The 40,974-nt window shown below is 66.9% G+C and carries 27 protein-coding genes and 1 pseudogene; 13 read left to right on the top strand and 15 right to left on the bottom strand.

The features are described from left to right. Window positions 1–103 precede the first annotated feature (103 nt). Entirely contained in the window at window positions 104–2,311 is a 2,208-nt protein-coding gene (locus MTR62_RS10015) for a TonB-dependent receptor (protein WP_244020121.1), read from the top strand. A 72-nt stretch (window positions 2,312–2,383) separates the two neighbouring features. On the opposite strand, the gene MTR62_RS10010 is transcribed toward MTR62_RS10015, so the two are convergent. The 10 genes and pseudogenes from MTR62_RS10010 to MTR62_RS09965 form a co-directional block, all read right to left on the bottom strand. Beyond that, entirely contained in the window at window positions 2,384–3,322 is a 939-nt protein-coding gene (locus MTR62_RS10010) for a Vgb family protein (RefSeq protein WP_244020112.1), read from the bottom strand. Between the two features lie 77 nt (window positions 3,323–3,399). Beyond that, the gene (atzF, locus tag MTR62_RS10005; RefSeq protein ID WP_244020110.1) at window positions 3,400–5,169 is read right to left on the bottom strand and encodes an allophanate hydrolase; all 1,770 of its coding nucleotides are present in this window, start codon (window positions 5,167–5,169) and stop codon (window positions 3,400–3,402) included. Continuing rightward, a pseudogene (gene uca, locus MTR62_RS10000) lies at window positions 5,166–8,868 on the bottom strand (urea carboxylase). The gene atzF and the pseudogene uca overlap by 4 nt, the downstream one beginning before the upstream one ends. After that, the gene (locus MTR62_RS09995; protein ID WP_244020102.1) at window positions 8,865–9,500 is read right to left on the bottom strand and encodes an urea amidolyase associated protein UAAP2; all 636 of its coding nucleotides are present in this window, start codon (window positions 9,498–9,500) and stop codon (window positions 8,865–8,867) included. The pseudogene uca and the gene MTR62_RS09995 overlap by 4 nt, the downstream one beginning before the upstream one ends. Window positions 9,501–9,514: 14 nt before the next feature. Further along, entirely contained in the window at window positions 9,515–10,333 is an 819-nt protein-coding gene (locus MTR62_RS09990) for an urea amidolyase associated protein UAAP1 (RefSeq protein ID WP_244020100.1), read from the bottom strand. Next, window positions 10,330–10,812, bottom strand: a complete 483-nt coding sequence (locus MTR62_RS09985; protein ID WP_244020098.1) for a CopG family ribbon-helix-helix protein — start codon at window positions 10,810–10,812, stop codon at window positions 10,330–10,332. Before MTR62_RS09985 ends, MTR62_RS09990 begins: the two co-directional genes overlap by 4 nt. Before the next feature lie 12 nt (window positions 10,813–10,824). Further along, window positions 10,825–11,607 carry an ABC transporter ATP-binding protein gene (locus MTR62_RS09980; protein ID WP_244020096.1) on the bottom strand — a complete coding sequence of 261 codons (783 nt, stop codon included), beginning with the start codon at window positions 11,605–11,607 and terminating at the stop codon, window positions 10,825–10,827. Continuing rightward, window positions 11,604–12,419, bottom strand: a complete 816-nt coding sequence (locus tag MTR62_RS09975) for an ABC transporter permease (RefSeq protein WP_244020094.1) — start codon at window positions 12,417–12,419, stop codon at window positions 11,604–11,606. Before MTR62_RS09975 ends, MTR62_RS09980 begins: the two co-directional genes overlap by 4 nt. A 97-nt stretch (window positions 12,420–12,516) precedes the next feature. Then, window positions 12,517–13,599, bottom strand: coding sequence for a putative urea ABC transporter substrate-binding protein (locus MTR62_RS09970; RefSeq protein ID WP_244020092.1), 1,083 nt, complete (start codon window positions 13,597–13,599; stop codon window positions 12,517–12,519). A gap of 226 nt (window positions 13,600–13,825) precedes the next feature. Next, window positions 13,826–14,329: a CopG family ribbon-helix-helix protein gene (locus MTR62_RS09965; protein ID WP_244020090.1), complete on the bottom strand. Its 504-nt coding sequence runs from the start codon at window positions 14,327–14,329 to the stop codon at window positions 13,826–13,828. Between the two features lie 508 nt (window positions 14,330–14,837). Between MTR62_RS09965 and MTR62_RS09960 the strand changes: the two genes are divergently transcribed. Both MTR62_RS09960 and MTR62_RS09955 read left to right on the top strand, forming a co-directional pair. Next, on the top strand, window positions 14,838–15,821 hold the full coding sequence (locus MTR62_RS09960) for a sterol desaturase family protein (RefSeq protein WP_244020088.1): 984 nt from the start codon (window positions 14,838–14,840) through the stop codon (window positions 15,819–15,821). Between the two features lie 258 nt (window positions 15,822–16,079). Continuing rightward, window positions 16,080–18,503 carry a TonB-dependent receptor gene (locus MTR62_RS09955; protein ID WP_244020087.1) on the top strand — a complete coding sequence of 808 codons (2,424 nt, stop codon included), beginning with the start codon at window positions 16,080–16,082 and terminating at the stop codon, window positions 18,501–18,503. A gap of 76 nt (window positions 18,504–18,579) precedes the next feature. Here MTR62_RS09955 and MTR62_RS09950 read toward each other — a convergent pair whose 3' ends face one another. Next, the gene (locus MTR62_RS09950; protein ID WP_244020085.1) at window positions 18,580–20,190 is read right to left on the bottom strand and encodes a tetratricopeptide repeat-containing sulfotransferase family protein; all 1,611 of its coding nucleotides are present in this window, start codon (window positions 20,188–20,190) and stop codon (window positions 18,580–18,582) included. 697 nt (window positions 20,191–20,887) lie between these two features. Between MTR62_RS09950 and MTR62_RS09945 the strand changes: the two genes are divergently transcribed. The 4 genes from MTR62_RS09945 (at window position 20,888) to MTR62_RS09930 (ending at window position 27,751) form a co-directional block, all read left to right on the top strand. Next, window positions 20,888–21,877, top strand: a complete 990-nt coding sequence (locus MTR62_RS09945; RefSeq protein WP_244020083.1) for a sterol desaturase family protein — start codon at window positions 20,888–20,890, stop codon at window positions 21,875–21,877. Window positions 21,878–21,946: 69 nt separating this feature from the next. Then, entirely contained in the window at window positions 21,947–22,465 is a 519-nt protein-coding gene (locus MTR62_RS09940; RefSeq protein ID WP_244020077.1) for a hypothetical protein, read from the top strand. Window positions 22,466–22,797: 332 nt separating this feature from the next. Beyond that, window positions 22,798–25,092: a TonB-dependent receptor gene (locus MTR62_RS09935; RefSeq protein WP_244020075.1), complete on the top strand. Its 2,295-nt coding sequence runs from the start codon at window positions 22,798–22,800 to the stop codon at window positions 25,090–25,092. Between the two features lie 31 nt (window positions 25,093–25,123). Beyond that, window positions 25,124–27,751: a M14 family metallopeptidase gene (locus MTR62_RS09930; protein ID WP_244020066.1), complete on the top strand. Its 2,628-nt coding sequence runs from the start codon at window positions 25,124–25,126 to the stop codon at window positions 27,749–27,751. Window positions 27,752–28,189: 438 nt separating this feature from the next. On the opposite strand, the gene hutC is transcribed toward MTR62_RS09930, so the two are convergent. After that, window positions 28,190–28,912: a histidine utilization repressor gene (gene hutC, locus MTR62_RS09925; protein WP_244020064.1), complete on the bottom strand. Its 723-nt coding sequence runs from the start codon at window positions 28,910–28,912 to the stop codon at window positions 28,190–28,192. Next, complete coding sequence (locus MTR62_RS09920; protein ID WP_244020055.1) at window positions 28,909–30,303, bottom strand: formimidoylglutamate deiminase; 1,395 nt, start codon at window positions 30,301–30,303, stop codon at window positions 28,909–28,911. The genes hutC and MTR62_RS09920 overlap by 4 nt, the downstream gene beginning before the upstream one ends. Before the next feature lie 102 nt (window positions 30,304–30,405). Here MTR62_RS09920 and hutI point away from each other — a divergent pair, with 102 nt between their 5' ends. Genes hutI through MTR62_RS09895 form a run of 5 tightly spaced genes read left to right on the top strand, consistent with a single transcriptional unit; the run spans window position 30,406 to window position 36,160 of the window. After that, the gene (hutI, locus tag MTR62_RS09915) at window positions 30,406–31,611 is read left to right on the top strand and encodes an imidazolonepropionase (protein WP_244020053.1); all 1,206 of its coding nucleotides are present in this window, start codon (window positions 30,406–30,408) and stop codon (window positions 31,609–31,611) included. Then, the gene (hutH, locus tag MTR62_RS09910) at window positions 31,608–33,137 is read left to right on the top strand and encodes a histidine ammonia-lyase (RefSeq protein ID WP_244020047.1); all 1,530 of its coding nucleotides are present in this window, start codon (window positions 31,608–31,610) and stop codon (window positions 33,135–33,137) included. The genes hutI and hutH overlap by 4 nt, the downstream gene beginning before the upstream one ends. After that, a complete protein-coding gene (gene hutG, locus MTR62_RS09905; RefSeq protein WP_244020037.1) occupies window positions 33,134–33,940 on the top strand; it encodes an N-formylglutamate deformylase in 807 nt (268 codons plus the stop codon). Before hutH ends, hutG begins: the two co-directional genes overlap by 4 nt. Before the next feature lie 10 nt (window positions 33,941–33,950). After that, window positions 33,951–35,618: a urocanate hydratase gene (gene hutU / locus MTR62_RS09900; RefSeq protein WP_244020024.1), complete on the top strand. Its 1,668-nt coding sequence runs from the start codon at window positions 33,951–33,953 to the stop codon at window positions 35,616–35,618. Beyond that, complete coding sequence (locus tag MTR62_RS09895; protein WP_244020022.1) at window positions 35,615–36,160, top strand: HutD/Ves family protein; 546 nt, start codon at window positions 35,615–35,617, stop codon at window positions 36,158–36,160. Before hutU ends, MTR62_RS09895 begins: the two co-directional genes overlap by 4 nt. Window positions 36,161–36,169: 9 nt before the next feature. Here the strand turns inward: MTR62_RS09895 and MTR62_RS09890 are convergent, their stop codons facing one another. Both MTR62_RS09890 and MTR62_RS09885 read right to left on the bottom strand, forming a co-directional pair. Beyond that, a complete protein-coding gene (locus tag MTR62_RS09890) occupies window positions 36,170–37,189 on the bottom strand; it encodes a FecR family protein (RefSeq protein ID WP_244020020.1) in 1,020 nt (339 codons plus the stop codon). Beyond that, a complete protein-coding gene (locus tag MTR62_RS09885; RefSeq protein ID WP_244020018.1) occupies window positions 37,125–37,733 on the bottom strand; it encodes an RNA polymerase sigma factor in 609 nt (202 codons plus the stop codon). The genes MTR62_RS09890 and MTR62_RS09885 overlap by 65 nt, the downstream gene beginning before the upstream one ends. 261 nt (window positions 37,734–37,994) lie before the next feature. On the opposite strand from MTR62_RS09885, the gene MTR62_RS09880 reads away from it, so the two are divergent. Continuing rightward, complete coding sequence (locus MTR62_RS09880; protein ID WP_244020016.1) at window positions 37,995–40,658, top strand: TonB-dependent receptor; 2,664 nt, start codon at window positions 37,995–37,997, stop codon at window positions 40,656–40,658. Window positions 40,659–40,974: the final 316 nt, after the last annotated feature.

Raw genomic sequence — 40,974 nt, 5'->3', positions numbered from 1 at the left:
TGGAGCGCGCCGCCTGGCGCGCCCGCCTGATCGCCGCGATCGCGGCCGGGGACCCCACGCGCCCCTAATCAAGAACACACAGCAAACAGGGAACCATCACTCCATGTCGAGAAGGAAATCGCCTCTCCTGCCCTCTGCACTGGCGCTCGGCGCCGCACTCGTCTCGGCGCCGGCCTGGGGGCAGGCCGCAGCCGAACCGAGCGCACCGCAGCCGGGTGAAATCGTCGTCACCGCAACCAAGCGATCCGAGAACATCCAGTCGGTCCCGATCTCGATTTCCGCGATCGGTGGCGACGCGCTCGCCAAGGGGCGCATGGACAGCGTGGATTCGCTGGTGACCAAGGTCGCCAACCTCCAGCTCAGTTCGATCGTGGGCGACAACACCCCGATCTTCGCGCTGCGCGGGGTGTCGATGTCCGACTACTCGCTCAACCAGGCAAGCCCGGTCGCGACCTATTACGACGAAGTCTACAAGGGCAACTTCGCCTTCCTGGGCGTAGCGATGTACGATCTGGAACGGGTCGAGGTGCTGCGCGGGCCGCAGGGCACGCTCTACGGCAAGAATACCACGGGCGGCGCGGTCAACATCATCAGCCGCACCGCAAAGCTGGGCGAGACAAGCGGTTACGCCAACCTCGGTTTCGGCAATTATGACCGGGTCGATCTCAACGGCGCGATCAACCTGCCGCTGGGCGACAAGGCGGCGCTGCGCGTGGCGGGCACCTATTCCAAGGCCAACGGCTGGTTCCACAACGTGGTCGAGGGCGTGCCCGATCCTGGCGGCGTGCGCGAATATGGTGTGCGCGCCACGCTGCGCTACGAACCCAGTTCGAGCGTGCGCTTCGTGGCGCAAGGTTCGACAAGCTACCAGGACCCGACCAACTATGGCATCTACGCCCAGCCGACGGCCGACAACCGCGCCGGGCTTGGCAAATGGGAAATCGCCTCGGACGTCACCGAGCGGCGCCGCGCGCGCACCTATTCGCTCGCGCTGCACACCGACATCGACCTGTCCGACACGCTCACCCTCACCAGCATCACCGCCTGGGACAAGGGCTATCTCCACTTTCGCGAGGACAGCGACGGGCAGGCAAGCCAGCTGATCGAGATCGACTACGACGACAAGGCCAGCCAGTTCGCCGAGGACCTGCGCCTCACCAGCGATACCGGCGGGCCGTTCGACTTTATCGCCGGGCTCTATTTCAACCGCGAAAAAGTGTTCAATTCGAGCACGATGCACCTTGCCACCGATACCGACGTGAACGCCGACGGGACGATCGACTACACCGACTGCGTCGATAGCGAACTCAGCCTGGCCTGCCAGTTCCGCAACCGCTTCGACCAGATCAAGAAGAGCCTCGCGGCCTATACCGACCTGTCCTACAAGCTGGGCGGACACGTCACGCTGCACGGCGGGCTGCGCTACACCCACGACACCGGACGCCAGTACGACTTCACGTCCGACGCGCTGGGCGTGGACGAAGTGGAGGTGCTCAACCTCATCCCCTCCTCCTCGCTGCGCTTCTCGACCGACAACCTCTCGGGCAAGCTGGGCGCGGACTACAGGTTCGACGGCGGCACCCTGCTCTACGCCAGCGTGAGCCTGAGCTACCGCGCGCCCAGCTTCAACGCGCAGGCCTTCTTCGATGCGTCCGAACTTTCGATCGCCAAGGCCGAAAAGGTCACCTCCTACGAAGTGGGCGCCAAGACCCAGCTGCTGGGCCGGGCGGTGACGCTCAACACCGCGGCGTTCTACTACGACTACCGCAACCAGCAGTTCGTCAACGTCGATCCCTCAACCGCGGTGCAGACGCTGCTCAACGTCCCCAAGTCGCGCATCTACGGCGCCGAGGCGGACCTGACGGCGATCGCCGCAAGCTGGCTCAATATCCACGGCGGGATCGGCCTGCTCGCCACCAAAATCCTCAGCGGTACGGTGAGCGGCACCAACGTGGCGGGCAACCAGCTCGCCAACGCGCCGCATTTCACCGGCAACCTGGGGATCGACATAACCGCCTTCGACGGCCCCTCGGGCACGCTTTCGTTCCATCCCGAGGTCGCCTATCAGGCGGGCCAGTATTTCGAGATGGTCAACGTCGCGCGGCTGCGCCAGGGCGGTTACGCGCTGCTTTCAGGGCATATCGACTATGAAAGCGCCGATGGTCTGTGGAACCTGTCCGCCTGGATCAAGAACGCGACCAAGAAGCAGTACTTCACCTCGCGCATCGACCTGATGGACGGCTTCGGGCTCGACTACAACCACGTCGGCACACCGCGCACCTACGGCATCACGGCGGGCCTGAAGTTCTGATCGGGCGCGCGCCTCAAGGCAAAAGGGCCACCCGGCGGGTGGCCCTTTTCGTGTTTGCCGGGGTCGTCCCGATCAGCGCGGCAATGCAGCGTCGAGCATGGCCCTGGGCCACCAGGTGAGCGTATGCTCGTCGTGTGCGGTGGTCCACACGCCATCGGGGGTGAAGCGCAGCGCGCCGCTTCCCGCCGCCTTGCCCACGCGCGCGTCGATCGTCATCGTCGCGGCATCGATCACCGCGAAGACCTGATCGTCGGTGGTGCGCAGCCAGACCTTGCCCGCGCCGGTGTCGATGTCCCCCCACTTGAGGTTCGCACCGACCTTGACCCGGCCGGTGACGGTGACGGTTGCGGGATCGATCCTGGCCAGCGTGCCATCGCCCTGCTCCTGCACCCAGACTGCACCCTCACCCGCGACGAGGAAGCCCGGCACCTTGCCGAGCGCGACCGTGCCGGTAACGGTATTGGTCTGCGGATCGATGCGCTGGAGGCTCTGCTTGTCGGCGCTCACCGCCCACAGCTGGCCCAGACCAAAGGAAAGATACCAGGTGCCCGGATCGACCGTGACGTGCGCGGTGACGGTGTTGGTGGCCGGATCGATCCGCGCGATCTGGCCATTGGGATTGTTCGCCACCCAGACCGAACCCGCGCCCACAGCGACGTTGAGTTCGCCCTTGGGGTTGGCGATGCCGGTGTAGATCGATGCGACCAGCTTGCCGGTCGCAATGTCGATCCGGTTGACCGTGCCCGCGCCGCAATCCGCCACCCACAGCGATCCCGCCGCCACGCTCATCGCGCCGCAGGGATGGCCGAGCGGCACTTCGGCGAGCTTCCTGGTGTGCGACCACCGCTCGACGCGGCCCCGGTTGGTGGTCCACACCGTATCGCCGTCAACGGCGAGGAAATCGGCAAATCCGGGGACCTTGATGACCTGCTCCCCTTGCGCGAAGGCGGGGGAGGCAAGGCTTGCGAAAGCGGCCGCCGTTGTGGCGATCATGAGCTTCAACGTGTTCATCAAGGTCCCCTCTTGTGTCCTTCGGCAAACGGATTTGTGCGACCCGAAGGAAGTTCGTCGTGGCCGGTCAGGCCCAATCAGGCGAGACTGGCGATGTAGTTGCGCCAGCCGCCCAGCGCCGTGATGTCGCTCGCGCCGATCGTCGCGCGCGGTTCGGACACGAAGCCCTTGACGCTCGTCCCGTCGGCCAGCGTCACCGTGCCGATCGCCAGAGGCGCGGGCACTTCGGCCACGAAGCTGCCGAATTCGGCCGCGCCCAGCTCGTACACTTCGACCGGCAGGCTCGTGCCGCCTTCCTCGAACACCAGCGCGGGCTTGGGCGGGGTCGAATTGGCGAGCGCGTAGAGGCGGTAGCTCGGCGCGGTCTCGAACGCGCCGATGAAGGTCGCGTTGCGCGAAGTCAGCTGCCAGTGCAGCGGCATGTCCTTCAGGTGAGCACCAACAACGGCAAGCTTTACAGTTTCCATACGTCCCTCAAGATCAAGCGGTGGCAAAGGCACAGGCGCGCGCGCGGAGGCGAAGGCATCCGCTGCATCGAGCAGCGCGCGGTCGGTATCGGCGGGTCCGATCAGCGTGATGCCAAAACCGGTCCCGTTCTCGCGAACGCCCACCGGCACGGCGAGCGCCGCCATGTCGAGCAGGTTCACGAAATTGGTATAGGCGCCAAGGTTGCTGTTGAGCGCGACGGGCGCGGCAGCCAGTTCCCTGACACGGTAGGTCGTGCCCGTCGTCGGGAAGACCAGCATGTCGACCTCGTTCCACAACAGGTCGGCGTGGCGCTTGAGCGCGGCCATGCGGTAGATGCCGTTGAACAGTTCGACCGCGCCGATCTCCAGCCCCGGTTCGACCACTTCGCGCACGACAGGGTCGATCGCCTCGGGATCGTTTCGGAGCAGGCTCTCGATCGCGGCGGTGCGTTCGGCCACCCAGGGCCCGCCGTAGAGCAGCAGCGCAGCTTCCTGCAGCGGCGCGTAGTCGATCTCGACGATCGTGGCGCTTTGCGCCAGCGTCGCGAGCGCCTGATCGTAGAAGTATTCCGACTGCGCATCGCCGAAGAACTGGCGCTGGTCGCGGCGCGGTACGCCGATGACCCTGGGCGCCAGCGGCCTGTCGGCGAGCGGCTTGGAATAGGGATCGGCAACGTCGAAGCCCGCGATCACCGTGTCGACCAGCCGCGCATCGGCGGTGTCGTCGGTGAACACGGTGATGCAGTCGATCGTGCGGCAGGCCGGGACCAGCCCCTTGGTGCTCCAGCGCCCCTTGGTCGGCTTGAAGCCGACAAGATGGTTGAACGCGGCCGGAACGCGTCCAGAGCCCGCCGTATCGGTTCCCAGTGCAAAGGGCACGAGCCCCGCCGCCACCGCGATCGACGAGCCCGAGCTCGACCCACCACTGACATAGGCCTGGTTATAAGCGTTGCGCGGAATGCCATAAGGGCTGCGCGTGCCGACGAGCCCGGTGGCGAACTGATCCAGGTTGGTCTTGCCCACAAGGATCGCGCCAGCCGCGCGCAGCCTTGCGACCACGGTGGCATCGGCCTCGGGCGCATAGGCGAAGGCCGGGCACGCGGCCGTCGTCTCCAGCCCGGCGGCATCAATGTTGTCCTTCACCGCGAATGGCACCCCGGCGAGCGGCAGGTTCTCCCCCGCCGCGACGCGCGCATCGACGGTGCGCGCGGCGGCGAGGAAGGCCTCGGGGGATGCCCGGCTGATCCAGATCTGCGGCTGAACGGCGTCGTAGGCCTCGAGCCGCTTCAACGTTTCTTCGGCCACCGCGAGCGCGCTCAGCGTACCCGCGTTGACCGCGGCGGCAATCTCTCCGGCCTTGCGACGGTTGAGGTCCATCATGCGCTCCTCGTGAGGGCCAGCATCGGCGAGCCGGGTTGCAGGGACTTGCCCTCTTCCATGTAGATCGCCGCGATCGTGCCCGCTCCGGGGCTTTCGACCGGCGCTTCCATCTTCATCGCCTCGACCACCGCGATCCGATCGCCCGCGGCCACGGTGTCGCCCGGCGACACCAGCAGTTGCGAGACGACGCCGCCATAGGGGGCCTCGATGAGGTCGGCGCNTCGCCTCGACCACCGCGATCCGATCGCCCGCGGCCACGGTGTCGCCCGGCGACACCAGCAGTTGCGAGACGACGCCGCCATAGGGGGCCTCGATGAGGTCGGCGCCTTCGGGCACCTCGACTTCGGCCGGAGCCTCTTCCTCGACCGCTTCGGCCGCCGCCACGCGGTCGAACTCGCCCAGACGCTGCCATTCGGCGCGTTCCTCGTCGAACGCAGCTTCGCGCGTAGCCTGAAATTGCGCGATCGATTCAGCGTTTTCCGAAAGGAACGCCCGGTAGTCGGCCAGACGGAACTCGGACGGCTCGATGCGGATCTCCCGGCGCCCATTGGGGAACTCGCGGCGCCAGTCGACCAGTTCCTCCGGGCTCACCCGGTAGAAGCGGATCTGGTCGAAGAAGCGCAGCAGCCAGGGCTTGCCCTCGGTGAAGGCCTGGGTCTGGCGGTAGGTGTTCCACACCTGGATGGTGCGCCCGAACAGCTGGTAGCCGCCCGGCCCTTCCATGCCGTAGATGCACATGTACGCGCCGCCAATGCCCACCACGTTGGGCGGAGTCCAGGTGCGGGCCGGGTTGTACTTGGTGGTGACGAGGCGATGGCGCGGGTCCATCGGGGTCGCCACCGGGGCGCCAAGATAGACGTCGCCCAGGCCCAGCACGATGTAGTTGGCATCGAACACCAGGTTCTCGACCGCGTCGGCATCGGGAAGGCCGTTAATGCGGCGGATGAACTCGATGTTGTCCGGGCACCAGGGCGCATCGTCGCGCACCAGGCTCATGTACTTCTGGATGGTCTCGATCGTCGCCGGATCGCGCCAGCTGATCGGCAGGTGGACGATGCGCGAGGGGACGGTGAAGTCCTCCAGGTCGCCCAGCCGCTCCTCGGCCGCGATCAGCGCGGCCAGCGCCTCCTGCTGGCCCAGCACCTGCCCGTCGAAGTGGAACTGAAGCGAACGGATGCCGGGCACGATGTCGATCACGCCGGGCAGCGCCATGCGCTCAAGCTCGGCCATCAGCGCGTGGACGCGGATGCGCAGCTCGATATCGAGCACGATCGCGCCGTACTCGATAAGGATGTTGCGATCGCCCTGCTGGCGATAGACCGTGCGCGGACGGCCCGGCCCTTCGGGCAGTTCGGCCAGGATCGGGCTGAGCGCCGCGATTTCGCTGACCGGGGTTTCGGCCAGCGCCTTGCCCGCGCCGATGAAGGCGCGCTGCGCCGCATCGGCAGCGGCGGCGACGTCCATCGTCACCGGCGCAAAGCGCACCTTGTCGCCTGCGGTGAGCTGGCCGACCTTCCACAGGTCCGCCGCGATCACCACGAAGGGGCACACGAACCCGCCGAGCGAGGGACCGTCCGGCCCCAGGATGATCGGCATGTCGCCGGTGAAGTCGACCGCACCGATGGCGTAGGGGTTATCGTGGATGTTCGAGGGGTGAAGCCCCGCCTCGCCGCCATCGGTGCGCGCCCATTCGGGCTTGGGCCCGACCAGACGCACGCCGGTGCGGTTCGAGTTGTAGTGGACCTGCCATTCCGCGCCGACCACGGTGGCGATGTCCGCATCGGTAAAGAAGTCGGGCGCGCCGTGCGGGCCGTAAAGCACGCGCAGCGTCCACTCGTTCGAGACCGCCGGGACGCCGACCGGGGCCAGCGCCGCACCGGTATCGCGGTGCGCGAAGTGCAGCGTGTCGCCCGCAAGCAGGCGCCGCGCGGCGGGACCGCCGAACTGGCCCAGCTCGAAGGTCGAACGGCTGCCGAGATAAGGCGCGACGTCGAGCCCGCCGGCGAACAGGATGTAGCCGCGCATGCCGCCGCCGGTCGCCCGGCCCATCGCCAGCGTCTGGCCCGCCGCGACCTCGACCACGATCCCACGTTCGAGCGGCGTATCGTCAAGCCGCGCGCCAAAATCAGCGCCCATCAGGCAGATCCGGGCCGGCGCAGTGAAGGCCAGCGTCGGACCGGTGACCGTCACTTCGAGCCCTTCGGTCCCTTCCGGGTTGCCGAGCAGGCGGTTGCCCAGACGGAACGACTGGTCGTCCATCGGCCCCGAAGGCGGAACGCCCACCGCCCAGTACTTCTGGCGGCCCGGCCAGTCCTGCACGGTGGTTGCCGTACCGCCGCTGACGACACGGAAACCGTCGGGCTGGAAGGCAATGGTGTCGAGCACGCGGGTCGACACCGCGCCGCTGGTGAATTCGTCGCAGCGGGTGACCTTGCGCAGCCAGCGCAAGTTGGTCTCTATCCCGTCGATGCGCGCTGTGTCCGCCACCATCTGCACCGCCGCCACCGCTTCGGCGCGGGTGGGCGCGTGGACGATGAGCTTGGCCAGCATGGGATCGTACCAGGCCGAAATCTCGCTGCCGCCCGCAACCCAGGTCTCGACCCGGATGTCCTCGGGAAATTCGACGTTGGTCAGCGTGCCGGTGGTCGGGCGATAGTCGAGCGAAGGGTCCTCGGCGTAGACGCGCAGCTGCACCGCATGGCCCTTGCGCGCGCCGATCGGGGTATCGAGGAAAGCGTAGTCGCCCCCGGCCCCGCGCACCATCCATTCGACCAGATCGACCCCGAATACCTCTTCGGTGACGCCGTGCTCGACCTGGAGACGGGTGTTCATCTCGAGGAAGAAGAACTGCTCCTTGTCGGCGTCGTAGAGGAACTCCACGGTGCCCGCCGAACGGTAGTTGGCCGCCTCGCCCAGCCGGATGGCCGAGGCGATCAGTGCGCGGCGCACCGCCTCAGGCAGGCAGGGCGCGGGCGATTCCTCGACCACCTTCTGGTTGCGGCGCTGGAGCGAGCAGTCGCGTTCGCCAAGCGCCACGACTTTGCCCTCGCCATCGCCGAACAGCTGCACCTCGATGTGGCGCGCGCGGCGGATGAAGCTTTCGAGGAACACGCCCGCATCGCCGAAGCTGGCCTGGCCCTGGCGCTTGACCGCGGCGAAGCCATCGCGCACGTCGGCCTCGTTTTCGCACACGCGCATGCCGATACCGCCGCCGCCCGCGGTCGCCTTGAGCATGACCGGATAACCGATCGACGCGGCGGCGCTGACGGCTTCCTCCTCGTCGGTCAAAAGGTCGGTGCCCGGTGCGAGCGGAACGTCGTGGGCCGCGGCCAGCGCGCGGGCCGAGTGCTTGAGGCCGAAGGTCGCGATATTGTCGGGCGTGGGCCCGACGAACACGATCCCCGCATCGGCGCAGGCCTGCGCGAAGTCGAGGTTTTCGGACAGGAAGCCGTAGCCGGGATGGATCGCCCCGGCGCCGGTCTTCTTCGCAGCCTCGATGATCGCCGCGATGTTGAGGTAGCTCTCGGCCGGCCGCGCCTCGCCGATGCACACCGCTTCATCCGCCAGCGACACATGGAGCGAGCCTTCGTCGGCCTTCGAATAGACCGCGACCGAACGCAGCCCCATGGTCCGCAAGGTGCGGATGATCCGAGTTGCGATCGCGCCCCTGTTCGCGATCAGAACGGTGTCGAAGGTCATTGCGTCACAATCATCCGCACGGGCGTGGGGTTGAAGCCGTTGCACGGGTTGTTGATCTGCGGGCAGTTGGAGACGACGAGGATCACGTCCATCTCGGCGCGCAGATCGACCGTGAGGCCGGGCGCGGAAATGCCATCGACAATTCCCAGCGCGCCGTCATCCTCGACCGGAACGTTCATGAAGAAATTGATGTTCGAGACGATGTCGCGCTTGGAACGCCCTTCGAGCAGGTTGGCGTGCAGGAAGTTCTCGACGCAGGCGTGCTGGGCCTTGGTGTGGTGGCCATAGCGCAGCGTGTTGGACTCGCACGAGCACGCCCCGCCGATGGTGTCGTGGTAGGCGACCGAGGTTCCCGTGATGGTCATCATCGCGCGCCCCTCGTTCGAGAGCAGGCGCGTGCCTTCGCGCAGGAACAGGTTGCCCTGCGCCGAAACGGTGTCCTGCGCGCTGTAGCGCTCGGTGTCGTCGGCCTCGGCATAGATCAGGAAATCGACGGCCTGGTTGCCTTCAAGATCGACGATGCGCAGGCTCTGCCCGGCCTTGACGTGGTGCAGCCAGGGCGCGCGGGCGGGAACGGTCTCGTCGTGGACCACGGAGCCGGTAAGATCGGCCAGGTAAGGATCTGCGGTCATTGCAAAGGCTCCTTTCAACGACGGTAGTAGTCTTCGGTGTTGAGGAAGGCGCGGCGCCCTTCGGGGCTCGCGTTGCGCAAGGCGTCGTCCTCGCTCGTGACGGGTCCGCGCCAGGCGCTCGCGCGCAGCGGAGTGACGCTCCATTCCTCGCGCGGGTCCATCACGTGGGGGCAGTTGGCGATGACCACGATCACGTCCATCTCGGCGCGCAGGATCACCTCGCGTCCGGCCTCGAACGGGCCGACATCAGGCGTGATGGTGCCGTCCTTCTCAATTCTGGCGCCCTTGAACAGGTTGATGCACGGGTGCACGTCGCGCCGGCCAAGGCCGTGCTTGGCAACCCCGTTCACGAAGCGGTCGCGCCCGTTGAGGACATAGCCGTCCATCGCGCCGTACTTGGCCTTGGCGCCGTCCGCGTTGCTGGTGCCGCAAAAACAGTCGTGCGTGCCCGCGCTGTCTTCCTCGAAGGACATCATCACGCGGCCCATGTCGGAAAGCAGCAGCTGGCCTTTGCCCAGATAGGCGTTCCACTGGACCTTGACGGTGTCAGCAACGTTGAGCCGCTCGGCCGGCTGCTCGGCGTTGAACACCAGCAGCGAGGCGCAGGCATCGCCCTTGAGATCGATCAGGCGCAGGCGCGAACCGCGCGCCAGGCGGCGGCTCGAGCCGCCACCTGCGGCAATGGTTTCCTCCCACACCAGATCGGCGGGATCGACCCCTGCGGGCAGATCGTCGGCAACCGGCGGCAGGATCGGCATGCTCTCCACCACGGTGCCGTCCATGCTGCGCGCGTGGTCACGCGCCGCGAGGGGGTTTTCCAGGGTCTGTGTCATGCGTTCGCTCCTGTCGAAGAAGATGTCCGGCCGCCCGACTGGTTGTGCAGTTGCGGCAGGAGGGAGGTCGTGGTGACGAGTTCGACCTGCTGGAGCCCGCGCAGCCGGCGAATGGCATCGCACAGCTCCTTGAGGCGGGCGTAAGGCCCCTGCACCAGCAGGACTTCCAGCGACTTGTCGTTCTCGAGAAAGATATGCTGCGAGGAAATGACTTCCTTGAGGAAGCCCGATTGCGTGCGGAAGAGCTGGTGGCGCATGCGCCCGCGCTCGCCGCGGTAAACCATGGTGATCGTACCGGCGAGCATCTCGTCGGGGTGGAACAGCGATTCGTGCTCGGCCAGCGCCTGGCGGATGAGTTCCGCGATCAGCTGCGAGCGCGAGGGAAGCCCCCGCTCGGCCACCATCACGTCGAGCTGCCGGAACAGTTCGGCCGGAAGGCTCATGCTCAGCCGAGCGAGCGAGGAGGATTCGGAACTCATGCGAATCCTCTCTCAGTTATTACTAACTTCGTCAATAGTAATACGTTCGCTGTGATAGACGACCTTGCTGCGCTCCTTGTCGAGCGGGATGTCGTAAACCACCGTGGCGCCGTAACGGTGCGGCGCGTGCGGGTCGTGGCGGCGCTTGTCGAGCGCAAGAACGCGCGTGCCCAGCGTGAACGCCTCGCGGATGTCGTGCGTCACCATGATGATGGTCAGCGAATAGTCGCGCCACAGCCGGGTGATGAGCTCGTGCATGTCCGCGCGGATACCCGGATCGAGTGCGCCGAAAGGTTCATCGAGCAGCAGGATGCGCGGGCGCTTGATGAGCGCTTGCGCGATCGCCAGGCGCTGCTGCATGCCGCCCGACATCTGCGCGGGGTAACTGTCCATGCTCGCGCCGAGGCCGACCGCGTGGAGCATCTCGGCCGCGTCGTCGCGCGCCTTGCGCCGCGCCGCGCCGAACAGGCGGGCCGAGAACGGGGCCTCCTCGCACTCCGCGCCGAACATCACGTTGCGTAGCGCCGAGAGGTGCGGGAAGACCGAATAGCGCTGGAACACCACGCCGCGATCGGGTCCGCATTCGGGCACCAGCGGCGTGTCGTCGAGCCGGATCTCGCCGCGCGCGGGCGCCTCCTGCCCCAGGATCAGGCGCAGGAAACTGCTCTTGCCTGCCCCAGAAGGGCCGACCACCGAGACGAAGGCGCCTTCCTCGATATCGAGGCTGAGGTTCTCGATGATGATCTTGTCACCATACTCGACCCACAGGTTGCGCAGACTGAGGAGCGCGCTCAATGGCCTTCTCCGTGAGCCCAGGGGAACGCGCGGCGGCTGAGGAAGACGAGCGCGAAATCCATCGCGATCGCCAGCAGCGCGATCCACGCCACATAGGGCAGGATGACGTCCATCGAGAGATAGCGACGGACAAGGAAGATGCGGTAGCCCAGGCCCTGGTCCGAAGCGATCGCCTCGGCCGAGATCAGGAACACCCAGGCCGGGCCGAGCGCCAGGCGGATCGCCTGGATCAGCCGCGGCATCGCCTGGGGCAGCGCGACGCGCAGGATCACCTGCCAGCTGCTCGCCCCCAGCGTCTGGGCCTTGATGATGAGTTCGCGCGGGAGCGCGTTAACATGGCCAGCCACGTCGCGGATCATGACCGGCGCGATGCCGATGACGATCAGCGCGACCTTGGCGGTTTCGCCCAGCCCCAGCGCGATGAACAGGATCGGCAGCAACGCGATCGGCGGGATCACCGCGATACCGGTAACCAGCGGCCCGAGCGTGGCGCGCACCGGCGGCAGGATGCCGATGACGAGCCCGACCGCGAGCGCCATCAGCGTCGCGATGCCCAGCCCCAGCCCCAGCCGCTGGAGGCTGGCGAGGGTGTCGGCCCAGAACACCAGCTGCCCGCTCAGCTTGTCCGGCTCGAGGATGAGCGCGGCCATCGAATGGACCATGGCCGAGGGCAGCGGCAGGATCTTGTCCGCCGGATTGGCCTCGTGGCGCTGGACCGCCAAGATCAGATAGACGAAGACCAGCAGCAGGATCGGAGCCGATCCCAGGAACAGGCGGCCACTGCGGCCGACCTGGCGATTCACCCAACGCATAGACGGGCCACACCCTTGCTTGGCGCGATCGGGCGGATGGCCCGGTCAGCGGTATTCGGTCGGACCGGCGACCCCGGCGGGGCCGCCGTGCACCCGTTCAGAGCTTGCCGTCGGCAGCCATCTTCATGAAGCTGTCGTCAAAGCGCAGCGTCACGTTCTGGGCATCGCCCAGCGTCTTGCCGCCGGGGAAGGACATGCCCACCGCATCGGCCGAGGTCGCGCCGTTGAACAGCCCCTTGGAGAAGCTGAAGTCGCGCACCCGGGTCATCGTCTTGATAAGCGCGGGATCGTCGGTCGCGGCAACCGCTTCCTTGGGATCGGCGTAGAGGTAGGTGGTCTTGAGCTGGTCGTCGAACTGCTGGGTCGAAGCACCCGCAAGCTTGGCCATCGCGGCGCGCGCGGCCTCCCCTTCTGCGTTCTGCTCCTTCATCAGCTTGACAGTGTCGTACCAGATGCCTGCCAGCGCCTTGCCCAGCTTGGGGTTGGCCTTGAGCGTCTTGGTATCGACCACCAGGAGGTCGAGGATCTCGCCGGGAATGTCGGCCGAGCTGAACACTTCGTGCGCGCCCGCCTGCTTCTTCATCATCAGCAGCTGCGGGTTCCAGGCGACTGCGGCCTGCACGTCGGGGCTGGCGAAAGCGCCCACGATGTCGGCATCGGCGGTGTTCACGGTCTTCACGTCGCGCAGCGACATGCCCACCGAATCGAGCGCGCGGGCGAGCAGGTAGTGCGAGACCGAAAGCTCGACCAGGTTGACGCTCTTGCCCTTGATGTCGCGCAGATTGTCACTGCCCTTCATCAGCACGCCGTCGTTGCCGTTCGAATAGTCGCCCACGATGATCGCGCTGGTGTCCTTGCCGCCCGCGGCCGGGATGGTCAGCGCGTCCATGTTGGCGACGGTCACCCCATCGAGCTTGCCGGCGGTGTACTGGTTGACCGATTCGACGTAGTCGTTGACCTGCACGATGTTGATCGTGATGCCGTACTTGTCGGCCCACTTCTTCACGATGCCGGCCTGCTGCGCATAGGGCCAGGGCATCCAGCCGGCGTAGATCGACCAGCCGATGTTGAAGACCTTCTGCTCGCCTTGCGGCTTGTCCGACGGGCCTGAGCAGGAGGCCGTCAGAAGCGCTCCGGCGATCATGGCGGCCTTCGCGACGTTCCGAATGGATTGGATCATGACTCAGTCCCCTTTCGCATCGCAGCATTGCGGGAAATGACGGCCTTGTCCATCCAAAATTTATTACGTGACGAAGATTGTGTAATACCCGCAAGCCAAACCCGCGCGCGCAGGACAGACACTCCCCCACACGCCGGGGGCCTGCCCTGAAGTGGGCGCGGGCGCCGGCCGGCGGGGGCGAACGGCCGCCTCCGCCGGCCGGCGCAGCGCGGCCGTCAGGTGCGTGTCAGGGAAGAACCGCTTCGGCGTCCGGAGCGCCGTGCGCGGCGACGACACCGGCCGTCTCGTCGAGACCGTCCTGCTCATGCAGCGGCGGGAGCAGCGCAGTCGTCGTCACCAGTTCGAGCTGGCTCACGCCCCGGATGCCGCGCAGCGCGTCGCACATCTCGTCGAGCCGCACCGCCGGCCCCTGCACCAACAGGACTTCGAGCGACTGGTCATCCTCGAGGAAGACGTGCTGCGAAGAGATCACTTCCTTGAGGAACTCGTGCTGGCGTTCGGCCAGCTGCTGGCGCACGCGGCCGCGATCGCCACGGTAGACGATGGTCAGCGTTCCGGCGAGCATCTCGTCGGGACGGGTGCGCGCCTCGTGCTTGGCGAGCGCATGACGAATCAGCTCGGCGATGAGCTGCGACCGTGAGGGAAGGCCCCTCTCCTCGACCATGACGTCCAGCTGGCGAAACAGATCAGCGGGAAGACTCATGCTGAGTCGGGCAAGTTCGGTGGTCATCGTGCGCTTCGCCAATCCTCGTGCTTTCGCGTTCGGGGCGGTCGTGGACGAACGCCTAAACCGCTGCCGTTGTACGTCTTCATTCGCTGAAAAGGTGGGGCTTGTCCATGACAAATATTACGCTTGTTAAGTGTGAGTAATATCACCGTCGGGCGAATTTGGACCGCGTTACACCGCCCCTCCCTCGGCTCGTCCCGCGTGTTCAAGCCGCGCCGGGCACTGTGGCGATTCCATCACAACCGCGCAGCCCCACGCCCCGAAGCGCCCTCCACCGTGCCCGAACACGGCGAGGGCGTCCTTTCCCTGCGCCTCAAAGAAGTTTGAAAAACGGCGCTTTCTTGACCCCTCCACCCCCTCCCTGCCGCATTTTGCGACGCACAAATTAATACTCTTGACGCAATCTGTAATATCAATACCGTGTTGGGCATCGCCGGACAGAGCGGTTCAGGAGTGGGGGAGAAGATCTGGGACGTTGAGCTGCGGCGCAGCTCGATAGGGGAGATTTTCTATGGATCGATTGCCGGCCTACCAGTCAGGTTCACCTGATGCCCCGACCGCCGTCACGCGTGACGATCCGCGCGCCACTCACGGCGCGCCCGGCACGCCGTCGCTGGCCACCCGCCTCGTCAATCTTCTTCCGCCCGCAACGCTCATCGCCATCGTCGCCTTCTGGATGTTCGGCCCCAAGAGCCTGGTCGACAATTCGTGGGCGCTGATCGTCGCCGGAGGGCTTACCACCGCTTTCGTCCAGCTGCTCGAATGGGGTCTGGAACGCCATCGCGGCTGGCGGCTCGACCGGCGCGAGTTCCTGACCGACGTGTTCTACGTCCTGCTCGGCTACACCGTGATCTCCTGGCTGAGCGAGCACCTGGCCGAAACCCCGCTCCACGCGATCAAGCAGTCGCTCGGCATCGCCACCCCCTGGGTCGGCCAGCTGCCGTTCCTGGTCCAGGTCGCCATGGTCATCGTGCTGTTCGAATTCGGCCAGTACTGGATGCACCGCCTGATGCACAACTGGCATCCCTTCTGGCTGACCCACGCGCCGCACCACCACATCACCCAGCTCAACGCGATGAAGGGCTATGTCGGCAATCCGATCGAGCTGTTCCTGATCAGCCTGAGCGTGCTGGCCTTCTTCGATTTCGCGACGACGCCGGTGCTCTGCGCGTTCAACCTGCTCGGCGCGATCTCGACGTATGCGCACGCCAACGTGCGCTCGGACCCGCCGCGCTTTTACGCGTTCTTCTTCACCACCATCCGCCACCACAGCCTGCACCATTCGACCGACTACGAAAGCACGCGCTGCAACTACGCCAATTCGCTGATCCTGCTCGACCGGCTGATGGGCACCTATCGCGAAGGCGAGGCCAGCGTGGTCGGTCAGGACGAGCGCAAGCGCCTCTCGATCGCCGAGCAGTTCCTGTTCCCCTTTCAACCGATCCTCGCGCGCTTGAAGGAAAAGCGCGCGACGCCGTCGTCCGGCGCGCATTGAGCGCGATTCCCGGGAAGCAAGGTCCCGGCCACCGGACATACCGCCCCCAAGCCCTCCCAGGCCAGCTCCGGCAAGACGCCGGGAAAGCCAGGGCTTCGCACCACGATCCGTGGCCCCGGCCACGCAAGACCGACGCTCCATGCACCCACGCTCACCGCCATCCGGGCATTTTCAGGCCTGGCTTTTTTCGGATTGAGGGCAATCCGGCGAGGCGAGCGCCACAGACAGAACAAGACCCAGCACAAGACGAGGTAACCAATGTCGTACAGGACACGAATCAGGGCAGGACTTCTTTCCGCAACCGTCATCAGCTGCGCGCTGGCCGCCGCCCCCGCGCTGGCCGACGAAGCCCCCGCGGCTGACGCCGGTGCCAGCGATGGCAACACCATCATCGTGTCGGCCACCCGCCGTGACACCACGATCATGGAAACGCCGATCAACATCAGCGCGGTGAGCGGCAGCGACCTGCAGGACCAGCACATCGACGACATGCGCAACCTGGGCGCCTTCACGCCGGGCGTGACCATCGTCGACACCGGCCCGCGCGGCGCGGGCACCATCGTCATGCGCGGTCTTTCGGCGAGCGACACCGACGCCAGCGGCGGCGACAACTCGAACTCGGCGGTCGGCATGTACCTCGGCGAAGTGCCGATGTACTACGACTTCAAGCTGATCGACATCAACCGCGTCGAAACGCTGCTCGGCCCGCAAGGCACGCTCTACGGCCTGGGTACGCTCGCGGGCGCGATGCGCAACATCCCCAACCGGCCCGACGCGACCGAATACTCGGCCGAACTGCACGGCCAGGTGTTCGACATGGCCCATTCCAAGAACACCGGGTACAACGGCTACGGGATGGTCAACATCCCGATCGTCAAGGACCACATCGCGTTCCGCTCGGTCACCGGCTATTACTACACGCCGGGCTATATCGATTACCCCTACGTGCTCAAGGAGCCGGGCGTCTCGAACCCGCAGCCCGGCGATACCAGCAACCCGATGGGCACCGATGCGGACAAGGCCGAGAACTTCAATTCCTACAGCGACGTGAACTTCGAACGCACGTTCACCACGCGCAACCAGCTCGGCTTCTTCACCGACGACTTCAAGGCCTACGTCACCTACGCCCACCAGCGCACCCACACCGAGGGCCAGTCGGCCACCAGCGCGGGTGTCGTGGGTGAAGGCAAGTATCAGGGCGCCTGGCGCTACCTCGAGCCCGCGACCCGCATCGGCGACATGCTCTCGCTCGAAGTCGAGGGCAACGTGCAGGACGCTCTCAACGTGGTGTTCGTCTCGGCCTATACGCAGCGCAAGACCCGCTACAAGAACGACAACACCGACCTCCTGCTCGACCTCGACTACGGCTACGAAGCCTTCCCCGAGTTCTCCAGCTACAACGTCTCGCAGCAGAAGGAACACGAGTTCACCAACGAGCTGCGCTTCGTCTCGACTTTCGACAGCCCGCTCAGCTTCGTGGCGGGGGCGTTCTGGAACCGCCAGCACTACAAGTCGAACTACGATGAATATGTCCCCGGCTTCCCCGAATGGGCCAACGAGGCGGACAACTGGGACACCAGCTTCATCACCGACCACTCGAACTCCGAGTACGCGCACGAGTATTCCTCGTACGTCAACAGCAGCAACGACGAAAAGGGTCTCTACGGCGAGGCGACCTGGCACTTCACGCCGGATCTCCAGATCACCGGCGGCCTGCGCTACTACAAGTACACCGCCAACGTCGACGGCGGCTCGTACCTCCCGCTTTGGGACGATACCTACAGCTCGCGCTCGGGTTCGACTTCGGACAACGGGCTCGTCTACAAGATCAACGCCTCGTGGAACATCACGCCCAGCGTGATGGTTTACGGCACCTGGTCGACCGGCTACCGCATCGGCGGCGTCAACCGCGTTGCACCGTGCAGCCAGGACGTGATCGACAACGGCCCGAGCGGCCAGACGCTGTGCGCGCTGCCCAGCGAGCTGTCCTACGGCCCCGACCGCACCAAGAACGCCGAAATCGGCGCGCGCGCGCAGCTGTTCGACAACAAGCTGATGGTCTCGCTCTCGGCCTTCCACATCGACTGGGACGGCATCCAGCTTGACGGTCAGACCACCTACGGCGCGATCGGCATCACCGTGAACGGCGGCAAGGCGGTCTCGCAGGGCGTCGACGTCTCGTTCCAGGCCAACCCGATCCAGGGCCTGACCATCCGCGGCAACTACTCCTACCTCGACGCGCACCTGACCGAGGACGTGCCCGACCTGCTGTCGGTCGAAGGCGGGGATCTGGTCTCGGCCTATTCGGGCGACCGCCTGCCTGGCTCGGCCAAGAACAAGGGCGCGATCAACGCCACCTACGAAATGCCCGTGGGTGACAACTCGATCGCGTTCGGCTGGACGGCGACCTACACCGGCAACATCTACACCCGCGTGGGCCTGCGTGGCGGCGGCGAGGCGCTCCCGTCGTACTGGATGCATCAGGCCAACATCACCTACAAGACCGAGCGTTTCGACATCGGCGTCTATGCGACCAACATCTTCGACACTTACGCCATCACCGGCGTCAGCAACGACCTGACCCGCAAGGGCATCGTCAACGATGGTGTGATCTCGCGCTATTACGCCCGTTCGGTCGCGCAGCCGCGCGTCGTCGGCCTGCAGGGCACCGTGCGCTTCTAAGCCGCGGCCAGAACACACGAAAAGGGGCCGGGAAACGCGCTGTTTCCCGGCCCCTTTTTTTTGCCTCTCGCCAAGGCTATCCGTCGAGCGCGATCCCCGCGCTTTGGAAAAACGCCGCGACCTCGCGCAGGTCTTCGGCGTGGGTCTTCCAGCGCCCGATCCCCTCGGCGTTGAGCGGACGGCGCACTTGCGCCGCGCTGGGCGTGGCGACGGCGGCTGCGTTCTGATGGAAGGCGAGGCACGCCGGGTCCCAGTCCAACCCGCAATGCGCCAGCAGCCTTCGCGTCTCGCCTTCCTGGTCGTGCACCAGCGCCTCGTAGCCCAGTTGCAGCACGCGGCCCGCAAACCGCGCCTCCCAGAACGCCATGAGCCGATCGAAGCGCGCAAAATAGCGCGCGGTGTCGAGCGGATCGTACGAATAGCCGTAATAGGCCGACTGCGTGGCGAAGAGGTTGCGCAGATTGCTCCACACCGTGTCCATCGCACCGCGACGCAGGCACACCACGCGCGCCTCGGGCAGCGCGCAAAGGATATGGCCGATATAGAGGAAGTTGGCGGGCAGCTTGTCGGTAAACCGTGCGCGCCCCGTGCGCCGGTGGTGCTGCGCGCGGGCAAGGTAAGCCTCACCGATGGCGCGCGGGTCCGAAGCGGCGCTCGCCGCGATCGTTTCCGCATCGATCACCAGCCGCGAACGCGTGCCCGCCAGCTGCTTGACCGCGACCGGCATGGCCTGAAGCTCGCCTGTCGCCTCGACATCGCGGTGCGAGGAGAGGATGCGATCGACCAGCGTGGTGCCCGTGCGCGGCATTCCGACCACGAAGATCGGCGCGGCGCCGCCCCGCCCGGCGCCTGTGGAGAGCGGCGTATCACCGTTCGAAAACAGCGCCTCGATCGCATCGAAGATCGCCGCATCGCGGGCAAAGTCGTAACCGGTCGCCGCCTTGTGCGCGGCGTTGGCCTGCGCCAGATGGGCAAAGGCGCGCGCGGGCTCGCCGATGTCCTCAAGCTCCTTGGCCAGCGCATAGCGCAGGCGCAGCGCGTCCTCGCGGCCCGGCGTCTTGGCCAGCGCGGCTTCGAGCCGGGTGACGTGGTTGTCCTCGCGGCTCTGGCGCGACAGGATCGCCAGCGCGTAATGCACCCGCGCATGGCCCGGATCGCGCTCAAGGATCGCCTCGTAGTGCGCGCGCGCCGCCGCCACCTCTCCGGTGAAGCCAAGCGCGGCGGCAAGGTTGAAGCGATAGACCGGGTTGTCCGGCTCGTCCTCCACCGCACGGCCAAAGGGCGCCAGCGCGCTCTGGTGATCGCCCAGCCGGACCAGCACGCAGCCGATGGTATCGAGCGTGAGCGCCGAGGCCTGCTGGGCAAGGGTGAGCGCGGCCTGCGCGGCCTCGGCCGCCTCGCCGTCGCGTCGCAGCAGGATCAGGATGCGCGCGAGCTGGGCAAGGTGCTCGGCCTGCTCGGCAGGCGCCGCCTCGCCCTCTGTGGCCTGGCGCAGCAACGGCAAGGCCTCCCCGAACCGCCCCGCTTCCGCGGCGACGAGCCCGAGCAGAAACGGCCCCGCCGCGCGTTCGGGATGACGCCGGGCCAGTGTGCCCGCCGCGCGCTGCGCGCTGGACAGATCGCCGCGCGCCAGAGCAGCGCGCGCCTGCGCCTCGAGCGTCTCCGCGCCCTCGCCTTGCAGGCTCACGCCCGCGACTCGCAAAGCGCCGGACAAGCGGCGAAGCGGCGCACCGCGCGGTTCGGTTTCATGACGATGGTGCATCCCGTTTCTGTAGCGATCACCGCGGCCCCCGATGGTGATGGAGGGACCGTGGCCTGGCGCCTTCGCGCTCCTGAAGATCCGCCACGCTTAACGCGCAGCCCCCGCCGCTGCAATCGGCTTGCCCCGGCTCGGCACCGCGCGGGCTCGGCACCGCGTCGGCTCGCACCCGCGCGCCGCATCGCCGAGGAAAGGCTGCGCGAAGACCCGCCGCCTGGCTGAGCCGCATCTTCGGTCGCGCTTGATTTCTCGCAATTTCCGATTCGCAAAAGCGCCCTAGGATGGAACAAACCAAGCCGCGATCCGGACCCTACCGGGGGCATCAACCTCGCCACTGCCAAATTTTTCTTCGCAGGACGAATAAAATGCACACCCAGGCCCTCCGTCGCGGTTTACGAACGGCAAAGCTGTGATAGATTGAAGCCATTCGCAAACCCGCAGTTTTCCTAGGGTTTCACGCGGTATCGCGGGACAAGGCCAGGCCCTTCCCGGACACGCGCCGGAACCGGGCGGGACAATCTGGGACGAAGGTCCAGATGGCTGTAGACAGCGAAGCGGGCGAGTATTACGATGCTTGTATTCAGTATTACTACCACGGGCCACTGCGTATTACGAGGGTGAGTGTATGAACGGAGTTCGCGTCGGGAAGCGAGTGATTGGTGCGGATTCGCCGGTCACTGTCGGCTGGGACAATCTGCCCAAAGTCGAAGGCGGTCCGTTCAAGCGGATGTTCTTCACCTACTTCCAGCCCGCGGTCCTGCTCGCGCTCGTGCTGTTCTGGATGTACGCGCCCGATTCCATCGCCAAGGCATCGACCGCGATCGGCATCGGCATCGGCTTCAAGGTGCTGCTCTATATCCTGGAGTGGGTCAATCCGCGCTACAAGAGCTGGAGCCTGACCTGGAAGGAGCTCGTCGTCGACCTGTTCTACGTCGCGATCGCCTACACGCTGATCCGCTACCTCGGCAAGAATTTCGGCAGTGATGTCTGGGCCGAACACATCCTCAAGTCCTTCGACACCGAGAAGTTCACCTGGTTCACCAGCATGCCGCTGCTCGTCCAGGCGTTCCTCATCACGCTGTTCGCCGACATCTGCTACTACTGGATGCACCGCGGGATGCACAACTGGTACCCGCTGTGGCTGTCGCACTCGGTGCACCACTACATCACCCAGCTCAACATCAACAAGGGCCAGATCGGCAACCCGACCGAGATCTTCCTGATCGGGCTTGGCATCGGTGGTTTCTTCGACTTCCTGCCGCGCGCCGCGCTCCTCGCCGGTTCGCTGGGCATGTCGATCAGCATCTACCAGCACGCCAACATCCGCTTCAACACCCCGCGCTGGTGGCTGTTCCTGTTCAACACCACCGAACACCACAGCGTGCACCACTCGCTCGACTACGAAGCCAGCCGCAGCAACTACTGCAACACCTACATCTTCCTGGACCGCATCTTCGGCACCTGCGTCGATGGCGAAGCGGAACTGCTGGGCATGGAAGGCGGCCGCCGCATGTCGATCCCCGAGCAGATGACCTATACCTTCACCGAAGGGTACAAGTCGTCCAAGGCCTTCCTCCAGCGCCGCCTGCACCCCGCCGCAGTCCCGGCCGAGTAAGCGGCCCCGCCGAGCCGATACCACACCACCGCGCGTGCGCGCCCTTCGCGCGCATCTGGAGACCTTTGCGTGAACCTGCCTTTCATCGATACGATCTGGACCGTGCGCGGCTCGCTCGCGCTGATCCCGCCGCGCACTTCGGCCGAGACTTTCGCCGCGCTCGACGACCAGTTCCAGGCCGATGGGACGCGCACGGCGATCGACGGCGACACGCTGACCTTCCGCAAGAAGGACCCGCGCGCGCAGGACAAGATGGCCATCTACCGCAGTGGTACGCTGACGGTCGAACAGGGACAGACGACCTCGCGGCTCGTCTACGCGATGAACAGCGGCACGCTGCTGTTCTGCTTCGCACTGCCCTTCTTCTTCGTCGCCGTCGCGCTGCTGCTCAAGGACGCCAAGACATCGGGGCTGGTCTTTGCCGGGATCTTCGCCGCGCTCTACATCGCGGGCCGCATCCTCGAGCCCTGGCTGATCCGCAAGGCCTTCACCAAGCGTCTCAACGGCGAGGCCGAAGCACCGGACACAGCCCCTGTCGCGGCGCGCGATCCCGGCGCCCCGCTGCAGCAGAGCGCGCACCACGCCTGACCCGATAAGCAGGAGGACCGGCCGCGTGGCGAACGCCGCGCGGCCGTCTTTGCGTTTGCGCCGCGCGCGCGTGGGGACGAACCGGGCAAGCCCGCTCCGGCGCGCGCCGCACACGGGCACGCCCTTTCGACACGCGCCCTAAAAATGTTCGCAACACGGATAATATTTTAATTTTTTCGCAGGTGCGAATATTTTGTCTTTCCTTTACAGGGCGCCGTAAGCAATAAAATTGTTGTATAGACATTAATGCCGGAATTTTCGAATCGCGAGCAAAAAGGCCAGCCTACCCTCGCGTTTCGGGGCCAATAACCACATCGAAAACAGGGAAGACCATGACCTATCGTTCCACGATCGATACCGCGCGCGCGCGTCTGGCGTTGTGTCCGGCGGCCATTGCGCTGGCCGGCGTGCTCGCCTCTCCTGCCCAGGCGCAGAGCGAAAAGCCCGCCTCGGGCGATGACAGCGCCAACGCGATCGTCGTGACCGCGCTGCGCCGCGACACGACCGTGCAGGACACCCCCATGGCGATCACCGCGCTGACCGGCGAGACGCTGACCAACGCAGGGGTCACCAACATCACCGACTACGCCAAGTTCGTGCCCGGCCTCAACATCACCGACAGCGGGCCGGGGCAGCGCCGCGTTTCGCTGCGCGGCGTGCGCGCCTCGGGCGAGGCGACGGTGGGCGTCTATTACGACGATGTGCCGATCACCGGCTCGGTGGGCGTGTCGAGCGACGCGGCCGGGCGCACCGCAGACCTCACCCTGTTCGATGTCGACCGGATCGAGGTTCTGCGCGGCCCCCAGGGCACGCTCTACGGTGCCAGTTCGATGGGCGGCGCGATCCGCGTGCTCTACAACAAGCCCACGCAGGAGTACGAAGGCAAGATCGAAGGCCAGGTCCAGACCACCAAGGGCGGCGGCTTCGGCTACTTCGTCAACGGAATGGTCAACGTGCCGATCGTCAAGGACGTGCTCGCCGCGCGCGCGATCCTCTACCGCCGCGACTTCGACGGCTATATCGACAACACCTACCTCAACAAGAAGAACGTCAACGACTACAAGGCGACCGGCGGGCGCCTGATGCTGCGCTTCACGCCGACCAGCAACTTCACGCTCGACCTCACCGGCCAGTTCGAGAACACCGACGCCGTCTCCTCGACCTGGAACCCTGAAGTCGGCACCTACAAGTCGGCCGCGCAGGTGATCCTGCCCTATACCGACAAGTCGCAGCTCTACAGCGCGAACGCGGTGTGGGAACTGGGTCCGGTGGCGATCACCTCGATCACCGGCTACCAGCACCGCAAGTCGGCCTATGCGGCGGACGACAGCTACTACATCGCCAGCTACCGCAACACCGACGACTGCGCCAGCTACGTCAATTCGGACGGTTCGGCCTGCTCGAGCGGGCAGCTTTCGGACTATTACGACTATATCGACAGCCTCGGGCCGGCCGCCATCTACTACCCCGGCTCGACCCGCGACTTCACGCAGGAGCTGCGCGTCAGCTCGACCGGGGAAAGCGCGATCGACTGGACCATCGGCGGCTTCTACCAGAACCGCGACAACACGGTGACCTCCGAGGACGCGCTGGCCGATGCGGTCTCGGGCCAGATCATCTTCCCCAACGAGCTGATCTACCGCCGCCACATCTACGACAAGCTGCGCCAGTTCGCGGTGTTCGGCGAAGCGACCTGGCACCCGGTCTCGACCGTGAGCCTGACCGCGGGCCTGCGCTATTTCGACTACAAGAAGACCGTCTCGGGCTACACCGACATCGCCTGGGAACTGATCGGCGCCTCGGCCAGCAGCCTGACTTCGGTCGACAGTTCGGAAGACGGCTCGCTGCTCAAGTTCAACGCCGCGTGGGAGCCCAACGCGAACGTGATGGTTTACGCCACCGCCTCGCAAGGGTTCCGTCCGGGCGGCGCGAACCAGGTCATCGGGCTTTCCTCCGAACTGGTCGCCTACAAGTCGGACAGCTTGTGGAACTACGAAGTGGGCACCAAGCTCAACCTGCTCGACAACCTGCTGACGCTGAACCTGGCCGCCTACCAGATCGACTGGGACAACATCCAGGTGCGCGGGCGCACCACCAACGGGGCCTACAGCTTCATGTCGAACGCGGGCGCCGCGCGCATCCGCGGGCTCGAGGCCGAAGCCTTCGTGAAGCCCCTGCAAGGGCTCACGCTCAATCTCTCGGGCACCTATCTCGACGCCAAGCTGACCAGGGATCAGGTCAGCGACGTGGTCGTCGCGGCGGGCAAGGCGGGCGACCGCCTGCCCTACATCCCCCACTTCTCGGGTTCCGCGAGCGCGGAATACCGCCAGCCGGTGAGCGACAGCCTCGATTTTTTCGCGCGGCTTGACGTCAACTACGTCGGCTCGTCCTATTCCGAGCTGCGCCCGACCAACGCCTACCGCGTCAAGATCGACGACTACGCCATGGCCAACGCGCGCATCGGTGTCGAACTGTCCGCTTCGGACACCGGCATCTATCTGTTCGTGAACAACATCTTCGACGCCACCGCGATCAACTACGCCGCCCGCAGCTCGACCGCGAACAGCTACTCGGCGACGTCCGCCGCGCCGCGCACGATCGGCATCAACCTGCGCCACGCCTTCTAAGGCGAAGCGGTCCCGACTGGAGAATTCCATCATGAAAACCGTTACTTCAACCGCAATCGGCGCGCTTCTGGCGGCCACCGCGCTAGGGCTCAGCGTGCCCGCGCCCGCGCAAGTGCCCGATGCCGCCTCGCCGGTTACCGGCACGATCGACGCCGCGATCCCGACGCCGCGCTCGGTCCTCGGCCACGATGTGGGTGAGGACTACTACCTTGCCAATTACGAGGATTCGGTGCGCTACTTCCAGGCCCTCGCCAAGGCCTCGGACCGCATCAAGCTGGTCACCCTGCCGGGCAAGACCACGCAGGGGCGCACCTTCGTCTATGCGGTGATCTCGAGCCCGGAAAACCTCGCCAACTTCGACGCCATCCGCAAGGCAGGCCACGACCTGGGCCATGTCGCCGGGCTCGACGATGCGGCGGCCAAGGCGCTTGCCGCCAAGATCCCGGCGATCGTCCACATCGACGGCGGCATGCACGCGAGCGAGGTCTCCGACCACCAGCTCCCGCTCGCGCTTGCCTACCACCTGCTCTCGGCCAAGAACGATCCCGAGGTCGACGCGATCCTCAGGAACGTAGTGCTGGTGCTGTGGCCCACGCTCAACCCCGACGGGCAGGACATGGTCGTCGACTGGTACCGCAAGCAGCGCGGCACGCCGTGGGAAACCAGCAAGACCCCCTGGCTCTATCAGGAGTACGTCGGGCACGACAACAACCGCGACGGCTACATGCTCAACATGCAGGAAAGCCAGGTCGTCAACGCCGCCGAGCAGACCTATTCGCCGGTGATCTGGTATTCGCAGCACCAGTCCGCGCCCTTCCCCGCGCGCATCTGGGTGCCGCCTTTCGCCGACCCGATCTCCTCGAACATCAGCCCCTACATGCGCATCTGGACGAACGCGGTGGGCACCAACATCATGGCCCGCATGGAGACCGAGGGGAAGCCCGGCGCGATCGCCGAGGCGCGCTTCGACAACTGGTACGCAGGCTTCCTCGATTACATCCACGTGTTCCGCAACACGATCTCGTTCTTCACCGAGACCGCGCACGACAGCGCCACCCCCAAGACCTACAAGGTTTCGGACTTCCCCAAGCCGTACCAGGACCTGAAAGCCCTGGTGCAGTACCCGCACCCCTGGCGCGGCGGCGAATGGCATCTCAAGGATTCGGTCGACTACATGCTGACCGCCTCGATGTCGGTGCTCGAAACCGCGAGCAAGTACCGCACCACGCTCAACTACAACCGCTACCAGGCCGGGCGTGACATGATCGCGCAGGCCGCGAGCGAGGGTCCGGGCGCCTATGTCATCCCCGCCGGACAGCCCGACATGCCCGAGGCCGCCTCGCTGGCCGACCTGATGATCCGCCAGGGCCTGACCGTGCTCCAGACAAAGGCCGAGACCACGCTGGGCGGCAAGAGCTACCCGGCGGGCAGCTGGGTCGTGCCGATGGACCAGCCGTTTGCCGGTTTCGCGCGCGAGATGTTCGAGAAGCAGACCTATCCCGACGCCATTCTCGATGGCACCGGAAAGCCGGTCGACCTGCCCTACGACGTCACCGGCTGGACGCTGCCGATGCAGATGAACGTCGCGGTCGAACGCGTCGCCAAGCCGCTCGACGCGGCGACGCGCGGCGAACTCGCCCCGATCACCAAGGCGAGCGCGCCCGCCGGAACGCTGAGCGGCACGGGCGCCACCTTCACCTTCAGCCGCAAGGTCAACAACGCCTACCGCGCGCTCAACGACGCGCTTGCCAAGGGCGCGAAGGCACACTGGGACGCGGACACGGTATCGCTTTCGGGGCTCCCCGAAACCGCGATGAAGGCGCTGGCCACGAAGTATGCGCTTGTCGTCACCGCCGCGGCCAAGGGCGATGGCGGCGCGCCCGTTACCGCGCCCAGGATCGCGCTCTACCGTCCCTGGGGCTCGAACATCGACGAGGGCTGGACCCGCTGGCTGCTCGAACAGTACGACTTTGGCGCGGGCAGCGTGCACAACGCGGACGTGCAGAAGGGCCTGTCGCAGTACCAGACCGTAATCCTGCCCGACATCGGCAACCCGCCGGGCGATTCCAAGGGCCAGACCACCCCGCTGCGCAACTTCACCTCGAAGTACAAGGGCCCGCTGGCAACGCTCATGGACGGCTTCAGCCCCAGCCAGATGCCCGCCCCCTACGCGGGCGGCATCGGCGAAAAGGGCGCGCAGAGCCTCAAGGACTTCGTGAAGAACGGCGGCACGCTGGTTGCGCTCAACGGTTCGGCCGATGCGGTGATCGACCTGTTCGACCTGCCGGTCACCAATGTCCTCAAGGACGTGGGCAGCGATACCTTCTTCTGCTCGGGCGCGCTGCTCAAGGTCAACGTGGCGCCGGGCACCGCGATCAGCGGCGGCATGCCTACCTCTCCTGCGGTGATGTTCGAGAAGGGGCCGGCCTTTGCCACCAAGCCGGGCTTCGAAGGCACCATCCTTGCCACCTGGCCCAAGGACGAGAACCCGCTGCTGAGCGGCGTGATCCTCCACCCCGAGGCGATCGAAGGCAAGATCGCCGCGCTCGAGGTCAACTACGGCAAGGGCAAGGTCGTGCTCTACGGCTTCCGCCCGCAGTGGCGCGGCCAGTCGCACGGCGCCTACAAGCTGTTCTTCAACGCGCTCTACCCGCACTGAGAACCGCACCGCAATGGCCTTGCAAAAAGGGGGGCGTCGGCATCGGCCGGCGTCCCCCTTCTTGTTTTCGCAATCGCGCCTTGAACCGCTAGGTGACGTGGACAAATTTCATGCCGCCCTGATCGCCGATTGGGATGGTTAGCTGCCGCGTCGGGCTCTCTTGCGATGGTCAGCTACCGTCCATGCGATCAGTCCAAATGGCGTGATGGCAAGCACAATGGCCAACGTCAGCGACGCGACATTTAGGCCTCCAAACCCCAAGCTGAGAAACGCAAGGAGCGCACAAATGGCCGCTGTGGGAATGAGAACTAGCAGCCGGATCGCGGTATTCATAAGATCCTCCCGACACTTTTCCCTCGCTCAGAGGTGGCAAGGTACGCCTGTCGGTGAACGTCCGCAACGGGAGCGAAACCGGCCGCTCCAATTTGTCCGCGCGCCCTAGGCCGCCTCGCCCGGTCCGGCCGAGCCGAAGCGGGCGACCAGATCGTAAGCCTCGCCCAGAAACACCTGGCGCACGTAAGTAATCCGCTCCGATCCGCGCCAGGTGCTGCGCTCGACGCACAGGCACGGCGTGCCCGGCTCGACCAGTAGATGCGCCGCCTCGCCCGCGCTTGCCCCCACCGCGCTGATGCGGTTTTCCGCTTCGGTCCAGGGCACGTGCTGCAGAAGCCAGGTACCCGGCGGGTCCTGCGCAAAATCGGCCCTGGCGAAATCGGGCACCGCGCGCGCGCTGACCAGGCGGTACTCGAAGGCGAAGGGCACCGCGTCGGCGCAGTGCAGACCATCGACCTGGACCAGCTCACCGCAGGCCGCGAGCATCGCCTCCTCGGCGCGTTCGGGCTCGGGCGCGCGCAGCGCGCGGTGCAGCTGGCGATAGGCATAGGCCTGCCCGCGCCCGCGCACTTCCTCGGCCAGATCGGGCACGTCGAGCACCATCGAATGGACCTTGGGACGCGCCACGAAAGTGCCGGCACGCTTGCGCCGGTCGATCAGCCCGGCCTGCGCCAAGGCGGAGAACGCCTTGTTCACGGTCATGCGCGAACAGTCGTAGGCGACCATGAGTTCCTGTTCGATCGGCAGGCGCTGGCCGGGCTCCAGCTCGCCGGACAGGATACGCGTTTCGAAGTCCGAACGAATGCGTTCGTGCAGCGGTGGCTTCACGCGAGAAGTCTTTGCAAAGTCGAGATGAAGCGCTCCCTGATCGCCGGGCGGTCCCGGTGGATTCCCTTGACTACCACCTTTTCCCCGTGGCGCCAGACGCAATCGAGTACCCCGCTTCCGCCCGCAAAGACAAACCCATCGATCAGCGCGTCACCCGCCCGCGCCGCCAGCGCGGGGTGGTCCGCGTCGAGCGTGAGGATGTCCGCGCTGTTGCCCAAGGCGATCCCGGCCGCCACGCCGCCCCGCGCAACGCCCAGCGCCTGCGCCCCGCCAGCCAGCGCCCCGCGCCACAAGGCCCCACCGCTCGATTCGCCCGCACCGCGCGCCCAGACATTGCGCGCCTGAGCGCCCAGCCGCTGGCCGTATTCGAGCAGGCGCAGCTCCTCGCTCGCATCGATGCGCACGTTGGAATCGCTGCCGATGCCAAAGCGTCCCCCCGCATCGAGGAAAGCGGGCGCGGGGAACAGGCCATCGCCCAGGTTCGCCTCGGTGATCGGGCACAGCCCTGCCACCGCCCCGCTCGCCGCCAGCGCGCGGGTCTCGGCGCCGGTCATGTGCGTGGCGTGGACGAGGCACCAGCGCGCGTCGACATTGGCGTTGGCGAGCAGCCACTCGACCGGCCGTGCTCCACTCCACGCAAGGCAATCGTCCACCTCGCGCCGCTGTTCGGCGCTATGGATGTGGATCGGCCCGGAACCGGCGAGGCCCTCCAGCGCGTGCAATTCTTCGGGCGTGACCGCGCGCAGCGAATGCGGCGCCAGGCCGAGCACCGCGTCGGGCAGGTCCGCCAGCGCGGCGCGGCTTTCTTCCAGCGTGCGCGCAAAGCCCTCGATGTCGTGCAGAAAGCGCCGCTGGCCCTCGCCCGGCGCCTGCCCTCCAAAACCCGAATGCGCGTAGAACACCGGCAGCAGCGTCAGCCCGATCCCGCTCGCGCGCGCGGCCTCGGCAAGCGCACCGGCCATCTGCGCCCGGTTGGCGTAAGGCGTGCCGTCGGGCGCGTGGTGCAGGTAATGAAATTCGCCGAGCCGCGTGAACCCGGTCTCGAGCATCTCGACCATAGCCATCGCGGCGATCGCGCGCACGTCCTCAGGGGTCATCGTACGCACGAAACGGTACATGATCTCGCGCCAGGTCCAGAAGCTGTCGGCCGTGTCCCCGCGCCATTCGGCCAGCCCTGCCATCCCGCGCTGGAAGGCGTGGCTGTGCAGGTTGGGCATGCCCGGCAGCGCGATCGCGTGGCGCTCGTCGCGGTCCTGCGCGCGGGCCTCCACCGCGACCGAGGCAATCTTTCCATCCACGATGCCCACGCGCACATCGCGCGCCCAGCCGCCGGGAAGCAGCGCGGAATCGAAGAACAGGCCGGTTTCGGCGCGGGCGGGAACGTCGGGCATCGGATAGCTCCTCTCGGCTGCATTTTATGTCTATACATTAAAAGCGATCGGTGCAATCTTTTGTCTGCACCCGACGAACCCCCGCCGCCACAGGATTCGACCATGCACTGCGATACGCTCTGGACCAACGCACGGCTGGCCACGATGGCCGGACAGGAAGGTGGCCTTGGCCTCGTCGAGGACGGCCTGATCGCCGCCCGCGAAGGCTTGATCGTCTACGCAGGGCCTGCCGCCGACGCCCCGGCCTTCACCGCGACCACGCAGACCGATTGCGACGGGCGCTGGATCACGCCGGGCCTGATCGATTGCCACACGCACCTCGTCTTCGGCGGCAACCGCTCGGGTGAGTTCGAGATGCGGCTGGCGGGTGCCAGCTACGAGGACATCGCGCGTGCCGATGGCGGCATCGTCTCGACCATGAAGGCGACCCGCGCGGCGAGCGAGGACGAACTCGTCGCCGCAGCGCGGCCCCGGCTCGACGCGTTGATCGCCGAAGGGGTGACCACGATCGAGATCAAGTCGGGCTACGGGCTCGACCTTGAGAGCGAAGTGGCGCTGCTGCGCGCCGCCCGCCGCCTTGGTGCGGCGCGCGGCGTGCGCGTCACCACCACGTTCCTGGGCGCGCACGCGCTCCCGCCCGAATACACAGGGGACGCCGATGGCTATATCGATCTGGTGTGCGACCAGATGCTCCCGCGTGTTGCCGAGGAAGGGCTGGCCGACGCGGTCGATGCGTTCTGCGAAGGGATCGGATTCTCACTCGAACAGACCGCGCGCGTGTTCGAAGCCGCCGCACGCCACAGCCTGCCGGTCAAGCTCCATGCCGAGCAGCTTTCCAACCTCCACGGCGCCGCGCTCGCCGCGCGCCACGGCGCGCTCTCGGCCGATCACCTCGAACATCTCGACAAAGCGGGCATTGCCGCCATGGCGCAAAGCGGCACCGTCGCCACGCTGCTACCGGGCGCGTTCTACTTCTGCCGCGAAACCAAGCTTCCGCCGGTCGAGGCCTTGCGCGTCGCAGGCGTTCCCATTGCGCTGGCGACCGACTGCAACCCCGGCACCTCGCCGCTGACCTCGCTGCTGCTCACTCTGAACATGGGCGCGACGCTGTTTCGCCTGACCGTGCCCGAATGCCTCGCCGCCGTCACCCGCAACGCCGCGCGCGCGCTGGGCCTGGCGCACCGCGTCGGCACGCTGGCGCCGGGCAAGGCCTGCGATCTTGCCATCTGGGACATCGAGCGCCCGGCCGATCTTGTCTACCGCATGGGCTTCAACCCGCTCCATGCGCGCATCTGGAGTGGAAAATGAACCAAGTCCTGCTCACCCCCGGAGCGGTCTGCCTCGCCGACTGGCGCGCGATCTATCGCGGCGCCGCGCTCAGCCTTGATCCCGCCTGCAGCGCCAAGGTCGCGGCCAGCGCCGCCGCCATCGCGCGCATCCTGGCCAAGGGCGAACCCGTCTACGGGATCAACACCGGCTTTGGGAAACTGGCCAGCGTGCGGATCGAGGATGAGGACCTCGCCACGCTCCAGCGCAACATCGTGCTCAGCCACGCGGCGGGCACGGGCGAGCCCTCCCCCGTGCCCGTCATCCGCCTGATGATGGCGCTCAAGCTCGCCAGCCTCGCGCAGGGCGCGTCGGGCGTGCGACCCGAAACGCTCGGCTTGCTCGAAGCGATGCTGGCAAAGGGGCTGACCCCGGTGGTGCCCTGCCAGGGTTCGGTCGGCGCGAGCGGCGACCTGGCCCCCCTTTCGCACATGGCCGCAACGATGATCGGAGTGGGCGAGATTTTCGTCGGCGAAGCGCGCCTGCCCGCCGCCGAGGCGCTGGCACAAGCGGGCCTTGCCCCGCTCGAGCTTGGCCCCAAGGAAGGCCTCGCGTTGCTCAACGGCACCCAGTTTTCGACCGCGAACGCTCTCGCCGGGCTGTTCGAGGCCGAGCTGCTGTTCCGCTCCGCGCTCGTCACCGGCGCGCTTTCGACCGAGGCCGCCAAGGGTTCGGACACCCCCTTCGATCCGCGCATCCACGCGCTTCGCCGCCATCGCGGCCAGATCGAGGTGGCCGATGCCCTGCGCGCGCTCATGGCCGGTTCGGCGATCCGCGCCAGCCATGTCGAGAACGATGCGCGCGTGCAGGACCCCTATTGCCTGCGCTGCCAGCCCCAGGTCATGGGCGCCGCGCTCGACGTGCTGCGTCAGGCCGCGACCACGCTCGAGATCGAGGCCAACGGCGTCTCGGACAACCCGCTGATCTTCCCGGAAGCCGACGAGGCGCTTTCGGGCGGCAACTTCCACGCCGAGCCGGTCGCCTTCGCCGCCGACATGATCGCCATGGCGGTCTGCGAAATCGGCTCGATCGCCGAGCGGCGCCTCGCCATGCTGATCGACCCCGCGCTCTCGGGCCTGCCCGCGTTCCTCACCCCGCGCCCCGGCCTCAACTCAGGCTTCATGATCCCGCAGGTGACGGCGGCCGCGCTGGTTTCGGAGAACAAGCAGCGCGCCTATCCGGCCAGCGTGGACTCGATCCCCACCTCGGCCAATCAGGAAGACCATGTCTCGATGGCCGCCCACGGCGCGCGTCGCCTGATCGCAATGGCTGAGAACGCCACCGCCGTGCTGGGTATCGAACTGCTCGCCAGCGTGCAGGGCATGGAATTCCACAAGCCGCTCGCCTCCTCGGCCCCGCTCGAAGCGGCGCGCGATCTGCTGCGTGGGCAGGTCCCCGCGCTCGAGGACGATCGCCACTTCCACCCGGACATGGAAGCCGCCAACGCGCTGATCCGCAGCGGCGCGCTCGCCGCCATGGCCGACGGCCTGCTCCCCGGCGTGTCGTGACCGATTGGCTGGACATCCATCGCGGGGAGGCGCCGCTCGTCGTCGCCTTTCCGCACACCGGCACCGACCTTGCCGACGTGGAAGGCGCGTTCGTCTCGCCCTGGCTGGCCCGGCGCGATGCCGACTGGTGGGTGGACGACCTCTACGGCTTCGCCCGCGAACTTGGCGCCACGACGGTGCGCACGCGCGTCTCGCGCAGCGTGATCGACGTCAACCGCGATCCCTCGGGCGCCTCGCTCTATCCGGGGCAGGCCACCACCGAGCTGTGCCCGACCATGACTTTCGATGGCGCGCCGCTCTATAGTGGCGCGGTTCCCGACGCGGCCGAGATCGAACGGCGCCGCAGCCGCTGGTTCGATCCCTACCACGCCGCGCTGGACGCCGAACTCACCCGCCTGCGCGACGCCCATGGCACGGTCGTGCTCTACGACGCGCATTCGATCCGCAGCCATATCCCCCGCCTGTTCGAAGGGGAACTGCCCGTGTTCAACCTCGGCACCAACGCGGGCACGACCTGCGCCCCCGCGCTTGAAGCCGAAATCGCCGCGCTCTGCGCCGCCTCAGGCCTGCCGCATGTCGTCAACGGCCGTTTCAAGGGGGGCTGGACCACGCGCCACTACGGACGGCCCGCCGAGGGCTTCCACGCGGTGCAGATGGAAATCGCCATCCGCGCCTACCTGGACGAGCCCGAGGTGCCCGACGAGGCTAACTGGCCCACCCCCTTCACGCGCGAACGCGCCGCCGATCTGACCGTCCACCTGACCGCCATCCTGAAGGCCTGCCTCGCCTTCGCCCGACCTTGAGGAAAGCACCATGACCCGTCTCGACAACGCCCGCGTCATCACGCCCGCCACCGGCAGCGAGCTCACCGCCAAATCCTGGCTGACCGAAGCGCCCATGCGCATGCTGATGAACAACCTGCACCCCGACGTCGCGGAAAACCCGCAGGAACTCGTCGTCTACGGCGGGATCGGGCGCGCCGCGCGCGACTGGGAGAGCTACGACACGATCGTCGAGACCCTGAAGCGCCTGAACGAGGACGAGACGCTGCTCGTCCAGTCGGGCAAGCCGGTGGGCGTGTTCCGCACCCACGCCGATGCGCCGCGCGTGCTGATCGCCAATTCGAACCTCGTTCCCAACTGGGCCAACTGGGAGCATTTCAACGAGCTCGATAAGAAGGGCCTGGCGATGTACGGCCAGATGACCGCAGGCTCGTGGATTTACATCGGCGCGCAGGGGATCGTTCAGGGCACTTACGAAACGTTCGTCGAAATGGGCCGCCAGCACCATGGCGGCGATCTTTCGGGCAAGTGGCTGCTGACCGCCGGGCTTGGCGGCATGGGCGGCGCGCAGCCGCTCGCCGCGGTCATGGCCGGCGCCTCGTGCCTCGCCATCGAATGCCAGCCCTCGCGCATCGAGTTTCGCCTGCGCACCGGCTACCTCGACCGTTCGGCAACCACCATCGAAGAAGCCATGGCGATCCTTGAAGAAGCCAAGGCGAGCGGCAAGCCGGTCTCGGTCGGCCTGCTCGGCAACGCCGCCGAAGTGCTTCCCGAACTCTACAAGCGCGGCATCCGCCCTGACCTCCTGACCGACCAGACCTCGGCGCACGATCCCTTCAACGGCTATCTCCCCGCCGGGTGGAGCGTGGCGGAATGGATGGAAAAGCGCCAGAGCGATCCCGCCGCCGTCGCCAGGGCCGCGCGCGCCTCGATGGCGACCCACGTCAAGGCCATGCTCGCCTTCCAGGCCGACGGCGTGCCGACCACCGACTATGGCAACAACATTCGCCAGATGGCCTTCGAGGAAGGGGTCGAAAACGCCTTTGCCTTCCCCGGCTTCGTCCCGGCCTACATCCGCCCGCTGTTCTGCCGCGGCGTCGGCCCGTTCCGCTGGGCCGCGCTTTCGGGCGATCCCGAAGACATCTACAAGACCGACGCCAAGGTGAAGGAGCTGCTGCCCAACGACACGCACCTGCACAACTGGCTCGACATGGCGCGCGAGAAGATCCAGTTCCAGGGCCTGCCCGCGCGTATCTGCTGGGTTGGTCTGGGCGACCGCCACCGCCTTGGCATGGCCTTCAACGAAATGGTTGCGAGCGGCGAGCTGAAGGCGCCGGTCGTCATCGGGCGCGACCACCTCGATTCGGGCTCGGTCGCCTCGCCCAACCGCGAGACCGAGGCGATGCAGGACGGCTCGGACGCAGTTTCCGACTGGCCGCTGCTCAACGCGCTCCTCAACACCGCGAGCGGGGCCACCTGGGTTTCGCTCCACCACGGCGGGGGCGTGGGCATGGGCTTCTCGCAGCACGCCGGGATGGTGATCGTCGCCGACGGCACCGAGGCCGCCGCCCGGCGCCTCGAACGCGTGCTGTGGAACGATCCGGCGACCGGAGTCATGCGCCACGCCGATGCGGGCTATGCCATCGCGCTCGACTGCGCGCGCGAAAAGGGGCTCGACCTGCCCGGCATCACCGGGTGAATGCGCTGCGTATCATCCGGGCATCCCGATGCCCGGATCTGCCCTGGAAGAACGGCGGAGGGACCACGCGCGAAATCGCGGTGTTCCCGCCCGGCGCTGGCATGGAAGACTTCCTCTGGCGCCTGAGCATGGCCAACGTCGAGCGGCCCGGCCCCTTCTCGCACTTTGACGGCGTCGACCGGGTGCTGGCCGTGCTTGAAGGCACGCTGCACCTGACCGGCCCTGCGCTCGACGCCGCGCTCGATCCGGGCAGCGATCCGCTGGCCTTCGCGGCCGACCAACCTGTCGATGGCGCGCCGATCGGCGGCCCGGTTCGTGATCTCAACGCCATGGTTCGCCGCTCGGCCTTCACCGTCCGCATGGTGCGGCTGCAAGCCGGGGAGCGGGCCGAGTGTCCTGACGCAGTGAACTACTTCCTAGCCCTCGAAGCCCAGCAGCTGGCAGGAGAAGCCCTTGCCGCGTTCGACTGCGCCCAAGTGTCCGGTGCGCTGACCTGCGAAGGCGCCGCCTTGCTGGTATCCTTCGTGGCCATCCGCGCCTGACAGGCTGCCTCAGCGGCGTGCGGGCGCGATCCGCACGGTGCCATCGCCCGCGCGCTCGACATCGACGTCGAAGCCCGCCTGAAGCGCGGCGAGGAACTGGTCGGCCTCACCAAGGCCAAAGCGCCCGCCCATGCGCGTCGCGGCGAGCGCGGGGTCCTCGACGAGGATCGGGTGAGCGCGATAACGGCTGAACGCGGCGGCCGCCTCGCCCAGCGTCATGCCATCGAGGATAAGCATCCGGTTCTGCCAGGCGGTGCGCTGTTCTAGCGCGGCAGGATCGAGCCGGCGCGTGGCCAGCGCATCGCCGCGCACCGTCGCCGCGTTTCCGGCCGCCACGCGCACCTGCTGCCCGGCCCTGTCGCGCACCGAAACCACGCCCTCGCTCACCGTGACCTCGACCCGGCCCGCATCGCTCAGCGCGCGCGTATCGATGGTGAAGCGCGTACCGATGGCGCGCGTCACGCTGCCCCCTGCCGTCACCTCGAAGGGCCGCGCGGCATCGTGCGCAACGTCGAACGATGCCGCCCCCTGCTCCAGCCGCAGATCGCGCCGGTGCGGGGAAAGGGAGACGACAACCCGCGAATCGGTATCGAGATGAAGCACCGAACCATCGGCAAGGCGCACCTCGCGCACTTCGCCGCGTTCGGTGGTGAAGACCTGCCCTTCGTCCAGAACCAGCCGGGAGAGCGGCCAGAGCCCGGCCAGCGCGGCCGCCGCGACGCCCGAAAGCATCAGGCGCCGGCGCGAAAGCCGCCAGCCGGAGCGCGCCTCGTCGGTTTCGGGCTGCGCCGATACGGCATCGTGCGCCGCGTCCTCACCGCGCAGAACCTTCGGCAAGTCGGGACCAAGCGCCTTGAGACGCTCACAATCCTTCCACGCCGCCTCGGCGCGGGCGAAGGCGATGGCGTGGCGGGGGCTTTGCGCCACCCAGGCCATGATCGCGCGGGCTTCGGCGGGATCGGCGTCAGGAAGGCGGACCGCCAGGCGCGCGGCCTGCGTTTCGAGCTCCTCGCCCGAGGCCGTTGGCACAGGATGTGTCGGCTTCTGTCCGCTCAAAGACGGTTTCCTCGCGTTGCCATCGTGCCCGCATAATCAGCTGCACCGCTTTGGCCAGATGTTTCTCTACCGTAGAAACGGACAGCGCCAGCTCATCCGCTATCTCGCGCATGGATTTTTCCTGGACCCGGCGCAAGTGAAACACGCGGCGGCACTGCGCCGGAAGCTTGGGCAGGAAGTCCTGCAGCCAGCGCAATTCGTCGCGCGCGTGAAGCTGCGCTTCGGTGCAGGTTCGCGCCTGCAACAATTCCAGATCGGCGATCTGCTCGAACGAGACGATCTTGTCGCGCCGCGCCTCGTCGATGATGAGATTGCGCGCGATGTTGAACAGATAGGCGCGGCCCTGATCGATCCGCGTGAAATCCTCCGCCTGCCAGGCACGGGCAAGCACTTCGGAAACGGTGTCGTCCAAATCCTGCGAAAAGCGCAGAATTCGGCCCAGCCGCGTGCGCAACGCGGGCTGGTGCGGCAGGATCACCGCTTCGAACCAATCCAGTCTGGCGCGAATATCGTCCAACAAGGCCCCCCAACTGCGTGACAGGACCCTCCCCCATGAAATGCCCGGCGGCTTGACGCGGCTTGCCCCCGCGCGTGCCATTTTTATGACGGTATTGCATCACGCCATGGCTCGCCTGTCCAGCGAAAATAGGACACAGTGCCCGTCATGGTCGCCGGGATCGCTGCACTGCGAAATTTTTATGACGGACCATGGCGGGTTTTGCTTCGTGCCTCGTTTGAGGGGGGTAAGGGAGCATGGCTCACCAGGAGGAACAACCGCGTGCGGACGGGTCTTCATCTGTTCGCGGGGGCCCTTCTCGTGGCTGTCCCGGCCTGCCCCGCGCAGGCCGATGCGCCTGACGACGCGCCCGCCGCGCACGTGTACGATTTCCGGATCGAGGCCCAGTCGATGCAGGCAGCGCTCAACCGCTTTTCCGAGCAATCCGGCGTGCGGATCCTGTTCGCCTACGATGCCGCCAAGGGCCTGCGCTCGCGCCGGCTGCGCGGGCGCAAGACACCGCGCGCCGCGCTCGAAACGCTGATCGCGGGCACCGGCCTGCGCCTTGTCTCGCTGCGCGGCAACGTGGCGGTGCTGCGCCTCGACACGCCAGACACCAGCGGCACGAACGGGGATGGCGCCAACGACAACGCGAACGCGGCTCTGGCCGATGCGCACACTCCGCTGAGCGTCGCCATGCCGCCGCCCGAGCCCATCCTCGTCACCGGGAGGCGCCTGTCGAGCCCGGCCACAGCGATCGGCGAAGGCCATGTCAGCCAGACCAGCGCGGTCACCCGCCGCGCGCTGCTGTCCGCCCCGCCGGGGATCTCCGGGCTCAAGATGCTCGAGTATCTGCCCGGCTTCAACGTCCAGACCGACGGCGCGCTCGGGCTCTACGAATTCGGCAATTCGGTGCAGACGCGCGCCTTCAACCTCGACCAGATCGGCTTCGTGGTCGACGGCATCCCGCTCGGACGCTCGGACGCTTTTGGCGGCAGCCCTGTGTTCCGCTACGTCGACAACGAGAACCTGGCGCAAGTCGAAGCCTCCACCGGCGCGGGCGATCTTGCCAACCCCAGCTATGCCTCGCTCGGCCCGATGGTCGTCTACAGCTCGATCGTGCCCGATGCGACGCCGGGGCTGATGATGGCGCAGTCGTTCGGGTCTGACGAGCTGGCGCGCACCTTCCTGCGCGTGGAGAGCGGACGGGTCGGACCGTTTCGCGCCTATCTCAGCCGCACCCGGCTCAATTCGGACCTGTGGCGCGGGGCGGGCAGCGTCGATCGCGAACACTGGGAGGGCCAGCTGCGCACCGATCTCGGCGGGGGCAGCTGGGCGCGGTTCAAATTCGTCTCGAACCGCTTCTTCGACTACGATTCCCCCTCGCTCACCCGCGCCCAGTACGAGAGCGACGAGGCGGACCTGGGCGGCAAGACGGGCCGCGCGCGCGGCTATATCGGCTTTGTCCCGGTGCTCGCGGAAAGCGTGGCCGGGGTGCCCTATTCGAACGCAGGCTATGCCTATTACTACGGCAACGCGATCAACGCGCGCGACGACCGGCTCTACGGCGCGACGCTGCACCTCGCGCGCCGCGAGGACGCGGCGAGCTTCCTTGAAACCACGCTCTACGCCGAGGACAAGAACGGCTACGGCGTCTCCCCCGATACTTATGCCAATTCGCTGGTCTACTATGACCAGCAGGCCGCCGCCGGGCTCGCCGTCACCGCGCCGCGCGGGTTGCAGTACGGCTATTCGGGGGTCTGGGGGCGGCGGCGCGGCGCAGTGGTCAAGGCCGCGCTCGAACTTGGCGCGCACCGTCTCGACGCCGGAGCCTGGCACGAGAGCGACCGCTACGCCCGCCAGCAGTACCGCCTCAACCGCGCCGACGGCGCACCCGACGGCGCGGTGCTGGACGACGAGGTGGTCTATTACCGCCGCGACTACCACTCGCGCCGCACGGTCACCCAGTTCTGGCTGCGCGACCGCTGGACGCCCGGCGACGGGCCGCTGACGATCGAGGCCGGGTTCAAGGGCCTCCTCGCCGACTATGCCTTTTCGGGCTACCGCGACTACGCCGACTACGCGCTGGCGGACGGCACGCCCGGCTGGGGCCCGCAAAAGGCGCACGCCCACTACGCCGATGGCTTCCAGCCGAGCGCCGGCCTCGTCTGGCGCTTCGACGAGGAGCGCACCCAGCTCTTCGCCTCCTACGCGCAGACCATGGCCTTTCCCAAGGGCATGGACACCCTCGCCTCGACCGCGTTCCAGTCCTCGAGCGCGTTTGCCACGATGCCGCGCGCCGAACGCGCGCGCAACGCCGAGCTGGGCCTGCGCACCGTGCAGCCGCGCTTCTACGCGACGGGCGCGGTCTATCTCACCCGGTTCACCAACCTCATCGCGCCGATCTCGGCCGCGGCGCCCGGCGGTGACGGCACGCTCGAGACGCAGTACGCCAATGTCGGCGCGGTCAACGCGCGCGGGGTCGAGCTGACCGCCTCGGTCAAGCCCGCCGCGCTTCGCGACATCGCCTATTTCAACGCCAACCTCACCTTTTCCGACGCGCGCTTTGCCGATGACATGCCCGATGGGACAAAGATCGCGGGCAAGCGCCTGCCCGACAGCGCGCGCTGGATCGTGACCGGTTCGGCGACGCTCGAGCCCACGCCCTGGCTGCTGGGCAATATTTCGGCCAAGTACACCTCGCGCCGCTACGCCGACTATATCAACACCCAGTCGGTGCGCGGACAGCTGGTCGTCTCGGCCTATGTCGAGCTGGGCCGCGAGGAAGGGCTCGGCCCTTTGCGCACCGCACGCCTGCGTATCAACGTCGACAATCTGTTCGACACCGATGCCCTGTCCTTCATCTACCAGACCGTGAACGAGGAGGCGAGCTACCGCCCACTGTCCCCGCGCACGGTCCAGGTCACGCTGACCGGAGCGTTCTGACCATGCCCCGGCCCGCGCGCGCCACGCCCTTTCCCCTCTGGCCCCGCCCGCGCATCAGGAACGCGAGCGGCTGATTCCCAGCGCCGACCGGCGCATCGAGCCCGCACAGCCCGCGGCATCACGCGAACATCCCAGACCGCCCATTCCACCAGACCTAACCGGCAGGCCCCGCGCCTGCCCGGAACGCCGGAGGCTTGCCGGTTTCCTTCAAGCCACAACAGGGAGTACAACGATGTCCACTTCACGGCCCGTCGCGGCCCCCGCGCCCCGCCGCGCACGCCACCTCGTCCGCCGCCTGCGCGGCGCCTGCGCGAGC

The organism is Novosphingobium organovorum, from assembly GCF_022832435.1.
GTDB classification, from domain to species: domain Bacteria; phylum Pseudomonadota; class Alphaproteobacteria; order Sphingomonadales; family Sphingomonadaceae; genus Novosphingobium; species Novosphingobium organovorum.
The sequence above is the reverse complement of the archived record's forward strand: the minus strand, read 5'-3'. Positions and strand labels throughout refer to the sequence as shown.

Excerpts from the sequence above, each read along its gene's own strand:
- MTR62_RS10015 (WP_244020121.1), top strand. The coding sequence starts at position 104 with ATGTCGAGAAGGAAATCGCCTCTCCTGCCCTCTGCACTGGCGCTCGGC.
- MTR62_RS09935 (WP_244020075.1), top strand. The coding sequence starts at position 22,798 with ATGACCTATCGTTCCACGATCGATACCGCGCGCGCGCGTCTGGCGTTG.
- MTR62_RS10010 (WP_244020112.1), bottom strand. The coding sequence starts at position 3,322 with ATGAACACGTTGAAGCTCATGATCGCCACAACGGCGGCCGCTTTCGCA.
- hutU (WP_244020024.1), top strand. The coding sequence starts at position 33,951 with ATGACCCGTCTCGACAACGCCCGCGTCATCACGCCCGCCACCGGCAGC.
- MTR62_RS09985 (WP_244020098.1), bottom strand. The coding sequence starts at position 10,812 with ATGAGTTCCGAATCCTCCTCGCTCGCTCGGCTGAGCATGAGCCTTCCG.
- MTR62_RS09990 (WP_244020100.1), bottom strand. The coding sequence starts at position 10,333 with ATGACACAGACCCTGGAAAACCCCCTCGCGGCGCGTGACCACGCGCGC.
- MTR62_RS09920 (WP_244020055.1), bottom strand. The coding sequence starts at position 30,303 with ATGCCCGACGTTCCCGCCCGCGCCGAAACCGGCCTGTTCTTCGATTCC.
- atzF (WP_244020110.1), bottom strand. The coding sequence starts at position 5,169 with ATGATGGACCTCAACCGTCGCAAGGCCGGAGAGATTGCCGCCGCGGTC.
- MTR62_RS09965 (WP_244020090.1), bottom strand. The coding sequence starts at position 14,329 with ATGACCACCGAACTTGCCCGACTCAGCATGAGTCTTCCCGCTGATCTG.
- MTR62_RS09995 (WP_244020102.1), bottom strand. The coding sequence starts at position 9,500 with ATGACCGCAGATCCTTACCTGGCCGATCTTACCGGCTCCGTGGTCCAC.
- MTR62_RS09960 (WP_244020088.1), top strand. The coding sequence starts at position 14,838 with ATGGATCGATTGCCGGCCTACCAGTCAGGTTCACCTGATGCCCCGACC.
- MTR62_RS09970 (WP_244020092.1), bottom strand. The coding sequence starts at position 13,599 with ATGATCCAATCCATTCGGAACGTCGCGAAGGCCGCCATGATCGCCGGA.
- hutH (WP_244020047.1), top strand. The coding sequence starts at position 31,608 with ATGAACCAAGTCCTGCTCACCCCCGGAGCGGTCTGCCTCGCCGACTGG.
- MTR62_RS09975 (WP_244020094.1), bottom strand. The coding sequence starts at position 12,419 with ATGCGTTGGGTGAATCGCCAGGTCGGCCGCAGTGGCCGCCTGTTCCTG.
- MTR62_RS09930 (WP_244020066.1), top strand. The coding sequence starts at position 25,124 with ATGAAAACCGTTACTTCAACCGCAATCGGCGCGCTTCTGGCGGCCACC.
- hutI (WP_244020053.1), top strand. The coding sequence starts at position 30,406 with ATGCACTGCGATACGCTCTGGACCAACGCACGGCTGGCCACGATGGCC.
- MTR62_RS09955 (WP_244020087.1), top strand. The coding sequence starts at position 16,080 with ATGTCGTACAGGACACGAATCAGGGCAGGACTTCTTTCCGCAACCGTC.
- MTR62_RS09945 (WP_244020083.1), top strand. The coding sequence starts at position 20,888 with ATGAACGGAGTTCGCGTCGGGAAGCGAGTGATTGGTGCGGATTCGCCG.